The organism is Duganella sp. Dugasp78 (assembly GCF_059491455.1).
This window is the reverse complement of record NZ_CP168506.1, coordinates 2,045,775-2,101,548: the sequence shown is the minus strand read 5'-3', so window position 1 is coordinate 2,101,548 and position 55,774 is coordinate 2,045,775. Positions and strand designations below refer to the sequence as shown.

The window sequence follows — 55,774 nt, the reverse complement described above, 5'->3', positions numbered from 1 at the left end:
CCCGGCAGGCGCGCGGCCACGCGGCTCGCTTCCGGCCACGCGATCAGGCCGGCGTCGGCCAGCTGCTTCCACGGGAACATCGGACCGGGGTCCTGCTTGCGCTGCGGCGCGATATCGTTGTGGCCGAGGATGTTCTCCGGCTTGATGCCGTGGCGCGCCACGATCTGCTTCAACAGCAAAATCAGCTGGTCGATCTGCGCCTGTTTGAACGGCGCGTACACGCGGCCCTGCGGCGTCTCGACAAAGCCCGGGTTGACGATCTCGATGCCGATCGATGCCGAATTGAGCTGGTTGTAGATCTTCCAGCTGCTCAGCCCGGCGTGGTTGGCCTGGCGCGACTCGTCCACCAGCGTGTAGAAGAACGGCTGCTCCGTATCGGTCAACAGGTAGTGCGCGCTGACTTCCTGCTGGGTCAGGATCTTGATCGACTGCGGCAGGTCGCTGACCGTGTAGTGGATGATGATGTACTTGATGCGGTCGCTCTGGCTGCGCGCGCTCAGCGAGGTGTCGAGACGCGGCCCGGCGGGCGGCGGCGGCACGGTGGCGCAACCGGCTAGCAGGGCGACGGCGGTGGACAGGGCGGTCAGCGGAAGGATCTTCATCATTGGCGGTCTCGGCAGCGGTTCAATTCCGTGAGTGTAGAGCAATGCGGGCCGCAGCGTGGTGCGACTGTGCTTCTTTTTGCCGCAGCGACAGTTCCGGCGGCAGCGCCGCGCGCATCGTCTGCGCGATCAGCGGATGCAGCGTGGCGGCCCGGCCGCTCAGCACCAGCGGCCGCGGACCGTAGCGGCCCACCAGCGCCAGCCCGATGCGCGCCAGCTCCTGGCCGGCCTGTTCGAGGATGGCGCGCGCTACAGGGTCGGCATCGGCGCTCGCGGCCACGGCCAAAGCCAGGCGGCCAATGGCGCCCCGGTCCTGGCCGTAGATGAACTGGCGCGACAAGGCCCAGTCGCTGCCGCCGACCTGCTCGAACACCGCGCGCGCCATCGGCGATTGCTGCCACGCGCCGGGCTGCTCATCCTCCAGCCGCCAGATGTGGCGCATTGCCTCGCGCGCGATCCAGAAGCCGCCACCGCCGTCGTCGAGCGTGACGCCGCGTCCGCCGGCGCGGTGGAACACGCCGTCCTCGGCGATCCAGGCGGCGATGGAGCCGGTGCCGGCGTAGACCAGGTAGCCTTCGCCGGGCGCGAAATTGTCGAGGTAGGCGATTTCCACGTCGTTGCGCAGCGTGACCGCCGGCGGCGCAACTTGCAGCAGCTCGGCCAGCCATTGCGCGGGCAGCGTGGCCAGGCCGTCAAAGCCGGTCAGGCCGGCGCACACGCCGTGCGGCTTGCCCACCGCCAGCACCTGCGTCGCCAGCATCGAGAAGATGCCGCGCACCGCGTCGCGGCCGGCGGTGTTGCCCATCTGCGTAGCGGACATGCCGGCCACCGCGCCCTCGGCCACGATCACTCCTGCCGCGTCGGCCAGCGCCCAGCGGGTCTGCGTGCCGCCCGCGTCGATGCCCAGTCCCAGCTCGCCCATGTTTCGCTCCATGATACTCAGCGCATCACGCTGAGTCGTTCGCTTTCATTGCCCAGGCGGTCGATGGCGCTGACCACCACCGCCTGCGCCGAGCCGCCCGCCGCATCGTCCGACAACAGCAGCACCGGCCGTGAGGCGGGCGCCACCGCGAAGCGCCATTCCGAACCATAGCGCGACCAGATCGCATAATGCGCGACCGGCTTGCCGGCGCCGGCGGACAACTTCAGTCCCACGCCATTGCCTTCGCGCCGCACGGCGACGGTCGGCGCCGGCGGCGGCTCCGAGCCCAGCCACGGGCTGGCCGGGGCCAGCGCGGCGGTCTGGTAAGTCTGCGTCCGCAGCTGGTCGGCAATGCCCTTGCGGTTGTCCATCAGCGCCGCGATGCTGAAATGCAGATGGCCCTGCACGCCGGCGCGGCTGCGCGTGACGCCGATCTGCTTGACGATCTCCTCCGGCGCGAACGCCTTGGCGCTGTTGTCGATGCGGCTGGTGTACAGGCCGGGCCAGACGTGGCGCGCGCGGGTGTTCTGCGCCAGCCAGTAATCGAGCAGCACGTCGAACGCCTGCGGCGCCTGCGCCACCGGCCAGTACAGCTGCGGCGCCAGGTAGTCGAGCCAGCCATTGGCCAGCCACAGCTCGGCGTCCGCATACAGCTTGTCGTACTGGCTGAAGCCGACGATGCCGGCCGGGCGCCGGTCCGGACGGCCAATGCCGAACGGGCTGATGCCGAAGCGCACCCAGCTCTTTTCCTTGTGGATGCCGAGGTAGAGCGCCTCGATCAGCGTGTTGACGTTCTGGCGGCGCCAGCCGGCGCGGTCCAGCGTGCCGCCGCCCAGCAAGTAGCGCTGCCATGACGGCTGGTCCGGGAACTCCAGTTCCTGCTTCTGGCCAACGCCGGCGTCCAGCGCCACGCCTTCCGGGCCGGCCGTGCTGGCGGCCGTGTCGATCGGGTAGGGATAGAAATAGTCATCGATGTGGACGCCATCGATATCGTAGCGGCGCACCACGTCCAGCACCACGTCCAGCGTGTGCTGCGAGGCGGCCGCTTCGCCCGGGTCCATCCACAGGTAGCGGCCGTAGGATTTAACCACGTCAGGATTGGTGCTGCCGATGTGGTTGCGCGCCAGCGGCGACTTGGCCGTCGCGTGGCGGGCGCGGTAGGGATTGAACCACGCATGCAGCTCCAGTCCGCGCGCGTGCGCCTGCTCGATCCAGAATTGCAGCGGATCCCAGGCGGTGGCCGGCGCGCGGCCCTGCTGGCCGGTCAGGAACTCGGACCACGGCTCCAGCTCGGACGGGTAGATCGCATCCGCGCTTGGCCGCACCTGCAGCACAATGGCGTTCAGGTTCAGCGCCTGTGCGCGGTCGAGGATGGCGAGCGCTTCGGCCTGCTGCCTGGCCATGCTCAGGTTGTTGCGGCTGGGCCAATCGATGTTGGCCACGGTCGACACCCACGCCGCACGGAACTCGCGCGGCGCCGGCGGCGGCATGTTCATATCGAACGGTGCCGGTGATGGCGCCGTGGCGCCGGTCGCCGGTGGGCGTGGCGTGGCGCCGGTTGGCGCGGCAGGCGCTATCGGTGTGCTGGAACATCCATCCAGCAGCACGGCCAGTGCGCCGGCCATGCCGGCGGTCAGCGTCAACCGCTTCTTTGCATTAAAAACCAAAACCATTCCCCGAATCTATTGAGCACACGTATTGTAATTTTACCCCGCACTGCCCGGCGGGGTCGGACCCCGTACGGGGTCCGACCCCTAAGTGGTAGCGCAAGCGTATCACTCAACGCATACGGGGTTTATCTACCGAATTCAGGATCGATCCGTACCAGCGCCGTCATCCCGAACGCGGGCAGGGTCGAAATGCAGGCCCAGATGAAGAAATATTGATAACCCAGGTGCTGCTGTATCCAGCCGCTGACCATGCCCGGCAACATCATGCCGAGGGCCATGAAGCCGGTGCAGATCGCGTAGTGTGCGGTCTTGTGCTCGCCGTCCGCCACCAGCACCATGTACAGCATGAAGGCCGAGAAGCCGAAACCGTAGCCAAACTGCTCCACCGCCAGACAGGCGGAGATCAGCACGGTGTTGGTCGGCAGCGCGGTGGCCAGATAGACGAACACCAGGTCCGGCACGTGCATGACGAACACCATCGGCCACAGGCTGCGCTTCAGGCCGAAGCGGGAAATCACCACGCCGCCGGCCAGCCCGCCCAGCACCAGCGCGCACACGCCGATGGTGCCGTAGACCACGCCGAAGGTCTCGGTGCTCAGGCCCAGTCCGCCTTGCGCGCGTGGATCGAGCAGGAAGGGCGCCGCCATCTTCAGCAGTTGCGCCTCGCCGAGGCGGTACAGCAGCAGGAAACCCAGCGTGGCCTTGATGCCCGGCTTCTGGAAGAAACTGTGGAAGGTGCGCAGGAAATCCCTCCACAGCGCGCCGCCGCCGGCATGGCTGCGGTCGGTATCGGGGCGGGGCAGGATCAACTGGTGATACGCGCTCAAGGCCAGCATCAGGGCCGCCATCAGGCAGAACACCGCCGACCAGGCCCAGGCGGGATCACCGCTGGACGTGGCCAGCTTGCCGGCGAGGTAGACCAGGCCGCCTTGTCCGGAGATCATCGCCAGCTTGTAGAACGCGCTGCGCACGCCGACGAACGCGGCCTGCTGGTGCTGGGTCGGCAAGCCGAGCATGTAGTAGCCGTCGGAGGCGATATCGTGGGTGGCCGAGCTGAACGCCATCAGCCACAGCAAGGCCAGGCTCATGCGGAAGAAATCGGGCAGGTGCAGGGTCAGCGCCACGGAGGCGAGCGCCGCGCCGGTCAGCAGTTGCAGCAGCACGATCCAGCGCCGCTTGGTGCCGAACAGCTCCACGATGGGCGACCACAGCGGCTTGATCACCCAAGGCAGGTACAGCCACGCGGTATAAAACGCCAGATCGGTATTGGACACGCCGAGGTTCTTGTACATCACAGTCGACAACATCATCACCGCGACGTAAGGCACAGCCTGACTGAATGAGATACTAGGCACCCAGGCCCAGGCACTGCGTTGTTGCTTCATACCGCCTTTCAACCTGGGGTCAAGTCTGACATTCGGACACGAGCTCTGCTGTAGCAGCCGCTACGGCAGAGCTCGTGTCCGAATGTCAGACTTGACCCCAATTTTATTTCAGGGCCCGGCGGACATTGCCGTCCGATGCGTCGAGCAGGTTTTGCGCTTCTTCGATGGAGGTGTTTTTCAGCAGCGCGACGATGGCGACCTTGACGTGGAAGTGGCAGCGCTCCAGCACGCCGCGCGCGATGTCGGCGTCGACGCCGGTGGCGTGCATGGTCAGCCGCACCGCGCGTTCGACCAGCTTGACGTTGGTGGCGTGCATGTCCACCATCAGGTTGCCGTAGACTTTGTTCAGCCGCACCATCAAGGCGCTCGACAAGGTGTTCAGCACGATCTTCTGCGCCGTGCCCGCCTTCAGCCGCGTGCTGCCGGAGATGACTTCCGGCCCGGTGTCGATGGTGATGCCAACGTCGGCGCCGGCCGTCAGCGGCGTGCCGACGTTGTTGGCGATGCCGACCGTCAAAGCGCCCACCGTGCGCGCCGCCTGCAAAGCGCCCAGCACATACGGCGTGGTGCCCGACGCCGCCACCAGCAACACCACGTCGTTATAAACCGGATACAGCAACCGCAAGTCGGAAGCGCCCTTGGCGCGATCATCCTCCGCCCCCTCCACCGCCTCGAACATGGCGCCCAGGCCGCCGGCCAGCAGGGCAATGGCGCGCTCGTGCGGCCAGGAGAAAGTAGGGAACAATTCCACGCTGTCGAGGATGCCCAACCGCCCCGACGTGCCGGCGCCGACATAGATCAGCCGTCCGCCGGCGGCGATGCGCGGCGCCATCGACTGCACGGCGGCGGTGATGCTCGGCTCGGCGGCTTGCACCGCCCGCAGTGCGTGGGTCTGGTCCTCGACCAGCGCCGCCACCAATGCCTCAACCGAATATTGATCCAGCTGCGCGTGCTGCGTACTCGGCGTTTCGGTTTTTAGCATAGGTCGTTGTGTTACGTTGCGCGACGCATCTCCGCGACGAAGTCATAATGATCGCTGTGGCAATAGGAATGCGTCAGCTCCATCGCCTCGCCCGATTCCAGATAGGCAATACGGGTAATGTACAGCACCGCCTGCCCCTCGGGAACACCCAATTGCTTGGCCAGCTCAGCCGAGGCGTTCATCGCGCGGATGTGCTGCAAGGCGCGCGCCGGCGCCTGGCCGATGCTTTCCAGGTACTGGTACAGAGAGGCGCCGACCGCGTTCGGGTCGTTGAGCACGGTCTGCGGCAGCACCGACACCTCATACGCCATCACCACGTCGTCGGCCAGGCGCAGGCGCTCCAGCCGCGCCACCTTGGAATACGGCGACAGGCCCAGGCTCAGCTGCTCTTCCGGCGTCGGCGTCACCACCGCGCGCTTGAGCCAGCGCGAGCCGGGGATGTGGCCGCGCTGCTGCAACTGCTCGGAAAAACTGGTCAGGTTGGACAGCGGCTGCTCGATGCGCGGCGCAATATAGTTGCCCGATCCGCGGCGGCGCACCACCAGTCCCTGATCCACCAGCTGGTCGATGGCCTTGCGCGCGGTCACCCGCGACACGTTCAGCAGCTCCGACAGGGTCCGCTCGGAAGGCAGCGCCTGGTCCACCTGGTAACGGCCGTTATGGACATCGTCGCTTAATTTGCGGGCAATTTGCATGTACAGCGGCGTACTGTCGTTGGCATCCGCCTTGAATTCAAAACTGGTCTGGCTCATTCAAATCTCCTCACGCCTCTAGTGTAATAGCGTTACAGGAAACGTGTGTGCATCAGCACGCTGAAAAGAACAATATTTATACCCTTGGCATAACGGCAAGCCCGGCGGAATGCGGCTATTTGGCGGATAATGCTGGATCGTCACACCAGCCCGACCATCCGAATTCATGTCCAAGAAGTCCACCGCGCCCGCGGCCTGCCCCTGCGGCGGCCCCTCCCTGGCAAGCTGCTGCGGCCCGTATATCGAAGGTGCCGCCATCCCGCCGACCGCCGAGGCGCTGATGCGTTCGCGCTATACCGCCTACGTCCAGCGCAACGAGCCCTACCTGATGGCCACCTGGCACGCCAGCACCCGCCCGGCCGAGCCGATCATGAGCAAGGAAGAAAAATTGCAGTGGCTGGGACTTGAGGTAAAATCTGCTTTACGTTTACGTCAACGTAAAGCAGAAAACGCCGACCCGACCCGGGATACGGTGGAGTTTGTCGCCCGGTTCAAGACCAATGGCCGGGCCCAGCGTCTGCACGAGATCAGTAATTTTGTCCGCGAGCCGGCCGATGGCGGGCTGCGCTGGTTTTACGTTGACGGTAGTTTTCCAGAATAAATCATCAGGACGCGGCGGAGACACCGCGCAGAAAAAGGAAAAGCAATGCCGCAGATCGAAAGCAAACTCAATCCCCGCAGCGAGGATTTCAAAGCCAACGTGGCCGCCATGCAGGCCGTCGTCGACGACCTGCGCGACAAGGTCGCCAAAATCGCCCTCGGCGGCGGCGAGGCGGCATCGGCCAAGCACGTCGCCCGCGGCAAACTGCTGCCGCGCGACCGCGTGCAGATGCTGCTCGATCCCGGCACGCCCTTCCTCGAACTGTCGCAGATGGCGGCCTACGGCATGTACCAGGACGCCAACGGCGCCGACGCCGCGCCGGCGGCCGGCATCATCACCGGCATCGGCCGCGTGGCCGGCCAGGAGTGCGTGATCGTCTGTAACGACGCCACCGTCAAGGGCGGCACCTACTACCCGATGACGGTCAAGAAGCACCTGCGCGCGCAGGAAATCGCCGACCAGAACAACCTGCCGTGCATCTACCTGGTCGATTCGGGCGGCGCCAACCTGCCCAACCAGGACGACGTCTTCCCGGACCGCGACCACTTCGGCCGCATCTTCTACAACCAGGCCAACCTGTCGGCCAAGGGCATCCCGCAGATCGCCGTGGTGATGGGCTCCTGCACCGCAGGCGGCGCCTACGTGCCGGCGATGAGCGACGAATCGATCATCGTCAAGGAACAGGGCACCATCTTCCTCGGCGGCCCGCCGCTGGTGAAGGCCGCCACCGGCGAAGTAGTCACCGCCGAAGACCTGGGCGGCGGCGACGTCCACACGCGTTTGTCCGGCGTGGCCGACCACCTGGCGCAGAACGACCTGCACGCGCTGTCGCTGGCGCGCACCATCGTCTCGAATCTGAACCGCACCAAGCCACAGCAGGGCGCGTTGCGCGAGGCGGCGGAACCGAAGTACCCCACCGAAGAACTGTACGGCGTGATCCCGGTCGACACCCGCAAGCCATTCGACGTGCGCGAAGTGATCGCCCGCATCGTCGACGGCAGCGAGTTCGATGAATTCAAGGCGCGCTACGGCACCACGCTGATCTGCGGCTTCGCCCACATCTTCGGCATGAAGGTCGGCATCATCGCCAACAACGGCATCCTGTTCTCCGAGTCCGCGCTGAAAGGCGCGCACTTCATCGAGCTGTGCGCGCAGCGCAAGATCCCGCTGGTGTTCCTGCAAAATATCACCGGCTTCATGGTCGGCCGCAAATACGAAAACGAAGGCATCGCCCGCAACGGCGCCAAGATGGTGACGGCGGTCGCCACCGCCGCCGTGCCCAAGTTCACCGTCATCATCGGCGGCAGCTTCGGCGCCGGCAACTACGGCATGTGCGGCCGCGCCTTCTCGCCGCGCTTCATGTGGATGTGGCCTAACGCCCGCATCTCCGTCATGGGCGGCGACCAGGCCGCGTCGGTGCTGGCCACCGTCAAGCGCGACGGCATCGAAGGCAAGGGCGGCTCGTGGACGGCGGAAGAAGAAGCCGCGTTCAAGCAGCCGATCAAGGAGCAGTACGAGCACCAGGGCCACCCGTACTACGCCACCGCGCGCCTGTGGGACGACGGCGTGATCGACCCGGCCGACACCCGCATGGTGCTGGGCCTGGGCCTGTCGGCCGCGCTCAACGCCGAAATCCCGGACACCAAGTTCGGCGTCTTCAGGATGTAAGCAGACGATGACCATGCAGACCCGATCCCGTCACGCACTGGCAGCGCTGCTGCTGGCGGCGGCTTGCGCCCCGGCGCAGGCAGGCCCCTTGCCGGTGATCGATGCGGGCATGGGCGAGCAGGTCATCGCCATCCCCGCTAAGATAGCCGGCGCCGGGATCAGCCTGCAGACCACCATCTACAAACCGCCGGGCGACGGCCCGTTCCCGGTGCTGTTCATGAACCACGGCAAAGCCGCCGGCGAAGCTCACCAGCAGGAACGGGCGCGCTACCCGGTCATCAGCCGCGAGTTCGTCAAGCGCGGCTATGCAGTGGTGATCCCGATGCGGCTGGGCTTTGCCGGCTCCGGCGGCACCTACGTCAACTCGCACTGCCACGCAAAAGAAAACGGCGAAGACCAGGCGTCGTCGCTGTACGCGGCGATGACCTACGTGATGAAACAGCCGTGGGCCGACCAGCAGCACGTGATCCTGGCCGGCCAGTCGCACGGCGGCCTGACGGCGATCGCCGCCGGCAGCCATAACATCAGCGGCGTGCGGGGCGTGATCAACTTCGCCGGTGGCGTCAACAGCCGCTCGCATTGCGACTGGCAGGCCGCGCTGGTCGATGCATTCAAGGCCTACGGCGCGGTCAGCACCACGCCTAGCATCTGGTTCTACGGCGCCAACGACCAGCACTTCGGCCCCAGGCTGGCGGCCGATATGTACGCGGCCTACACCGCCGGTGGCGGCAAGGCGCAGCTGGTGGCCTACGGACCGTTCAAGCGCGATGCGCACGGCATGAGCTCCAGCCCGGACGGCGTCGCCATCTGGCTGCCGGAGACCACGCGCTTCCTGCAAGGCGTCGGCATGCCGACCGAAATCAAATATACGATCAAGGACAAGAGATGAGCTTTACTACGCTGACCATCAGCCGCGAAGGAAAAGTCGCCACCGTCACGCTGAACCGCCCGGATGTGCGCAACGCCTTCAACGAAACCACCATCGCCGAGATCACGCGAGCCTTCGGCGAGCTCGGTGCGGAAGAAGACCTGCGCGCGATTGTGCTGGCAGCGAACGGCCCGGCCTTCTGCGCCGGCGCCGACTTGAACTGGATGAAAAAAATGGCGGGCTATACGCACGCCGAAAACCATGCCGACGCTCTGCAACTGGCGGAGATGCTACGCACGATCTACCTGTGTCCCAAGCCCGTGGTGGCCAAGGTGCAGGGCGATTGCTACGCCGGCGGCATGGGGGTGGTCTCCGCGTGCGACATCATCGTCGCGGTCGACCAGGCCAACTTCTGCCTGAGCGAAGTGAAACTGGGACTGATCCCCGCGACCATTTCGCCCTATGTGATCAAGGCCATGGGCGAGAACGCGTCGCGCCGCTACTTCCTCACCGCCGAGCGTTTCGGCGCGCAGGAAGCGCTGCGCATCGGCTTCGCGCACGAAGTGGTGGCCGCCGACGCGCTCGACGCCAAGGTGGCGGAGATCGTCAAAGCCTTGGTCAACAACAGCCCGAACGCCGTGCAGCAAGCCAAGGTGCTGGTGCGAGAAGTGGTCGGGCAAACCGTCAACGATGCGCTGCTGGCCGATACCGCCGAGCGCATCGCCCATATCCGCGCCTCGGAACAGGGCCGCGAAGGCGTGGCCTCGTTCCTGGAGAAGCGCAAGCCGTCATGGCTAGTTTAGTTACCCCCGCCGTCATCCTCGCGAATGCGGGGATCCATGCTGAGCATCCTATATGCCGCAGCATGGATTCCCGCCTGCGCGGGAATGACGACGCGGGGATAGGAGTATTTTTTGGAATTGAATAAACAAAGCGACTGGGTCGCACGCAGCCTGCGCAGCGTATGGCATCCGTGCACCCAGATGCAGCACCACGAAACCATCCCGCTGATCCCTGTGAAGAGCGGCAAGGGCGCGTGGCTGTACGACCATGAAGGCCGCCGCTACCTCGATGCGATCAGCTCCTGGTGGGTGAACCTGTTCGGCCACGCCAACCCGCGCATCAACGCCGCGCTGAAGGACCAGCTGGACACGCTGGAACACGCCATGCTGGCCGGCTTCACGCACGAGCCGGTGATCGAGCTGTCGGAAAAACTGTCGGCGCTAACCGGCCATGTGCTCGGCCACACCTTCTACGCCAGCGACGGCGCCTCGGCGGTGGAAATCGCGCTGAAGATGAGCTTCCACTCCTGGCGCAACAACGGCAAGAGCGGCAAGCAGGAATTCGTCTGCCTCAAGGGCAGCTACCACGGCGAGACCATCGGCGCCCTGGCCGTCACCGACGTCGCCCTGTTCAAGGACGCCTACGGCCCGCTGCTGCGCGCCTCGCAAACGGTGATGTCGCCGGACGCCAGGAATGCCAACGCCGCCGAAGGCGAAACCGCCGAAGACATGGCCCGCAAAGCCGCCGCCGACGTCGAGCGCCTGTTCGTCGAACGCGCCGACAAGATCGCCGCCATCATCATCGAACCGCTGGTGCAGTGCGCCACCGGCATGGCGATGCACGACCCGCTGTACCTGAAGCTGGTGCGCGAACTGTGCGACCGTCACAGCGTGCACCTGATCCTCGACGAAATCGCCGTCGGCTGCGGCCGCACCGGTACCTTCTTCGCCTGCGAGCAGGCCGGCGTGTGGCCGGATTTCCTGTGCCTGTCGAAGGGCATCAGCGGCGGCTACCTGCCGCTGTCGCTGGTGATGACGCGCGACGAGATCTACCAATCCTTCTACAGCAACGACGTCACGCGCGGCTTCCTGCACTCGCACTCGTACACCGGCAACCCGCTGGCCTGCCGCGCCGCGCTGGCGACGCTGCAAATCTTCGAGGAAGACGATGTGCTGGCGGCCAACCGCGTGAAAGCCGCACGTCTGACCGCAGCGCTGCAACCGCTGGCGCAGCACAAGCAGGTGCGCAACTTCCGCCAGCGCGGCATGATCTGGGCCTTCGACGCCATCGACGCCAAGCCGGACTTCTCGCGCCGCTTCTTCGCCACGGCGGTGGAGCACGAGCTGCTGATGCGCCCTATCGGTTCCACCGTCTACATGATGCCGCCCTATATCCTCAACGACGAGGAAATCGACAGCCTCGCCGCCAACACGCTGGCCGTGTTCAACCAAGTGATGGTGGGCTGACCATGGAAATGCTGAATCAACTCAAGCAGCAGCTGCAGGCGCTGGCAGAACAGGACCTGATCCGCACCCGCCGCACGGTCGACACGCCTTGCGGTCCGCGCGTGTCGGTCGGCGGCCGCGAACTGCTGGCCTTCTGCACCAACGACTACCTCGGCCTGGCCAACCACCGCAGCATCAAGCTCGCGCTGCAGGAAGGCGCGGCGATGTACGGCGTCGGCAGCGGCGCCTCGCACCTGATCAGTGGCCACGGTCGCGCCCACGCCATGCTGGAAGAACGGCTGGTGGAATTCGTCGGCGCGCATCTGGAGTCGCCGCGCGCGCTCACTTTCTGCACCGGCTACATGGCCAACCTCGCCATCGTCACCGGCCTGACCGCCGCCGACCGCGATGCCGACATCTTCTCCGAATCGCTGAACCACGCCTCGCTGATCGACGGCGCCCGCCTGTCGCGCGCCAACGTCAAGGTCTACCCGCATGCCGACCTGGAAGCGCTGGCCCAGCTGCTGGCCACCTCCAAGGCCGCTACCAAACTGGTAGTGACGGACAGCGTCTTCAGCATGGACGGCGACCTGGCGCCGCTGCCGCAGCTGCTGGCTTTGTGCGAACAGCACAGCGCCTGGCTGGTGGTGGACGACGCCCACGGCTTCGGCACGCTGGGCGACAACGGCCACGGCGCGCTGGAGCACTTCAACCTGCGCTCGCCCAACCTGGTGTATATGGGCACGCTGGGCAAGGCGGCCGGCGTCAGCGGCGCTTTCGTCGCCGCGCACGAGACGGTGATCGAAACGCTGATCCAGAAAGCCCGCCCCTACATCTTCACCACCGCCACGCCGCCGGCGCTAGCGCACGCGCTGCTGACCAGCCTCGAACTGCTGGAAGGCGACGAGGGCCGCAGCCGGCGCGCACAGCTGCAAGCTTTGGTGGCACAATTGGACGATGGCCTGCGCCTCAAGCGCTGGCAACGCCTGCCCTCGATGACTGCGATCCAGCCCATCCTGATCGGCGATAATGCCGAGACCATGCGTGCCGGCGCGGCCTTGTACGAGCAGGGCCTGTGGGTGGGCACCATCCGTCCGCCGACTGTGGCGCCGGGCACCTCGCGCCTGCGCGTGACGCTGTCGGCAGCGCATAGCAGCATGGAAGTCGCGAAACTGATAGCCGCGATCAACGCATTGGAAAGGACTTGATATGAGTCTCGACGATCCCGTCATCGCCGTGGAAACACCGCAAACGCAGGTGCAGCCAGCGCCGGTCGCCACCGGCATTCCGCCGCATTTCAGCTGTTTCGTCACCGGCACCGACACCGAAATCGGCAAGACGCTGGTCTCATCGGCGATGCTGCACGCGCTGGTGCAGGCCGGCGTGCGCGCCTGCGGCATGAAGCCGGTGGCCGCCGGCGCCGAACTACGCGACGGCGAATGGCACAACGACGACTGCGACCAGCTGGCCGCCGCCGGCAACGTCCACCTGCTGCAATCGATCACCACGCCGTTCCTGCTGAAGGAAGCGGCCGCACCACACATCGCCGCCGCGCTGGAAGGCGTCACCATTTCGCCGGTGCCGATTCTTGCGGCCTACATCGAGATCAACGCCGCCTCCGACGCCTCGGTGGTGGAGGGCGTGGGCGGCTTCCGCGTGCCGCTCAACGACGATTTCGACACCGCCGACCTGGCCGAGCAGCTCGACCTGCCGGTGGTGCTGGTGGTCGGCCTGCGGCTCGGCTGCATCAGCCACGCGCTGCTGACGGTGGAAGCGATCGAAGCGCGCGGCCTGCGGCTGGCCGGCTGGGTCGCCAACGAAACGCAGGACGACATGGCCTTCGCCGACGAAAACGTCGCCGCGCTGGAACAGCGCATCAGCGCACCGCTGCTGGGCCGCATACCGCGCCTGGCCGAACCCGGCGCGCAAGCCGCCGCCGAATATCTCGACTTTACGCAGCTGCCAAATTGGCCAGCTCAGAACAAACTTTGAACGAAGAAGGAAACACGATGTCCCAGAACACCCTCCAAGAACCGAAAACCGTTTCGCTGCACCGTCCGACGGCCGCCATCACCTTGCCGCCTGCCGCGACATGGCCGCTGGAAGACGTGATGGCATTGTTCGACCTGCCGTTCAATGATCTGATGTTCCGCGCGCAGCAGACCCACCGCGCCAACTTCCCGGACGGCGACGTCGAACTGGCCACGCTGCTGTCGATCAAAACCGGCGGCTGCGAGGAAGACTGCGGCTACTGCCCGCAGGCGGCGCGCTACGACACCGGCGTCGAAGCCAAGAAGATCCTCGACATCGACACCGTGCTCGATGCGGCCAGGCAGGCCAAGGACAACGGCGCCACCCGCTTCTGCATGGGCGCCGCATGGCGCAGCCCTAAAGACCGCGACATGGACAAGGTCGAAGAGATGGTGCGCGAAGTGAAGGCGCTGGGCCTGGAGACCTGCGCCACGCTGGGCATGCTGGAAGAAAAGCAGGCCGAGCGCCTGAAGGCCGCCGGCCTCGATTATTACAACCACAACCTGGATACCGCGCCGGAGTTCTACGACAACGTGATCTCGACCCGCGAATACCAGGACCGCCTGGACACGCTGGGCCGCATCCGCGAAGCGGGCCTGAAGGTCTGCTGCGGCGGCATCGTCGGCATGGGCGAATCGCGCCTGCAGCGCGCAGGGTTGATCGCGCAGCTGGCCAACCTGAATCCGTATCCCGAGTCGGTGCCGGTCAACCATCTGGTGCAGGTGGAAGGCACGCCGCTGTACGGCATGGACCCGCTGGATCCGTTCGAATTCGTACGCACCATCGCCGTGGCCCGCATCACGATGCCGAAGGCGCGCGTGCGTCTGTCGGCGGGCCGCCGTCAGATGGGTGAGGCGGTGCAGTCGATGTGCTTCCTGGCCGGCGCCAATTCGATCTTCTACGGCGACAAGCTGCTCACCACCGACAACCCGGAAGCGGAAGACGACCGCACGCTGTTGAACAAACTGGGCCTGAAAACCCGCGGCGCCGTGCTGGACTCGGCACCGAAGGAGAAGTGCGGCTGCTAACACGTCACTCGTCGCTCCCGCGAAAGCGGGAGCCCATGCTGAGCCAGCCATATCTGATCGAGATGCTCAGCATGGATTCCCGCCTGCGCGGGAATGACGCGGACGGTTTTACGGTTAACTATAAAAAAACTTCCAGCCACAAGCTGCCAAGAGAGAGACCATGTTCACAAAAATACTGATCGCCAACCGTGGTGAAATCGCCTGCCGCGTGGCCGCCACCGCGCGCCGCATGGGCATCAAGACCGTCGCCGTGTACTCGGAAGCGGACGCCAATGCCAAGCATGTCGCGGTGTGCGATGAAGCGGTGCTGATCGGCCCCGCAGCCGCCAAAGAAAGCTATCTGCGCGGCGAGAAAATCATCGCCGTGGCCAAGGCCACCGGCGCGCAAGCGATCCATCCCGGCTATGGCTTCCTCTCCGAGAACGCCGAATTCGCCGACGCCTGCGCCGAAGCGGGCCTTGTATTCATTGGGCCGCCTGCATCGGCGATGCGCGCGATGGGCTCCAAGTCCGCCGCCAAGCAGCTGATGGAGAAGGCCAACGTGCCGCTGGTGCCCGGCTATCACGGCGAGCAGCAGGACGCCGACTTCCTGCACGCGCAGGCCGACAAGATCGGCTACCCGGTGCTGCTGAAGGCGTCCGCCGGCGGCGGCGGCAAGGGCATGCGCGTGATCGAGAACTCGGCGCAATTCAAGGACGCGCTGGCCTCATGCAAGCGCGAGGCGATCAGTTCCTTCGGCGACGACAAGGTGCTGGCGGAGAAATACCTCCAGCGTCCGCGCCACATTGAAATCCAGGTGTTTGCCGATACCCTCGGCAACTGCATCTATCTGTTCGAGCGCGATTGCTCGGTACAGCGCCGCCACCAGAAAGTGCTGGAGGAAGCGCCGGCGCCCAACATGCCGGCCGAACGCCGCGCGGCGATGGGCGAGGCCGCGGTCGCCGCCGCCAAGGCTGTCGGCTACGTCGGCGCCGGCACGGTGGAGTTCATCGCCAACCAGGACGGCTCGTTCTACTTCATGGAGATGAACACCCGCCTGCAGGTCGAACACCCGGTCACCGAAATGATCACCGGGACCGACCTGGTGGAATGGCAGCTGCGCGTGGCCGCCGGCGAGCCGCTGCCGAAGCTGCAGCACGAACTGGCCATCAACGGCCACTCGATCGAGGCGCGCATCTACGCGGAGAATCCGGAGAAGGGCTTCCTGCCGTCGATCGGCACCTTGCGCCATATGAAAACGCCAGGCGCGGTCGCCTTTGAGCTGGGCGGTGCCGCCAATCTGCCAGCCGGTGTGCGCATCGATTCCGGCGTGCGCGCCGGCGATGCGATCTCGCCGTTCTACGATCCGATGATCGCCAAGCTGATTGTCTGGGGTGCGGACCGCAAGCAGGCCCTGGCCCGCATGGCGCAGGCGCTGTCGCAGTACCAGATCGTCGGCCTGGCCACCAACATCGCCTTCCTGAAACGCCTGGTCGAAGGCCAGGCCTTCTCGACGGCCGACCTGGATACGGGCCTGATCGAACGCAATCACGACGCGCTGTTCCCCGCCGCCCAAGCGGTGCCGAATGCAGCGCTGGCGCTGGCCGCCGTGTCGCTGATCGAATCCGAAAAGGACCGCTCTGCCGCGCAATCCGGCGCCAACGCAGCCGATCCGTGGGGCCAGGCGCTGGGCTGGCGCATGAACCATCCATACGTGCGCGCGCTGTCGTTCGGCGACGAGTTCGCGGCGGCCCAGCCGTATGGCGTCAACATCAGCTACCGCGCCGCCGACTGGCTGTTCAGCGTCGGCACAGCTCAGCCGCAGGTGCTGAGCCTGATGTCGCAAAACGGAAATGACTTCAGCATCAAGCTGGGCGAGCAGGCCGTGCACGGCACCGTGCGCCGCGACGGCGACATGCTGCATGTGTTCACCAACGGTGCGCACTATCCATTGGCCTACAATGATCCGATGGCCCACGCCGGCGAAACCGAAGCTGAGGGCGGCCGACTGACCGCGCCCATGCCGGGCAAGGTGGTCGCGGTGCTGGCCGCCAAAGGCCAGGAGGTGAAGAAGGGCGACGCCCTGGTCATCATGGAAGCCATGAAAATGGAACATACCATCGCCGCGCCGCACGATGGTGTGGTCGACGAGATCCTGTACAGCGTGGGCGACCAGGTGGCCGATGGCGCACCGCTGCTGGCGTTCAAGACGGCGTAAGGGGAGAACATCATGCGTATTCTTTTACATCGGGCGGACGGCAAGACCGAACCGTGGATCAAGGACTTTGCCAGGTACCTGCCGGAAGCCGAAGTCGACATCTGGCATGCCGGCGAAAAAAACGAGGTCTGCGACTACGCGGTCGTATGGTCGCCGCCGGAAGCGATGCTGCCGGAGCTGGCGCTGGTCAAGGCGATCTTCGTCACCGGCGCCGGCGTCGACGCGCTGCTCAAGTTCAGCGACGCGCTGCCGCGGCACATACCCATCATCCGCCTGGAGGACGCCGGCATGGCGCTGCAGATGGCGGAATATGTGACCTATTCGGTGCTGCGCTACTTCCGCCGTTTCGACGAGTACGAGACCCAGGCACGCGCCGGCCAGTGGCTGCCGCTGCCGCAGTATCCGAAGGAAGACTTCGCGGTCGGCGTGTTGGGCATGGGGGTGCTGGGCACGCGCGTGCTGGAGGCGCTGGCGCCGTTCGGCTTCCCGCTGCGCGGCTGGAGCCGCACCGAGAAGAGCATGCCGGGCGTGCAGTGCTTCCACGGTGCCGACGGCCTGGACACCTTCCTGCGCGGCAGCCGGGTGCTGGTCTGCATGCTGCCGCTGACGCCGGATACCAACAACCTGATCAACCGCACCAACATGAGCAAGCTGCCGCAAGGCTCGTACCTGATCAACGTGGCGCGCGGCGCGCATGTGGCCGAGCCGGATCTGCTGTCGCTGATCAAATCGGGCCATATCGGCGCCGCCACGCTGGACGTGTTCCGCAACGAGCCGCTGCCGACCCAGCATCCGTTCTGGCAGGAGCCGCGCATCACGATCACGCCGCATATCTCGGCGCTGACCTTGCGGCGCGAAAGCGTGCAGCAGATCGCCGAAAAAATCCGCAAGACCGCGAAGGGCGAGATCGTCGCCGGCGTGGTCGACCGCAACCGAGGATATTGAAATGAGCAGTTTGCCGAAACAGGTAAAGATCGTCGAAGTCGGCCCGCGCGACGGCCTGCAAAACGAAAAAGAGAGCGTGCCCGCCGAAGTGAAGATCGAGCTGGTGAACCGCCTGGCCAGCGCCGGTTTCCAGAACATCGAAGCGGCGTCGTTCGTGTCGCCAAAGTGGGTGCCGCAGATGGCCACCAGCAAAGAGGTGATGGCCGCGATTACCCGCAAGCCGGGCGTGATCTATTCCGCGCTGACGCCGAACATGCAGGGCTTCGAGGCGGCGCTGGCGGCCAGGGCGGACGAGGTGGTGATCTTCGGTTCGGCCTCGGAGGCGTTCTCGCAAAAGAATATCAACTGCTCGATCGCCGAATCGATCGCGCGCTTTGAAGGCGTGGCGAAAGCGGCCAAGGATAATGGCCTGCGCCTGCGCGGCAGTATCAGCTGCTCGTTCGGCTGCCCGTACCAGGGCGAGGTGCCGCTGGACGCGGTGGCCGACGTGGTGGGCCGCATACGCGACCTGGGCTGCGACGAGATCGACATCGCCGACACCATCGGCGTCGCCACGCCACGCAAGACGCAGGCGGTGATGGAGACGGCGATCCGCGCCTTCCGCGTCGATGGTTTGGCGGGCCACTTCCACGACACGTATGGCCAGGCGCTGGCCAACATCTACGCCAGCCTGGAGCTGGGTATCTCGATTTATCACTCGTCGGTGTCGGGTTTGGGCGGCTGCCCGTATGCGAAGGGGGCGACCGGCAACGTCGCCACCGAGGACGTACTGTACATGATGCAGGGACTGGGAATTGAAACCGGCATCGACCTCGATATCGTGGTTGATGCCGGCCAGTTCATCTCGCAGTTCCTGGGCCGCAAAGGCGCCAGCCGCGCCGGCAACGCCATCGCTGCCAAGCGCGCCGGCTAACGTCATCATCGCCAGCCGCGCCGCCTAACGTCATCATCGCCAGCCGCGCCGCCTAACGTCATCATCGCCAGCCGTGCCGCCTAACGTCATTCCCGCGCAGGCGGGAATCCATGCTTCGCCTCCCATCATGCGGCGTATAGGTTCCCGCTTTCGCGGGAACGACGGTTAGTCGCGGACCAGCTTGTCCGCGACGTACATGCGATACTGCTTGATCCGCCCAGTGACGTTGTCAGGCCCCTGGCGCGGCATGTAGCGCACGCCCGCCACCTCCACCTGCTGACCCAGATCGATGATCAGCTGGTGCGGGTGGCCGGCCCCGCCGGAAAACGCCGTGTGCCAGTGGTCCGACGCCTGCCCGTTGATGGCGTTGAGCGCCGAGCCGTCCTCCTTCTTCAACTCCTCGCTGCTCGCATAGGCGATCGTCCACGATTGCTGGTTGATGGTCTTGCCGTCCTTGCCCAGCAGCGAAATCTCCGCCACCGCCGCGTACTGCTTGCCGTCGAAGGCGCTCAACGATTCAAGGCAGAACTGGCGCCCCTTGACCGGCGCGGCGAACAGCACATCCTGGGTCGCACCGCCGGCCACAAACTCGCCAGCCTTCGCCGGCGTAATGCCATCCAGCGCCGGCTTGACCGTGCTCGGTGGCCGCGCCAGGTCCAGCTCCGGATTGAGCTGGTCGAGTATCGGTTCCGTCAGGCCTGCAATGCGGGCGCTGCGCGGGCCGGTCAGGTCCAGCACCACGATTTCGTTGCGGCCCTTCCTGATCCACGGACCGGGCAGGTACATGGTCTGCGTCGGTCCGATGCTCCAGTAGCGGCCCAGGCAACGGCCGTTGATCCACACGATACCCTGTCCCCAGCTCGACATATCGAGGAAGGTATCGGCCTGCTTGCCGGCCTCGAAGCCGCCGCGCCAGAAGGCCGGGCCCTTGGCGCGTCCGCGCTTGAACGACAGCGGCGGCAACACGCCGTCGGCATCGAAATCGATGGCGCGGATTTCCCAGTTCTCCAGCGTCTGCGCCGCGCCGTCCTTGGCAGTGAACATCACCGGACCATGCAGGCCTTTGCGGTCGTGCACTTCCAGCCCGAAGTTAACCCGCGCGATGGTGTACAGCAGAATCTCCACCGTCACCGCCTTGCTGCGCGCCGGCACCGCGACCGAGAAGCGGCGATGACGCGTATCCATCGTCCCCACCGGCTTGCCGTCGATGTAGACCCAAGCCAGGTCGCGCACCTTGGCGGCGGCCAGCAAGCCCGCAGGACCTGCCGGTAGCTGCACGCGATAGGCGACCAAACCCCGGCTGATGTCGTACTGCTCGATCGGCTCCGGCGACACGGCCTTGATCGCGCGCGGTGGCAGATTGGCCAGCACCGGCGCCGACTCGCTCAACGCAAACGCATCGATACTCATGACGGGATTGCGCGCCGGCGCTTCAGGCAGCACTTCGCCAGCCGCCAGGAAGGGACGCATGCCCTCGCGGTAGGCATTGAACTTGGCGCCCATCCAACCCGCCTCGCTGATCGGCGCGTCGTAGTCGTAGCTGGTGGTGTCCGGCCGGAAGGGACGGTCGCAGCCGCCCCACAGGCCGAAGGTGGTGCCGCCGTGGGCCATGTAAAGGCTGAACGAGCCGTTCGCCTTGAGCATGGCCTGGATGTCGATCACGGCACTGGTGTTGTCGCCGCGACGATGCGGATTGCCCCAGGTGTCGAACCAGCCGGAGTAGTATTCGCCGCACATCAACGGCGCCTGCTGCACCGCCGCCAGCGCCTTAAAGCCGCTGGCCGGATCGCTGCCGAAGTTGGCCACCGAGAGCATGCCGGCCAGATGGGTCTTGGCCACCGCATTGGTCGGATTGCACTGGAACAGCGGCACGTCGAACCTGGCGTCAAGCAGCGCCTGGCGCAGCACGCGCATGTAGTCCAGGTCTTCGCCGAAGAAGCCGTATTCGTTCTCCACCTGGACCATCAGTATCGGGCCGCCATGGGTCACCTGCATCGGCCCGAGCACGCGGCCGACTTCATTCAGGTAACGCCGCGCCGGATCGATAAAGGCAGGATCGCGGGTGCGCAGGAAGGCGTCGCCCGGATTCTTCTTCAACAGCCACCAAGGCAGGCCGCCCATCTCCCACTCGGCGCAGGCGTAGGGACCGGGACGCAGGATCACCCACAGCCCTTCCTGCTGCGCGAGACGGCAGAACTCCACCGCATCGCGCTGGCCGCTCCAGTCGAACTTCCCTTCGCGCCACTCGTGGTAGTTCCAGAACAGATAAGCGCACACCGTGTTCAGGCCCATCGCCTTGATGGCCTTCAGGCGATGGCCCCAGTACTCGCGCGGCACGCGGGCGAAGTGCATTTCGCCGCAGCGGATCTGGAACGGCTTGCCGTCGATGAGAAAATCGCTGGCGCCGACCACGAAGCGCGGCGCCGCTTGCGCGCCGGCGTGGATCGGCAGCAGGGCGCCGCCGGCGACGGCAGCGGCGCTTTGCAGCAGGCGGCGGCGAGGCAGGTTCGCGCGCATCATTTAGAAAGCCACTCGCAGGCCAACGTTGGCGCGGCGGCCGACATCTTCCAGGGTGAGGAACTGCGATTCGTTGTTGGCATATTCGTGCATCCGTGAGTTGGCCAGGTTGATGAAGTCCGCGTACAGCGCCATATTCGGCGACAGATTGTAGCGCAGGCTGGCGTCGGTCTGGCCGTAGGCTGCGCGGTTGCGCGGCAGCGTGCTGCCACCGCCGCAATCGACGGAGAAGTGGTTACGCCAGTTATAGCTCACGCGCGCCATGAACTTTTCGTTCTCGTAGAACACCGAGCCGTTATACGACTGCGGCGACAGGCCAGGGTAGCCGCAGGCCGGCGTGCTGGCGTCGGACTCGCGGGTCGCGCTGGCGTCCACGTAGGTGTAGTTGGCGGCGACGCCAAAGCCCTTCAGCCAGGAGATGCCGTTATCGAAGGCGTACTGACCGGCCAGTTCCACGCCCTTGATCTTGCCTTGCTGGCCGTTGCGCACGCGGGTGTCGTGGACGATTTCATCGTACTGCGGAATCTTCATGTCCACCATTTTGGTCTCCAGGAAGTTGGTGACGTCCTTGCGGAAGATGGCGGCGCTGACGTAGTTGGTCTTCGACAGATACCATTCGTACGACAGGTCGTAGTTCTTCGACTGCATGGGCTTCAGGTAGGGATTGCCGCCACCGGTCTGCACGTCGCCGAAACGGCCGCCGTAGGAATTGCTCACGCCCATCTGGTTCAGGGTAGGACGGGTCTCGGTCTTCGATGCGGCAAGGCGCAGCAGCATGTCGGACGTCAGGTCGATTTTCAGGTTGGCGGACGGCAGGAAGCTGTTGTAGCTGTTGCTGACGGTGTTAACCGCGGTCGGGCCCCAGTTCAGGATATAGGTCGTGTCGTTGGGGCTCTTGGTCGCCGACAGCAGCACGCGGCTGATGCCGGTCGAAGCGGAGTTCACGTGCACCACGCGCATGCCGGCGTTGGCCGACCAATGTTCGCCTTCCCATTTGGAGTCGAGGAAGAAGCTCGATACCTTCTCCTTCACGCCCCACATGTCCGGCTTGGTGTAATCGATCGCCATCGGGCCGTTCGGGTACTTGCTCTTGTCCAGATACAGCGCCGGATCGTTCGATTGCGCCAGCAGCGACGGCTGGTTCAGGTAGTTCATGTACTCATACGGATTGAATCGGAGGTAGGCGCTTGGAATCTGTGCGCCATTGCCCAGGAAGTTATCCATCGGCGTGACCGTGAACAGCGACGACGGCAGGGAGACGTGATAGCCGCTGAAGGCGTTCCAGGCGTCGTTGTTCCACTGGGTCCGCTCGACGTTGCGCTGCGAGTAGGCCATGCCGCTGTCGACGCCCTTGAAATAGCCGATCTCGTGATTCCAGGCCAGGCTGAAACGGCCTTCCTGCAAATCGTCGAGATTGCGGATGTCGCCATACGAGACGGCGTGCGCGCGCACGGCGGTCGGGTCGGCGATGCCGTCGCCGAACACCAGGCCGGGCGTGCTGCCGAAGGTCAGCACGTCGCCGTTCTTCGGCACCATGCCGGCCACGATCCACATATTCGGCGACTTGGAGGTGGTGCGCGAGCTGGAGATATCGCCTTCCAGTTTCAGCTCCGGCGCCAGCGCCCATTTCGAGTTCAGGCCGAAGGCCTGGGTGGTGGACAGGCGGTCGCCGCCCTTGACGATCATGTCGTTGGAATTGGCCTCGCCCAGCAGCTTGCCGCTGCCAGCCAGTTCCGGGTTGTTGGCGTAGAAGATCGAGCCGGGGCGCAGGAAGCTGATGACCTGGTTGTTGGCGTCCGTCTTGACGCCGAGCTGCTGCGGATTGTTCCAGTCGCTGAACGCGATCACGTCGTTCTTCTGGTCGAGGCGCGAGTACAGCGCGTCGGCCGTCAGTTTCCAGGTCGGCGACGGGTTGTATTGCACCGTCAGATTGCCGACCAGGCGCTTGCGGCTTTCGTTCTCCTGCTGGAAGCCGTAGCTCTGCGGCATGTAAAGTTTTTTGGTGGTCACGTCGGCCATGGTCAACCCCTTGGAGTTGAGGTCGCCGTTGATCATCGATACGTCGCGGTAGTTCCAGGCGTCGTTGACGGCCTTGTTCTGCTTGGAGGCGCGGTCGGTGTAGGAGAGCGAGCCGGTCACGCCCAGGGTACGGTTCTCATTGGCGAAGGAGTACATGCCGCTGATGTTGGGCGTGTTCTTCTTGGAGTTGGTGTCGTAGGAGTCCGAGACATTGACCACCGAGGTGTGGCCAGGCTTGCCCGACAGCGGGCGCGCGGTCTGGATGTCCACCGTCGAGCCGATGCCGCCCTCCGGCAGGAAGGCTTGCGACGTCTTGTAGACCAGCGCTTTCGAGATCAGGTCGGACGACAGCAGGTCGAAGGAGAACTCGCGGCCGCCGGTGTCGCTGGTCATGGTGCGGCCGTTGACCAGCACATTGTTGAACTCCGGCCCCAGGCCGCGCACGGAGATATAGCGGCCTTCGCCGTTGTTACGCTGGATCTGCACGCCGGTCACGCGCTGCAGCGACTCGGCGATGTTCGTGTCCGGGAATTTGCCGGCATCCTCGGCCGACACCGCGTCGACCACGCCGTCCTGCAGGCGCTTGGTGGTCAGCGACGAGGACAGCGAGGCGCGGATGCCGCTGACCACCACCACGGGAGCGGTATCGACCGGCTTGGCCTCTTGCGCGGACGCGCCCATCATCATCAGCATTTCAGCAACGACTGCGGCGATGACTGTCTTCGAAGTATTCATTTTCATTGTGTCTCCGTACTCTTAGTTATAGGAATGAACGAATGTGCGAATGCCTGCCCTTTACGGCGCGTAGCTCTAATAGTGGGGAACAGGCGCCCGCCGGATGCGGCGAGCTAGCAGGCGATGGGCCCGTTGAGCGTAGTCAGTTGCATGGTCTCTCCGTAATTTTTGTATGCATGTTTTAGCACACGCTCATTTCATATTACGCAAGAGCTTGTTTGCCAACCAATTGCATATTTAATCGGATCTATGAACTATTCGTATAGCTCGCGCGATTTGCAGAGGGGCATTACCTGACGGCCGCCGGCATGGCCGGGGCGAATTCGAATTCCAGCCGCTTCACGCGGGAACGCGGCGGAAGGCCAGCCGCAGCCAGTACAGGGTGGCGGCGCTGATCAGCAACAGCGGTATCAGCGAACCTTCCACGCCGAAGGCGCCGCCGGTCAGCATGGCGTTCCCGACCAGCTCGCCGCGCAGCACGCCGCCGCTGGCGGCATGGCCCGACACGGTCGACGAGAACACTTCGCTGACGCAGTAGTTCCAGGCCACGTGGGAGGCGATGCAGGCCCACAGGCGGCGCGTGCGCATGTAGAGCGCGGCCTGCAGCACGCCGTAGGCGGCGATCACGGCCATCGCCAGCACGGAGAAGCCTTCGTTCGGCAAATGGCCCAGGCTGAACACGGACGCTGAAATCACGATGGCGGCCTTGCTGCCCAGCGCGCGCTCGGTGACGCCGAAGATCACGCCGCGGAACATCATCTCTTCGGCCATGCCGACCAGCACCAGCTCGGCCAGCGGCAGCAGCAGCGCGATGTGCAGGGCGTTGACGCCGTCGTAGCGATACACGCCCAGCGCGCCCAGCACGGCAAAGGTGAGCGCCACCAGCCCGGCGCCGAGCAGCAGGCCCATGCCCACTTCACGCGCCATGCCCGCCGTCGCCAGCTCGGCCGGCTGGCGCTTTTCGACGCGGCGCACATAGTAGCGGTAGCCGAACCACACCAGCACGGCCGCCAGCAGCTGCGGCCAGACGACGCGGTAAGGCTTGGCCACCAGCTGCGAGGCGGTGATCATCGTCAGCGGCACGGCGGCAAAGGTCAGCACAAGGCCGAGCACGATGCGGACCAGCGGGTGCTTCATCAGGCGCGATGCCAGCGAAGGTTTGTTGCTTGCCATGCTCAGCGTGTTTTCCATGGTCTCCATCCTCAGGGGGTGATCTTATTTATTTGTTTGCTGTGCGGATCCGGTCGCCGAAGGGGCGCTGCTCCAGGGCGGCAATCGCCTGCGCCAGGCATGCCGACAGGGGAAAGCTCAGGTCGGCATCCAGGCTGTCGGCCGCGCGCTTGGTGGCCTGCCAGCATTCCTGCAGACGGGGCAGCAGCGCCTCGCCCTGGCTGCTCAGGCGCACCACGCGCTGCCGGCCGTCCTTGCCGCCGGCGTCCACCAGCAGCAGGCCTTCCTTCTTCATCAGCGCCACCGTTTGCGTCGCCGCCGGCTGCGTGATGCCCGCCAGCTCGGCCAGCTGGCCGATGGTCGCGCTGTGCTGCTGCGCCAGCGCCCGCATGATCGGCGTGTAGCGGGGCCGGTAATCGAGGCCCGCGTCCGTATAAGCCTGCTGGACCGCGCCATCAAGCAGTTCGATCAGGTGTCGCAATTGGGTTCCGAGTCCTTGTTTCATGGCGTCATGATAGCAGCAATTATATAAGCGCTTATATAAATTTTTAAAAGATAAAAAAAAGACTCAGGAGCCGAAGCTCTTGAGTCTTTTTTCTTGAATCTTGGTCGGAGTACAAGGATTCGAACCTTGGACCCCCTGGTCCCAAACCAGGTGCGCTACCGGACTGCGCCACACTCCGAAGAAGCAAGATAATACAAGCTGCTCCGACATTCGTCAAGTGTCACTATGAAATCAGTATGTACTAAGACGAATTTTTTTCAATGTGAGATTATGACGGTGTGTACAAATTAGCTAAAAGGCCATGAGCGCGACGTTCACCCAGCCCCAAGCCGCCCCGATGCGGCGGCCGGGGATCGTCGTGGGCATCGCCGTCTCGCTGGTGCTGCATGCGCTGCTGATTTTTGGCTACCGGCTGGCGGCGCCGGGCGCACCTGACGCGCAGCGGCCGGCCAAGGCCATGACGGTCTGGCTGCGGCCAGCCGAGCCGCCCAAGCCCGTCGTCGCCAGGGTGGAGCCGCCGCCCAGGCCGAAACCGGAACCCGCGCCGGCGCGCCAACGGCAACGCCCGCAGCTGGCCAACCGCGCCAGTCCGCCAGCGCCAGCCGCCGGGCCTGCGCCGGTCACTGCACAGGCGATCACGCTGCCGGCGCCGGCCAGCACCGCACCCGATCCGCTGCATCCGGAACTGCAAGCGAAAAAATTCGACATGAACGCGGCGCTGAAAACCGCCCACAAGGAAGCCAGCGCCAAGGACCCGGCCCGCGCCGGCCTGCCGGTGGCGCAGCTGGAAGACCATCCGCTGTATCCCGAGCGGGAATCCCAGCTGGCGCGCGACATCCAGGGCGCCGCCCGGCCCGACTGCCGCAAGGGCGGCGGCGGCCTGCTGGCGCCGCTCGTCTGGCTGTTGGACAAGAAGGACAGCGGCTGCAAATTCTGACTAGTCGTCGCCCTTGAGCTGCAAGGCGCGATCGTACAGCGCGTTTTTCTTGCGGCCGGTGATCAGGGCCGTCAGGTTGGCCGCCTGCTTGACCGAACACTCGGTCAGCAAAATCTTGAGGATGCGCTCGGCCTCCGCATCCTGCTCGTCCTCCGCCGTCGGCGCGCCGGCCAGCAGCACCACGAACTCGCCTTTTTCGCGATGCGCATCGGCCTTGATCCACGCCTCCGCCTCGGACAGCGGGCAACGGTGGATTTCCTCGAACATCTTGGTCAGCTCGCGCGCAAACACCACCTGGCGCTCCGGCTCGAACACCGCCGCCAGCGCCGTGGCGCAATCAAGGATGCGGTGCGGCGCCTCGTAGAACACCATGGTCGCGGTCACCGTACGCAGCGTGCCGAGGAAATTCTCGCGCTGCCTGGCCTTGGCCGGCAGGAAGCCGACAAAGTAGAACTGATCGTTCACCAGCCCGCTGGCCGACAGCGCCGTCACCGCCGCCGAGGCGCCCGGCAGCGGCAGCACGCGCAAGCCCGCCGCCCGCACCGCGTCGACGATGCGCGCGCCCGGATCGGACACCGCCGGGGTGCCGGCGTCCGACACCAGCGCGATGCGCTCGCCGGCCTGCAGGCGGGCGATCAGCGTCTCCGCCACTTCGCGCTCGTTGTGCTGGTGGGCCGCGATCAGCGGCTTGTGCAGGCCGAAACGGGTCATCAGCTGCGCGGTGTTGCGGGTGTCCTCGCAGGCCACGGCGTTGACCATGCTCAAGACATGCAGCGCCCGCAGGCTGATATCCGTCACATTGCCGATCGGGGTCGCCACGACGTACAAGGTTGCGCTAGGATAGGTCTGGTGCGCCATTTCGCCCATCACGGGCAGGGTGGCGATGGAGCTGGATTCTTGTGCGGTCATTGGGGGTAGGATGAATAGTGTGAGGTTGTCGCTGCTGTGTACGGTTGCGGCGCTGGTCAGTGCGTGCAGCACGCCGTTCTGCAATGCGCCCGGAGGATTGTGCGCGCCCGGCTCATCAAATACAAGTGCGGCGGCCCCGCTGCCGCCCGCGCGCCCGGCGCCGCTGCCCAAGCCGCCGCCGGAACCAACGCCGCCGCCCGCGGAGACCTTCGCCGTCACCTTGCCGGGCGCGACCCCGGCCGCGCCGACCGCCCCGACCGGCTCCGGCCTGACCATCACCCCGGACGCCGGCGCCGCTCCGGCGCGCGCCGCCGACGAGGCGGCGCCGTCCAGCGCGCCTATCCGCATGACGCTGCTGCTGCCGCTGCGTTCCGAAACGCTGGGCCTGGCCGCGTCGTCGGTACGGGCCGGCTTCATGGCGGCCTGGGAGCGCGACCGCGACAACATCACCGTCAACGTGGTGGAAACCGGCGACGTGCCGCAGGACGTGCTGGCCAGCTACGCCCGCGCCGAGCAGCAGGACGACATCATCGTCGGCCCGCTGGCACGCTCCGCGGTAGCCGCCATCGCCGCAGCGGCGGACCGCGCCAGCCCCCTGGTGCAAAAGCCGACCATCGCGCTCAACACGCCCGAAGGCTACGGCACGCCCGGCGCCGCGCCGCTGCCGCCGCAGATGCTGGCCATGGGCCTGTCGATCGAAGAGGAAGCCCGCCAGGCCGCGCAGTGGGCCGCCGCCGACCTGCCCGGCAGCACCGCCATGGTCATCGGCACCAGCACGCCGTGGCAGCGCCGCGTGGCGGCCGCCTTTGCCGCCCAATGGCAGCGCCACGGCCTGCCGGTCAGGATGGTGGAGCTGAGCGCGCCCGACGGCTACCTCAGCGATCCGGAACTGGTGCAGCTGCGCGCGCGCCTGCGCGACGATCCGCCCGGCCTGCTGTTTTCCGCCATGAGCGCAGACCAGACCCGCCAGCTGCGCGGCGCCCTGGGCGACGGCTTCAACAGCGAGCCGACCAATCCCACCTTCAGCACCGCCGACGCGCTGCCGCCGCCGCCCGTGTCCGCGCCGGCGCCGCAACTGCGCGCGCTGCCAATCTACGGCACCTCGGCACTGAACCCCGGCATCAGCAACAACAGCCCGACCCAGGAGCTGGACGGCGTGCGCCTGCTGGACCTGCCGTGGCAGATCCAGCGCGACCATCCGGCCGTGATGGTTTATCCGCATCCGCTGCAATCGAACAGCGCCGACATCGAGCGCCTGTACGCGCTGGGCATCGACGCCTACCGCGTGGCGCGCGAGATCGGCCGCCACCATGCCGGCCGCTTCCAGCTGGACGGCGTCACCGGCCGGCTGACCATAGACTTCGGCCAGGGCCCGGCCAGCTTCGAGCGGGTCGAGCTGCCGGCGGTGTATAAAAACGGCGTGCCGCTGCCGGTCGCGCCGTGAGGCCGCCATGCCGCAGACCACGCAGCAACGGCTGGGCCGGCTCGGCGAGGACCGGGCGCTGGCCCACCTGAGCGCTGCCGGGCTGCAGCTGGTCGAGCGCAATTTCCTGTGCAAGGCCGGCGAGATCGACCTGATCATGCAGCATGGCGCCCACCTGGTGTTTGTCGAGGTGCGGCGCCGGGCGCTCAGCCGGTTCGGCGGAGCGGCCGCCAGCGTCACCCCGGCCAAGCAGCGGCGGCTGATCCACGCCGCCCAGTTCTACCTGCTGCGCTACCGCAGCGTGCCGCCATGCCGCTTCGACCTGGTCGCCATCGACGGCGAGAAATTGTCGTGGATACAAAACGCGCTGGAAATGTAAGCATTTTTAACAGCGCTTGTCCGGCTCCTTGCGCGGCTGCACTATAATCAGCACACTATGAATAATCAACGCATACTCTCGCACTTCCACGAAAGTGCCGAACTCAAAATCCAGTCCGCCACCGTCCTCGCTCCGCACATCGCGCAAGCGATCGAGCTGATGTTCTCGGCGTTGTCCAACGGCAATAAGATCCTGGTGTGCGGCAATGGCGGTTCGGCCGCCGACGCCCAGCACTTCGCGGCCGAGCTGGTGGGGCGCTTCGAGCGCGAGCGCTTTCCGCTGCCGGCCATGGCGCTGACCACCGACACCTCGATCCTGACGGCGGTGGCCAACGATTACAGCTACCGCGAGATCTTCTCCAAGCAGGTGCAGGCGTTCGGCCAGGCCGGCGACATCCTGCTGGCGCTCTCCACCTCGGGCAACTCGGCCAACGTGATGGCGGCGATCGAAGCGGCGCTGGAGCGCGAAATGCGCGTGGTCGCCATGACCGGCAAGGGCGGCGGTGCCATCGGCAAGATGCTGACCGACGCCGACGTGCACATCTGCGTGCCGGCCGACCGTACCGCCCGTATCCAGGAAGTCCACCTGGTAACCATACACTGCATTTGCGACGGCATCGACGTCGCGCTATTCGGAGGAGATGTGAATGACTAATCCCGGCGCTATCTGGAAAAAAGTACAACGGCCGCTGGCCATGAGCGTGCTGTGCGGCGCTATGCTGGCGTCGTTGTCGGGCTGCGTCGCGCTGGTCGCGGGCGGCGCCATTTCCGGGACGCTGGCCGCCACCGACCGCCGCACCCTGGGTGCGCAGACGGAAGACCGGGCGATCGAAGTCAAGGGCAGCATCAAGCTCAACAACGTCGTCGGCGAGGCGGGTCATACCAACATCAACAGCTTCAACCGCCGCGCGCTGCTGACCGGCGAAGTGCGCGACGAGGCCATGAAGGCCGCCGCCGAGCGCGAGCTGCGCGGCATCGAAGGCGTGGTCTCCGTGATCAACGAGCTGGAGATCGCCGGCCCGTCGAGCTACACCTCGCGCTCCAACGATGCGCTGATCACCACCAAGGTCAAGGCCAGCCTGGTCGACATGAAGGATATCTCGGCCAACTCCTATCAGGTGGTGACCGAGCGCGGCGTAGTGTTCCTGATGGGCCGCGTGACCCAGCGCGAAGGCCAGATCGGCGCCGACGTGGCGCGCGGCGTCAGCGGCGTGTACAAGGTGGTCAAGGTGTTCGAGTACATCACCGAGGACGAGTGGAAGAGCTACCAGCCGAGCAAACCGGCAGGCAACTCGTAATCGACGGGAGGTCTATAATGGCCTCTTCACATGCCAAGTCCGAGCCCATCATGCAAACGACGAAATCTTCCCCCGGCTGGATCAAGCCGGTGCTGGCCGCCGCGGTCATCGCCGCGGCCGGCTTGGGCGGCTACCTGTCGCTGAACCAGCGCCAGGCCGCGCCCGAGGTCACCTTCCTCAGCATCAAGGGCGAGAAGATCGCGCCGGAGAGCTTGCGCGGCAAGGTGGTGATGGTCAATTTCTGGGCAACCTCGTGCACCACCTGCGTGGGCGAGATGCCCAAGATGGTCGACACCTACAACAAGTTCAAGGGCCAGGGTCTGGAGTTCGTGGCCGTGGCGATGAGCTACGACCCGCCCAACTACGTGCTGAACTACGCCGAGACGCGCCAGCTGCCCTTCAAGGTGGCGCTGGACACCGACGGCTCGGCCGCCAAGGCCTACGGCAACGTGGCGATGACGCCCACCACCTTCGTCATCGGCAAGGATGGCAAGATCCTCAAGCGCTACCTGGGCGAGCCGGACTTCCCGGCCCTGCACAAGCTGCTGGAAGAATCGCTGCACGGCTAAAAACGCTGTCTGGCACGGCACTTGCATCACATAGGGCTCTCCTCAACCACTGGAAAGCCCATCATGGATCGCAACCAAGTCACGCAAAAAATCCTGTCCGTCAAAGTCGCCAAGCAGCTGCGCTGGGCCGAGCTCGCCACCGAATTCGGCCAGAGCAAGGAGTGGACCACCGCCGCGCTGCTGGGCCAGATGACCTTCAGCCGCGCTCAGGCCGACAAGGCGCAGGCGCTGTTCGGCCTGACCGATGAAGAAGCGGCCTGGCTGCAGATCGTGCCGTACAAGGGCTCGCTGCCGACCGCGGTGCCGACCGACCCGCTGATCTACCGCTGGTACGAGATCGTCAGCGTCTACGGCACCACCATCAAGGAACTGATCCACGAGGAATTCGGCGACGGCATCATGAGTGCGATCGACTTCTCGATGGACATCCAGCGCGAAGCCGATCCCAAGGGCGACCGCGTGCAGGTGGTCCTGAGCGGCAAATTCCTGCCCTACAAATCCTACTAACCGCAGGGGGGTCAAGTCTGACATTCGGACACGGCCTCTGCCGTAGCGGCTGCTACGGCAGAGGCCGTGTCCGAATGTCAGACTTGACCCCCGAGTTTTTAGAAGCCCGCCTGTGCCGACAGGTACAGGCCGTGCTGCTGCTTCGGGTTGAAGATGGTGATGTCGCCCAGTTCGGCATACGCTGCCGTCAGTGAAAAGTTTTTGCTCGGGAACCAGGCCACGAACGCGTCGTAGTAAGCCTTCTCCTTATCCACGCCCAGGTTGTGCGGCTTGCGGCGGTACTCGGCGCCCAGCGCCAGCTTGCGGTTGACCAGATAGGCCACCGACACCTCCGGCATCAGCCGCAGGCTGTCGCCCTTGTCGCCGCCGAAGCCCAGCAGGCCCATCTGATTGGCGCGGGTCGCCCGCAGCGTGCCGTTCAGCAGCAGGCTCTGCTCGAACAGGATCTTGGTGGCCGCCACGTAGTAGTCATAGCCGTGGTCGTCCTTCGCGCCCAGCTGGGTCACATTGCTCACGCCCAGCGCGCCCAAACCGCCCACGCCCTTGTTGCGCTTGTACAGGATGCCGACCGCCACCTGCGGCATCATGCTGTCCTGCCCGTAGACGGCGTCGCCCGCCACCTTGAGCTTCACGCCCAGGATGTCCTGCTTGATGTTGAGCTGGTTCAGCGGCGCCAGGCTGCCCTTGAATTCCTGCGAGGCCAGCGACAGCTCCAGCCGGTCGGCGATGCCCACCGCCACGCCGTAGCTGGTGAGCTTGTAGTCCTGGGTGTCGATGCAGGTGATGTGCGCGTTGGCGCCCCAGCTGTCGCGCGTGCCGTAGCCGCTGATCAGCGCCCACGGCGTGATGCCGCCGCCGCCCGCGCCCTCGACCTGGCTGACGCCGCCCGTGGCGAGGAACTTGCCCATGTCCGGCCGCGCCTGCGCGGCCTGCTCGGTGACGATGGCGCGCTGCATCGGCGCCAGCTTGGCGACCAGCTTGTCCGCCACGCGATTGGGCACCTGGTTCCGCTCCATCGCGATCTGCAAGTCCTCGGTCAGCGCGTTGAACATCGCATCGGTGATCTTCAAATCCTGGTGCACGGTGGCCATGTCGCGCACGGTGCCGACACCGTCCATCGTCCGGTCGCGGTATTTGCCGGTGTACTTGCACGGGCCGCCGGCGAACTCGCAGAACTGCTCCCGCAAGCGCGCGCCAACCTGCACCATGTCGAAGTCGGCGAAGCTGTCCTTGATGCGCGGGTCGGCCAGCACCAGGGGAATGAAGGTGTCGACGATCTTTCTGATGCCATCCTTGCCGCCCAGGCCGACATAGGTGGCGTCGTCGGTGTAGGGCGTCTGCGCCATCGCCAGCGAGGTGGCCAACGACGATGCCAACAACAAGCCAAGCCCGGCCATCCTGGAAACATGCGTCATGCCAGCGCTCCTATTTCGGGAACAAGATCATCTGCGTGCAGCGGAACAGGGCGATGGTCTTGCCGGTCGCCTTGTTGCTGACGACGGCGTCCCACACCTGCGTGGTGCGCCCCAGGTGCACCGCCTTGGCGGTCGCGACGACCACGCCCTCGCGCGCCGTGCCCAGGTGGTTCGACTTCAGCTCGATGGTGGTAAAACTCTGGCCGCCTTCCGGCAGGTGCGAGAAGCAGGCGTAGCCGCAAGCGGTATCGGCCAATGTGACCACGCTGCCGGCGTGCAGGTAGCCGTTCGGCGCCAGATGCTGCGGCGTGACCGTAAACTCGGCCTCGATCTCGCCTTCGCGCACGCCGGTGATGACGATGCCCAGGTGATCCGGCAACGTGCCCTTGCCGAAGGTGTTGAAGTATTCCGGGTTGAACTTGCTCACATCCATAACTGTCCTTGGCGAATAGGGGCCGGGCCCGACACCAGCGATGATAGCAATTTTCCCCCTACATCACCCGGACCCAGCTGCCTTTGTACAGGATGGGCCCGGTCGGACCGTTCGGATCCGGCGAGCCGCCCTTCGGCTCCAGCGTGACCGCCAGCAGCGCCACGTCGTCGCCGACGGCCTTGCCGGTCATCGCCAACCTGAGCTCGCCACGATCGCTCAGCAGGCCCAGCGAACGCGGATGGCCCGTTTTCGGCACCGCCCACAGCTCCAGCGATTTATCGCCCGGCACCGCCGTCGCGCCGACCACGCGCACCGTCATCGACTGGTGGCGGCGGTCGCCGGTCAGCACCAGCGCGGCCTGCGCCTTCTCGTCGGTCAGCGTGGCGACGTAGTCGAGCTGCGGCGCGTCCAGCAGGCGGGTGCCGATGACCACCGCCAGCAGCGCCGCCACCGCGCTCGACGCCACGCCCAGCGCACGCCAGAACGTCAGCGACTGGTTGCGCCAGAACTGCCAGGCGGGGTAGGCGGGCGGCAGGTCCAGCCGGCGCTCGATGGCTTGCCACACCTGCTGGCGCGGCGCCTGCGCGGTCGAGAACTCGGCCAGCGGCATCAACCGCTCCTGCCACTCGCCGACGAGGCGGCGCAGGGCCGCGTCGTTGTGCAGATGGCCTTCGAAGCGGCGGCGCGCGCCGCCCTTCAGCGTGCCCAGCACGTATTCAGCCGCCAGCCTGTCGCGCAGGGCGGCGTTATCGCGGAGATTCATGCGCGCTCCCCCTTGGCCAGGCAAGTCTTCAGCTTGTCCAGGCTGCGCCGTATCCAGGTCTTGACGGTGCCGATCGGCAGCGCCATCTGCTGCGCCACTTCGCTGTGCGACAGGTCGTGGAAGAACGCCAGGCCCAGCACCTGCCGCTGCCGCCCGTCCAGCGCCGACATGCAATAGGCCAGGGCCTTGGCATCGCGGCTCATTTGCAGCGCCTCGATGGGCGTGGCTGCGGGATCCTGCAGTGCATCGATCACCTCGCTATCAAACTGATCGCCGTCGATGGCGGCGGTCACCGCGCTGCGGCGCAACAGATCGAACGCCTTGTTGCGGACGATGGTTGTCATCCAGGTCATGGGCGCGGCCAGCTGGCTTTGATAGGTGCCGGCGCTGTGCCAGATCGCCACGAAGCTTTCCTGCAGCACCTCTTCGGCCAGCTCGCGCTTGTTCAATATACGCAGCGCATAGCCAAACAGTTTCGCCGAAGTAGCGTCGTAAAGCGAGCGAAAAGCGAGCGCGTCGCGCCGTGCCGCGCCTTGCAGCCAGGTGCGCAGCTGCTGCTGTTCGAGAGTAGACGCATCGGACACAACGGCCCCTTCCAGGTGGCGAGGAAAAACATGCAAGCGTGTGAAAAATACCATATCCCCCACCAGCGCGAACACATATTTATTTTGAATCCGGTTCGCCCCGCGCGACGTATATCCCCTCGCAGTACCAACCAATCGAGGGGAGGAAACGAGATGCAAACCATCGTCAAACACGCAACGCGCCTGACCATCATCGGCGCGCTGGCCGGCGCTTTCGCACCAGCGGCCATGGCGTCCAGCCACCGCGAGGCGCCGTTCGTTACGCAAAGTCCCAAGGTCGACGGCACCGACTTCTACATGTTCCGCAGCTACGAGGCAGGCCGCGCCGGCTTCATCACCCTGATCGCCAACTACATCCCACTGCAGGATGCCTACGGCGGCCCGAACTTCTTCGCCATGGATCCCAACGCGCTGTACGAAATCCACATCGACAACAACGGCGACGCCAGGGAAGACCTGACCTTCCAGTTCCGCTTCAGCAACGCCAACAAGGACACCAAGCTCACCATCGGCGGCAAGCAGGTATCGATACCGCTGGTGATCAACGGCGGCCCCATCGCCGGCCCCAACGCGGCCGGCGCCAACGTGCGCGAGACCTACACCGTGAACGTGGTGCGCGGCGACCGCCGCACCGGCACCAAGGCCGCCGTGAGCAACGCGGCCGACGGCGCCACCACCTTCGACAAGCCGCTCGATAACATCGGCAACAAGTCGATACCGAACTACGCGGCCTATGCCGCCGCCCATATGTACAACGTCAACATCCCCGGTTGCGGCACGCCGGCGCGCATGTTCGTCGGCCAGCGCAAGGACCCGTTCGTGGTCAACCTGGGCGAGACCTTCGACCTGGTGAACATCAAGCTCCCAGCCACCGAGTTCGGCGCCAACGCCGAACGCGCCGCCAGGGACGACCTGGCCGACAAGAACGTGACCTCGATCGAACTGGAAGTCGCCGCCTCCTGCCTGACCGCGGCCGGCGGCAGCGATCCCGTGATCGGCGGCTGGACCACCGCCAGCGTGCGCCAGGCGCGCCTGCTGAACCCGACGCCGAACACCAGCGCGCCGTCGAAGGAGGGCGGCGCCTGGACCCAGGTATCGCGCCTCGGCATGCCACTGGTGAACGAAGTCGTCATCGGCCTGAAGGACAAGGACACCTTCAACAGCAGCAAGCCCTCCGGCGACGCGCAGTTCGCGACCTACGTCACCAATCCCACGCTGCCGGCGCTAATCGAGATCCTGTACGGCAGCGCCGGCGCCAAGGCGCCGACCAACTTTCCGCGCAATGACCTGGTGGCGGCCTTCCTCACCGGCGTCAAGGGCCTGAACCAGCCGGCCACCGTGACCGCTTCCGAAATGCTGCGCCTGAACACCTCGACGCCGGCCGTCGCGATGGGTGCGCAAAACCGTCTGGGTGTGATCGGCGGCGACAACGCCGGCTTCCCCAACGGCCGCCGTCCGGGCGACGACGTGGTCGACATCGCGCTGCGCGTGGTGATGGGCAAGCTGTGCACCTTGAACCTGGGCTGCGCGCCGGCCGACGCACCGGCCGGCGGCCTGCACTTCACCGACGGCGCCTACCTCGACGACAGCTTCTTTACCGCCGCCTTCCCGTATCTGAAGACGCCGATCCCGGGCTCGCCGCAGGCCGCAAGCGAATCTGCCCGCCGGAGCGCACCATGAAGTACCTCGGCCTGACAGCGCTGCTGGTGCTCAGCGCATGCGGAGGCAGCACCCACTACGAAGACCACACGCCGGGCGTGCCAACGCCGCCAGTGGCGGTGGTCGATGCGTTCTACCTGGCGGTACAGGGCATCATCGGCGACGGTAGCGAAACCGCCGCCGAACCACTGGCGACAGATAGCGTCGCCGCCACCGCGCCGGAGGATACGGAACCGGTCGCGTTCAAGTAAGCCTTGTAGCACAAGGGCATCTGCGAAATGCGGCCGCCCTTGTTATCCTTTCGAGGTCGTCATGAAGAAGACACTATTCGCGTTGCTGCTCAGCGCCACCGCGGCGGCGCCAGCCACGCCTTACCTTCCCGCCAGCGGCCAGCAAGTGATCGAGACCTTGCCGCGCCGTGGCGATCCCGTGCAGCAGGAGCTGCGCCGCATGCGCAGCGAGCTGACTGCCCGTCCCGACGACATGGCGCTGGCCACCGCCTTGGCCACGCGCTACATCGGCCTGGCCCGCAGCGAAACCGATCCGCGCTACCTGGGCTACGCGCAAGCGGCGCTGGCGCCGTGGTGGCGGCTGCCGTCGCCACCGCCGCCGGTGCGCCTGCTGCGCGCCACGCTGCTGCAAAGCACCCACCAGTTCAAGCCGGCGCTGGATGATCTGAAAGCTGTGCTGGCGGCCGATCCCGCCAACGCGCAGGCGTGGCTGACGCAGGCCACCGTGCAGACCGTGCAGGGCGACTACGCCGGCGCCACAGTCAGCTGCGCGCGCGTCTCCAGCTTGTCGACCGGGCTGGTGGCCGTGACCTGTCTCGCCAACATCGGCGCGCTGACCGGCAGGGCGCTCAAGAGCGAACAACTGCTGGATCTGACGCTGGAACGCAGCAGCAACGCGCCGGCCGAGCTTCAGGTCTGGGCCTTGACGCTGACGGCGGAGATGGCGCAACGGCGGGGCGCGGCGGCCATCGCCGAGGCGCGCTACAAGCGCGCGCTGGCACTGAGCCCGCGCGACAGCTACCTGCTGGGCGCCTACGCCGATTTCCTGCTGGAGCAGCGACACGCGGACGAAGTCGTCGCGCTATTGAAGGACCAGACCCGCATCGACGCGCTGCTGCTGCGCCGCGCGCTGGCGCTGCAGCAACAGGGCGGCGCCCCCGAAGCGCTGGCCGGAGACGTGAAGGAACTGGCGGCCCGCTTCGACGCCGCCGCCCAACGCGGCGACACCGTGCACCAACGCGAACAGGCGCGCTTTGAACTGATGCTGCGCCACGATCCGGCCACCGCGCTGACGCTGGCGCGCAGGAACTGGGCGGCGCAAAAGGAAGCGGCCGACATCCGCATCTATCTGGAGGCGGCAGCGCAGGCGCGCGACGCCGGCGCCGCCCGGCCGGTGCTCGACTGGGTCGCGCTGAATCGCATGGAGGACGTGACCGCGGCACGCCTGATCCGTCAACTGCAAGCGGGGACATGATGAAACACCTGATACTGTTTTTAGCGCTGCTGTGCGGCGCGGCGCTGCCGGCCTGTGCGCACAAGCCCAGCGACAGCTATCTGTCGCTGGCGGTGCAGGGCGGGCGCATCGCCGGCCAGTGGGACATCGCGCTGCGCGATCTGGATTTCGCCATCGGCCTGGACCAGGATGGCGACGGCAAGCTGACGTGGGACGAGATCCGCACGCGGCACGCGGCGATCGCGGCGTATGCGCTGCAGCGCCTTGGCATCGCCACCGAACAAGGCGCCTGCCGCATCGACACCGGGCAGCAGCTGATCGACAACCATACCGACGGCGCCTACAGCGTGCTGCGTTTTCACGCGATCTGCCCCGGTCCCGTAACGGCGCTGACCATCGACTACCGCCTGTTCGCCGATCTCGATCCGCAGCACAAAGGCTTGCTGCGGTTGGCGCGCGACGGCACGACGTCCACCGCGATTTTCGATCCCGCGCACGCGCGCCAGACCTTGTCGCCGGCGTCGCCGGAGCGCTGGCGGCAGTTCGGCGCCTACGTGAAGGACGGCGTGTGGCATATCTGGACCGGCTACGACCATATCCTGTTCCTGCTGTCGCTGCTGCTGCCGGCGGTGATGCCGGGTGCGCGCGGCACGCCGTCGGCCAGCCTGCGCGCGTCCTTCATCGACGTGCTGAAAGTGGTGACGGCCTTCACGCTGGCGCATTCGCTGACCCTGACGCTGGCCAGCCTGTCGCTAGTCTCGCTGCCATCGCGCTGGGTGGAATCGGCGATTGCCGCGTCGGTGCTGCTGGCGGCGCTGAACAACCTCTATCCGCTGTTCCGTGGGCGGCGGCCGGTGGCGGCGTTCGGGTTTGGATTGATCCACGGTTTCGGCTTCGCCAGCGTGCTGATCGACCTGGGGCTGCCGCAGGGGGCCTTGCTGAGTAGTTTATTCGGCTTCAACCTGGGCGTGGAGATCGGCCAGTTGTGCATCGTCGCCGGCTTCCTGCCGCTGGCGTTCATGCTGCGTGGGACTTGGTTCTACCGTCGCCTGCTGACGGGCGGTTCGGTGGCAATCGCGCTGATGGCGATGGTGTGGCTGACCGAGCGCGCGTTCGACGTGAAGCTGATCGGCGCCTGAGGTCAGTTCGCGAGCGGGGGCAGCCGCCCCACACTCGCGATGATAACGACGCTTTCCGGTTAGAAGTGGTAACCCATCGCCACGCGGAAGCTGCGGCCCGGATCGAACCACGACCGGCCCGTGTTGCCGATGGACTGCTGGTTGGTCTGCTTCGTCACCGTCTGGGTCAGGTTGCTGACGCTGGCGCTGGCCCACAGGTTGGCGGTGAAGTTGTAGTTGAGACTAGCATCCCACTGCCCCACGGCCTCTTGCCAAACCGGCAGTCCCCAACCCACGTCCGTCGGCGCGACCCCGTTGACGAGGCGTGCCGGATCGGCGCTGACGGCATCGGTGCCGCCGGCGCCGAACGCATTGGTCGCCAGCAAGGTGCGGGAGCGCCAGCTATACGCCACCCGTGCCGAAATCGGCCCGCGGTCGTACATCAAGCCCAGGTTGAAGGCATGCTTGGACAGGTTGACCACCGGCAGGTCCTTGAAGGGCAGGCCGTTGGTGTCGCAACCGTAGAGATTGGTCAGGCTATCGCCACTACCGCTCTTGGGGCAATAAGGCGACGTGTACGGGTGGTACAGGTCCTGCTTGCCGTCCAGGTAGGTCCAGTTCGCGGAGATGCCGAAGCCCTTGGCCCAGTCGGGTATCCCGGCCATTCCTGGAATTTTATCCAGGTAGGTCTGGCCGGCGATTTCAAGACCGCCCTCCCACAGCTTGGCCGCGTTGGCAGGTCCGGTGATGACGAACTCCTGCGGATTGCCGGCCAGATCCTTGATACTCCTGGTGTAGCTATCGTTCAGGATGATGTCCTTGATCTTCTTATAGAACACCACTGCCGTGAGCGATTGACCAGCTTGCGGATACCATTCCAGCGACAAATCGAAGTTGTTCGATTTCAGCGGCTTCAGGTTCGCGTTGCCCGAGTTGGTACCGACGTAGCTGACCGACTTGACGGTGCTGACACCGTTGACGGTAGCGTTGTCCACCTTCTGCTGCAGGTTGACGTACTCCTGCAACTGGTCGAAGCCCGGGCGGGAAATGCCTTGGGACAGTGCAATCCGCGACTGCAGTTTGTCGGTCAGGTTCACCTTCACGTTCAGGCTAGGGATCACGTCGATATGACTGCCCTTGACATCCAGCGGCTCGTTGAACACCCCGAACCGTGGCAAGGTAGGGTTGGTGGTGTTGCTATATTGTGGATTGAATACCGTGTAGCCGTGCGACTGCGAGCTCGACTGGATCACCCGCGCGCCCACATTGCCTTCCACCGGGTACTTCAAGTTGTCGAAGCCGAAGCGCAGGGTGCCATACAAGGCCTCGGTGTGTTCGCTGGCCGTCGACAGCGCGCCCTGCACCGGATTTTGCGGGTTCAAGTCCGCAGGGTCGTTCGAGAATTTCATCGGCCGCCAGTCAGCGCCCTGCGTCGAACAATCGTTGGCCAGGCCCCTGAGCTGATTGGCATCCTCGCATTGCAAGCGCTTCACCGCCAACAGCGCCGCGTCCTGGGCTGGATAATTACGCACTGCGGCCATCGTCGGCACCACGATGGTTGGCGGCTGGCCCATCCTGCCGTTGAAGAAGTTGGAGAAGGTGTAGGGCTGGACCGGGGCAAGGCTCGCATACCGCGGATCGCTCAGGTAGCCGAAATTGCCGCGCCCCTGCCAGGCACCGTTCCACTCGTCGGCTCTCGGTGGCCGGCCCGCCACCGGGGTCTGCAGCACCGACCACGGCTCGGACAGGGTATACCAGCCGCTACCCACGCCAATCGCATGCGACATCGAGCGCTTGCTCAAACGCACGCCAAAGCGCAGATCGCGCAGCACGTCGCTGTCGAAGGAGAACTTGGCGTCGCCCTTCCACGCATACATGTCGCCCTTGGCCTTGTTGAGATAAGGCTGCAGGGTATTGAAGTAATAGTTGGCGGGATTGGCCAGGGCAGCGCGGGCGGCATCGTCGAAACTGACCGTCGGCCGCGGAGTGGTGAGGTCGAAGCTCATGCTGGGCACGAAGGTGCCCATATTGATCATGTTGCCATCGCCGCCATTGGTGGCATGCACCCACTGCAGATCGCTCTGGAAGGTCCAGCGCTCATCCATCCGCCATTTCGCGTTCCAGGATATATCGCGCGTGCGTCCATGCGCATTGTCATACGAGCTGGTCGTGCCCGCGGACAAGCCGCCGGCCGCGAACTGGTTACTGCCCAGGCCGCCCGGATAGCTCAAGGTACCCTTTTGCAGCATACCGTTGGCGCCGTACTGGGCGTTGCTGAGCGTGAGGTCATACGGAGTCAAGCCGAGGTTGCCGTCCGACGCAGTGCTGAAAATGCCACCGTTGACAGTGTCTGAACGGAAGCCCGAATCGAAGTAAGTCAGCGACGACTCCTTGTCGTTCTTCTTCCATTGCAACGCGGCATAAACACCCGCGCGTTCAGAATTGCCCTCGCTGGTGCCCCAGGAGACGCCGTTCGGCACCCACACCGTCTTGCCAGGCACGGGCTTGGTCAGCGGGTAGTAGGCGCCCAGGGTGTAGGAGTCGGAGCGGAACGCGGATTTGCCGTAGGAGACGTCGATCAGCGCGCCGATCTCGCCCATGTCGGTGGACCAGCGGTTGGAGTACAGGCCGGAGAAGGATGGCGTGTTCTTCTTGCCGAACGGGGTGTAGCTGTCCGAGGCGGAGAAGGCGCCGCTCTCCCCTTTGGAGTCGAACGGCAGGCGCGTGCGCAGGTTGACCTGGCCGCTGATGCCGCCTTCGATCAGTTCGGACGACGGGTTCTTGTAGACGTCCACACCTGCCATCAGCTCCGGCGGGATGTCGCCCCAGCTCAGCTCGCGCCCCGGCCAGCCGGCCGAGAAGCCTTCGCGGCCGTTCAGCGTGGACGAGCCCCAGGACAGGCCGCGGATCTGCACGCCCGAACCCTCGACGTTGTAGGACAGCGGATTGCTGGCCGCGTTGGTGCGGGTGCGCGAGGTGTTGCGGTCCATGGTCACGCCCACCACGCGCTGCAGCACTTCGGTGATCGACTTGTCCGGCAGCTTGCCGGCCTCGTCGGCTACGACCGAGTCGACGATCTGGTCGGCTTCCTGCTTGATCTTTTGCGAGGTCTCCAGCTGCTTGCGCTGGCCGGTCACGACCACCACCTTGTCCGCCGGCACGTCCTTGGCGTCCGACGTCGAAGGCGCGGTCTGCGCCAACGCGCCGCCGCTGTACAGCAGCGTCAGTTGCGCCGCGGCGATCGCCAGCGCTGTCATCTTGAGGGGTTTTCTGCTACCCAGTGTCCCGTTGTTCTTCATTCTATTTATCCTCTTGTATATGCCTTGATGGCCACCCCCACAGGGGTGGCAAGGAAGTTCAGTCCGCTGTCACTGGAAGTAGATCGGGCCGCTCAGCGTGAACTGGTTCTGGTACTGCGACGATGCGTTGGCAATATCCGAGTTCGGCTTCACTGCGGTGAACTTGATCCCGACGACCGGGAAATACTGCAGCTCGTCCGAGATATCAAGCCCGCTGAGGCCGCACGTCTCGCTGAGCGCGAACTGGTTCCTGAGACCGATGCTGTAGTCCGTGGCGGCGGCCGCGGTAGGCTGCACCGTGGCCTTCAGGGTCACGTTGCAGACGTTGCCTTCCGCATCCTTCTTGTCGGGGTTGAAGTGGGCGAACAACAGTTCGACGTTGAAGTTGTTATTGGTCGAGCCAAACCATTCGGGATTTTGCGCGAGCTTGAAATGCAGCGCCCCCTGGATGTCGATCAGTACGCCCTTGGGCACGGTGCTGGGCGTAGCGAACGAAGAGGCTTTAACGCCGCCCCGGTACCAGTTGCTGGTCGAATAGAGATCGGTGTCGGCGAGGCCGGTTCCGAACAGCGCGAACGTCGCCGCGTCATAGTCCCAGTCCCCTGGTTTCGGAGCCGCCCCCCAGCTCACGTTAAAGGTGAGGGTGCTGCCGTCGCTGGAAGCCTGCGAGTTGCAGTCCTTACACCACCATTGGTTACCCTCATGCCCGATGAGGCCTTCGTTGGTGGTGCCGCCGTCCTTGTAGCCGGTCAGGAAATTCAGCGCGGCCGGCTTTTCGGTGCCGATCGGAATGCTCTTGTCCATCGTCGCCGCCGCAAAGATATCGGTACCGGCCTGGGTGGCGGTGACGGTGCACAGCCCGTTGGCGAGCGGGGTCATCGTCGTCCCGCTGACCGAGCACACGGCTGGCGTCTTGCTCGTAAAGGTGGGCGCGAGGCCCGAGTTCGTGGTGGCGGACAGTTGCACCGGCGCCCCACCAACCGGCTGCCAACCTGGGTTGGGGAACCTGGAGAAGATCTGCGGCCGCTTGGGAACAACGAAGAGCTGGCTCTGCGAGGCCGCCGCGTAGCCTTGATAACCGGGCTGGGTGGCGGTCACCGAGCACTCGCCGGCGATCAGCAGCGATACGGTGTCGCCGCTGACGGTGCAAACGGTCGGCGTATTCGAGGTGAAGGTGATCGGTCCGCCGGAGCTGGCCGTCGCCACCAGCTTGGTGGTCGCGACGGTGGGCGGGATGGCCACGGCCGCCCCGCCAGGGAAGTCGAACGCCACCGTCTGCACCGCACCGCCGCTGCCACCACTGCCGCCGCCACCGCCGCCGCCGCAACCGGCCAGCAGCGTGATGCCGGCCAGGCCGATGGCCGAAAGCTGGTATCTCATCGCTTGTTTTTTCATCATTATGGTCTCCTCAAATTTGCTTGCTTAAATATCCCGTCAACGCTGACTCCGATGACCTGGGAAAACTTGGATGACGCCCCTAGCGCGCCAACATTCTGCGCAGATAGGCGTCGTGGGTGGGCATGCCCGCCACTGCGGCGGCGATGGCCTGGCGCCGCTGGCGCAAGGCCTGCAGCGCCTCCTCCCGCGGCATGTGGTCCAGTTCCGGATCGGCACGTTCGGGCCAGTGCCGCATGCCCGCATGGATCGCCAGCCAGCTGTTGGCGTCGAAGCCCTCCCACTGGTACTGGTGCAGCACGCCGGCCTGACGCCAGGCATGCAGCTTGAAGGCCAGGGTTTCCGGCAGCTCCATGCTCGCCATGGTGCGCCACAGCTCGCCGTCGCGGCGCGCCGTGAGGCAGTAGTGCAGAATAATGAAATCGCGGATGCGCTCGAACTGGCGCGATATGATCGCGTTGTAATTGCCGACCTCGGCCTTGGGCATGGCCGCGCCCTGCTGCAGCTGGGGGATCAGGTAGCCCAGGCCACTCTGGATCAGGAAAATGCTGGTCGATTCCAGCGGCTCCAGGAAGCCCGAGGCCAGGCCCAGCCCGACCACGTTGTGGACCCAGCAGCGCTGCCGGTGGCCGGTGGTGAAGCGCAGCAGGCGCGGCTCGGCCAGCGCGGGGCCGTCCAGCTGCTGCAGCAATTGCTCGCGCGCGCGCTCCTCGTCGATGTAGCGGCTGGCGAACACATGGCCGTTGCCGATCCGGTTTTGCAGCGGGATGCGCCAGGCCCAGCCCGCCTCCAGCGCGGTGGCGCGGGTGTACGGCGTCAGCGCGGTGCCGCTGGGCTCGCTGGGCACGGCCCAGGCCCGGTCCACCGGCAGCCAGTGGCTGAAGTCGACAAACGGCTCCTGCAGGGCACCGCCCAGCAGCAGCGAGACGAAGCCGGAGCAGTCGATGAACAGGTCGCCGGCCATTTCGCGGCCGTCGGCCAGCTTGAGCTTGGCCACGCCGCCGTCGGCGCGGCGCGCCACCTCGACGATGCGGCCCTCGGTGCGGCGCACGCCGCGCTTGAGCGCCAGCGCGCGCAGGAAGCCGGCGTACAGCGCGGCGTCGAAATGGTAGGCGTAGTTGAAGGCTTTGTTTTCTTCCGAGGCCAGGCCCTGGAAGCGGCCCTGGCTGGCCATCACGCTGGGCAGGCATTGCTCGTCCAGCGTGCCGAGGCCGGCATCGCCCAGGCGGCGGAAATGGCCCCACAGGGCGTCCGGGCCGCTCAGCTCGCCGAAGTCGCCGAAGGTGTGGAAATAGTTCTCGCCGCGCACGCGCCAGTCGCGAAATTCGATGCCCAGCTTGTAGGTGCCGTTGGTGGCGCGCAGGAACTCCGCTTCGTCGATGCCGACCAGCCGGTGGAAATGACGGATGGACGGGAAGGTGGCTTCGCCCACGCCGACAATGCCGATTTCCTCGGATTCAACCAGCTCGACTGTGCTGGCGGGCAGTGCGGTCGCCAGTGCGGTCGCGGCCATCCAACCTGCCGCCCCGCCCCCGACAACCACGATACGCTGGTATGCGGTGTCCATGCATGTCCCCTCAGTGCCTGGCGCCTCAAGACCGTTACTTCAGCCGGGCATCAGTTCTTTATATATTGGAAACATCATTTTGAGCGAGGAGGGCTCAAGGAGACAATTCCAATAAATAACAAAACAACAGAGGAAATTACGTAATTGACGAACACGGGCTGGGGAGGTAGAAAAAAAGGCTCCTTGCGGAGCCCCTGGGTATCAGACGGCGGCGGCCAGGACGTTGTGCGCCTGCTCGTCCGCGTGGTACGAGGAGCGCACCATGGCGCCGACTGCCGCGTGCTTGAAGCCCATCTTGTAGGCTTCGGCCTCGAACATCTTGAACACGTCCGGGTGCACGTAGCGGCGCACCGGCAGGTGGCTGTTGGACGGCGCCAGGTACTGGCCGATGGTCAGCATGTCGATGTTGTGCTCGCGCATGTCGCGCATCACCTGCAGGATCTCTTCGTCGGTCTCACCCAGGCCGACCATGATGCCGGACTTGGTCTTGACCTCGGGGTACAGCTCCTTGAATTCCTTCAGCAGCTGCAGCGAGTGCATATAGTCCGAACCCGGACGCGCTTCCTTGTACAGGCGCGGCACGGTTTCCAGGTTGTGGTTCATCACGTCCGGCAGGCCGTCCTTGAAGATGTCCAGCGCCTTTTGCAGGCGACCGCGGAAGTCCGGCACCAGCACTTCGATCTGGGTCTTGGGCGACAGCGCGCGGGTGTTCTGGATGCACTCGACGAAGTGGCCGGCGCCGCCGTCACGCAAATCGTCGCGGTCGACCGAGGTGATCACCACGTAGCTCAGGCGCAGCTCGGCGATGGTCTTGGCCAGGTTGGCCGGCTCTTCCTTGTCGAGCGGATCCGGGCGGCCGTGGCCGACGTCGCAGAACGGGCAGCGGCGGGTGCACTTGTCGCCCATGATCATGAAGGTGGCCGTGCCCTTGCCGAAGCATTCGCCGATGTTCGGGCAGCTCGCCTCCTCGCACACGGTGACCAGCTTGTTCTCGCGCAGGATGTCCTTGATCTCGTAGAAGCGGGTCGACGCCGACGCCGCCTTGACGCGGATCCACTCCGGCTTTTTCAGACGCTCGACTTGCTCGATCGGCACGATCTTGATCGGGATGCGCGCGGTCTTGCTGGCGCCTTTTTGCTTTTCGCTGGGGTTGTAAGCCGGGGCAACGCTGGTGGTGGTTTCAGAGGTCATTTGGCTGCGTGCCCTCGCGGGCAAAGTTTGGTTATTCGTGTACTGCGGGTTCGGCCGCATGCGCCAGCACGCGGATCAGCTCGTCGGCCAGTTGCTGTTGCACGTCGGACAACACAGCGGTCGCGCCGACGGTGCGCATGTCGGTCGTTTCCAGTCCGGCATAGCCGCATGGATTGATCCAGGAAAACGGCGCCAGGTCCATCGCCACATTCAGCGACAGCCCATGGTAGGTGCAACCGTTGCCGCGCACCTTCAGGCCGAGCGCGGCGATCTTGGCGCCCTGTTTCGGTCCGCCGGCCATGTAGATGCCCGGCGCGCCTTCAACGCGCTCACCGACGAGATTATACGCGTCCAGCACGTTGATGATCGCCTGCTCGATTTTATTGACGAACTGACGGGCGTACAGCTTGCCGCCGGGCTTGTTGCGGCGCAAGTCCATCAGCAGGTAGATCACCACCTGGCCGGGGCCGTGGAAGGTGACTTCGCCGCCGCGGTCGGTCTGCACCACCGGGATGGCATCCGCGCCCGCCAAGAGGTGGCCGCGGTCGGCGCCCAGGCCCAGCGTGAACACCGGCGGATGTTCGACGATCCACAATTCGTCGCGGGTGTCCGGCGTGCGCGCGTCGGTGAAGGCGCGCATCGCGGCGAACGTGCTGTCGTAGTCGGCAAGGCCGAGGTGGCGTATCAGCGCCGGCTCGGTGGAGGTAGGGGACGTCATCCCGACATTATAAATCAGCCCGGCAATCAGAGCCGAAACCCCCGAAACCGAAGGGGTCGGACCCCGTACGGGGTCCGACCCCAGGCTTGCGGGGTTAACCTGGCTGGTGACGCTCCAGCCACTGCCGGATGGACGGCCGCTGCCACTGGCCGGCGGCGTAGTCCTTGAGCTTTTGCGGCACCTCGTCGCCGTTCAGGATCAGGCGGTTCAGCATCATCGCCAGGTCGACGTCGGCCAGCGACCAGGCGTCGAACAGGTTGGGGCGGCCCTCCTGCACCAGCTGGCCGGCGGCGTGGATCAGCTTGTCGGCGGCGGCCTGGCCGGCGTCCGTCAACGGCTGGCAAGCCTTGCCGAAAAATACGGTTTCGGTATCACGCTCGGCGCGCACCGGCAGCAGGTCGCTGCGCAGCCAGGCCTGGATCTGGCGCGCCCGGGCGCGCTGGCGCCGGTCCTTCGGGTACAGCGCGATGTATTCCGGCGCCGGGAAGCTCTCTTCCAGGTATTCGGTGATCGCGGTCGACTCGGTCAGCACAAAGTCACCTTCGACCAGCGCCGGCACGCGGGCGGTCAGCGCGCGCGACGCGTAGGCGCTGTGTTTCTGCTGCCCGGCCTCCAGGTCCACCGTCTTGATACTGAACGGCAAGCCTTTTTCGGTCAGCGCGACAAAGGCCGACATGGCGTAGGGACTGGTGAACAGGCTGTCGACGTACAGTTCAAAAGGCATGATGGCTCCGGCTAGAGTAGATTTATTCACATGGTAAGCCTTGCCGTAGCGCCTGTATAACGTTATATTTTCGTGATTCTAGCTAATTTTATTCACATAGTTATCCACAGCATGCCGACCTGATGAGCGCCAGCCGCCGCCTGCCCAATTTTTCCGCCCTGCGCGCCTTCGAGGCGGCGGCACGCCACGAGAACTTCTCGCGGGCGGCGGAAGAGTTGCATCTGACGCATGGCGCGATCAGCCATCAGGTGCGCGCTTTGGAGGAGGAATTGGGCCGGCCGCTGTTCGTGCGCCATGGCAGACAGGTGAAAATAACTAGCGATGCACTGAAATTTGCCCAGTTTTTAGGCAAGTCCTTTGCCGATATCGGCGCCGCGGCCGACGCCATGCGGGCCTCCAGCGTCAACCAGCGGCTGACGATTTCATCGATACCGTCGTTTGCCGCGCGCTGGCTGGCGCCCCGGCTGGGCCGCTTCATCGACCTGTACCCGGATATCGAGGTGGTGCTGCAATCGAGCGGCCAGCTGCAGGACCTGGCGCGCGACGGCATCGACGTCGGCATCCGCTTCGGTCGAGGCAACTATCCGGGGCTGGTGGTGCAGCGCCTGATGGGCGATGTCTACTATCCAGTAGTGAGTCCCCACTATCGCGGCGGACTGCAACCTGCCACGCCGGACGAGCTGCGCCAGCACACGCTGCTGCGCTCGGTGGAGCCGTGGTCGCCGTGGCTGCGCGCGGCCGGGGTGGACATGGCCGAGCCCGTCCGGCGGCCTGATGCTCGAGGATTTGTCGATGCTGATACGCTCCGCCGCCGACGGCAACGGGGTGGCGCTGGTGCGCCATGTGGTGGCGATGCAGGAGATCGCCTCCGGGCAGCTGTTGCGGCTGTTCGATATCGCCACGCCGTGCCCGGACGAGTATTTCTTCGTGTCGCCGCCCGCTGCGGCCAGCCGGCCGCAGGTGCAGGCGTTTCGCGACTGGCTGCTGGAGGAGATTGCCGTCTTCCAGCGCCAGCAAGCTTAACCGCTGTCATTCCCGCGCAGGCGGGAATCCATGCACTGCATGAATTCCCTCCATGCACTGCATGAATTCCCTCCATGCTGAGCTGGCTAAGCCGCCGTTCTATGGGCTCCCGCCTTCGCGGGAGCGACGCGTTACATGACGATTTTCACCATCGGGTGAGCCGACAGCTCGGAATACAGCGCGTCGAGCTGCTCGCGGCTGATGGCGCGGACCACCACGGTCAGGCCGGTGTAATTGCCCTTGGCCGAAGGCCGCACTTCCATTTTGCCTTCATGGAAATCCTTGTCATGCTTTTGCACCACCAGCACGATGGTCGGGGCGAAATCGATATGAGTCGGGCCCATCACCTTGATCGGGAAGTCGCTCGGATACTCGATGAGGGACTCTGACGGCGGGATCGCTTGCATATACATTCCAATCAAAAAAGAAAACCGGCGGCGTCAACGCGACGCCACCGGCCTCTATTGTAGCCAATTCAGCGCGGGCTTATGCTTTGCCCAGCGCCAGGGTGGCCGGCTCCTGCGGCGCGCCCAGCTGCGCCGGCTGCTGGCCGGACAGCCGCTGCAGGCGCGCCAGCGCCGATTCGTTGGCCACGCCCGGCTGGCTGACCGACTTGCGGATCGCCTCCAGCTCGGCGGCCTGCTCGTACGGGCGCTGGCCGATGTCGGTGACGATCTTCATGCCGGCCGCCTCGTTGCTGATGGCCTGGGCGCGACGGGTCAGCGCGTTGAGCGCGCTGGAATTGCCCTTCATGCCGGACAGCCCGGCCAGCTGGCTCTGGCGCTCGGCGCGCAGGTTCTGCAAATCCTGCTGGGCGCGGGCCGAGGCCAGCGCCTGCATCGCCTTCTTCGCGGCCGAATCGAAATCGGCCAGCTGCTTGGACAGCGCGTCGACGATGGTTTGCAGCTCGTCCATGTACTGGCGGGCGTCGGCCTCCTCCTGCAGTTCCTGCGGCATGCGCGCCTTGTTGCCTTCCAGCTCGTCGCAGAACAGGGTGATGGTCGCTTCCGAGATCTTGCCGGCCGCCAGGCGCTCGGCCAGGGTGCCGGCGGCCTGCTCGTCGGTGGCGATCAGCTGGCGCAGCTTGACCACGTCGGCCGCTTCCTTGTCGAAGGAGCTGCGGGCGGCGGCCAGTTTTTGCGCGGTCAGGCGCAGGCTGTCGGCCAGCCGGTCGCGGTCGGCCTCGGTGGCCGTTTCCGGATCAAAATTGGCGATCGCTTCGGAAACACGGTCGCCCAGCGCGCCAAAATGTTTGGAAATCAAGCGCGCGGTCAAACCCCAGCCATTCAAGTTGCTCATGTCAGTCGTCCTTAAAAAGTTGCGCGTCATTGGATAACGACGCGTTGCTGCTCAACCGGGATGCCAATGACGAAGTCGACATGGATCCCGCGTTTTGATGCATCGCCGTTCACGCTGTTGATGATTTCAGTCGTGATCAGCAGATATTCGTTGCCGCCGCCGCGCAGCTGACGCACATACGGCATGAAATACATTTCCTGGCGCAGGCCGCTATGGCCGCTGGCGTCGTCCAGCCGGGTCTCGGTGCCGGAGAACGGGGTGACGAACTCGGCGTTCGGGTCGCCGGCGTCGCGCCAGTAGTCGACGCCGTCGCTCTGGCCGAACACCAGGTCGAGATCGGCCTCGTCCAGCCCGACATCGCCCAGCTGCCCGCGCCACAGCGTGTAGCTGCGGTCGCCCAGGCCGGCCCCGCCCAGGCCCATGTAGGCTTCCTGGTCTTCCACCGTCTCCGGGATCACGCGCGCCAGCTGGGTGCAATACATCACCTCGGCCACCTGGCCCTGGGCGTCCTGGTACACCTGCAGGAACTTCTCCTGCCCATCCTGGTCGCCGGTGTCCAGGTAGTAGCGGTACAGGCCGCCGCTTTGCTTGAGCCGGATCTGCGACACCGCGACGATGCGGTTGTCGCCCGCCTCCGGCAAGGCGATCAGCGAACCGTCGCCGGCCGCGCGCAGCAGCGGCGACTGCTGCAGCTGGATCACGCTGCCGATGCGCGCGCCCAGCGGCAAGCCCTGGTCCGTGCGCGGCACCTCGGCCCCGCCCAGCTTGGCCGCGCCATTGCGCAGGTAGTTGTATGCATCCGACCAGCCCATCTCAATTCCTTTCAAATGAATAATTCGTCGCGTTGCCGGCCCGCAGGCGGCGCAGCTTGCGCACCGTGTAGACCAGCGCCCACACCATCACACCCAGCACGCCCAGCCAGACCATCCAGCGCGCCACCGTCCCCAGGAAGGAAGGCGCCGGGGCCGGGGCTTGGGCGGCCGGGACCGGATCACCCAGTCCCGGCATACCGTTAACCATGCCGGCCTGCGTAGCGCCGCTGTCCGCCGGGATCGGGTTGCCGCTGGGGGTGCTCGTGGTCGTGGTCGGGTACGACACCGGCTGATGGCTCTGGCTCATCGCCCGGCCCAGCATGAAGCCCAGCACGCCGTGCATCAGGCCACTGCTGGGCTGCTGCACGATGATCGGCGCCTGCTGGTACACCGGCGGTGCCTGATACACCGGCGATGGCTGCGGCCGCGAAAGCGTATCGTTTAACGGCGGCGGGGCGGTCGGCGCGGCGGCGGCGGCGCGGCGGGCGTCCAGTGTTTTCAGCGCGTTGGCCTGGGCCGCGCTCTGGTCGAGGTCGCGCGAGGCGGCCGAGGTGTTGCGCGGCGTGGCCGAGGCCGGCGAGCCGGACGCCTGGCCGAAGGCGCCGGGGCCGCTCTGGCGGCTGGCCGGCGGCGCGGCAGGCGTGCTCCGCGTGGAGTTGCTCTTTTGTGAAGAAAATCCACTTTTATACGACGACGATGTGCCAGAATGTGATGACGGACGCGCTTCCGCCACCACGTCGGCGCCCAGCGCAAGGCACAAGGTCAGTAACAGCGCGGAATGAAGAGACTTCATGATGTCGTTTCGCAAAGAAGTTGAATGAAAATCAGCATAGCGCCGCGCGTCGGCGACTGCATCGGTAATAAAAGGCCCGCTTCACCATGACACGCAAATACCTCGACATGAATCAACACGACGCGCTCTACAAAGTGGCGCGTAGCTACCCCGGCGGCATCGACGCGCTTGCGCAGGCCATGGGCATCTCGGTCAACGTCCTGCGCAACAAGCTGGCGCCGACCATCGCCTCGCACTACCCCTCGTTCGAGGAAGTCTCGGCGGTGGTGGACCTGTGCCACCAGGCCGGCGTGGCCGACGCCCACCTGCCGCTGCACGCGCTGCTGGTGCGCCACGGCATGGCGGCGTTCGTGGTGCCGACCCCGGACAACATCGGCGACGACGACCTGTCGCAGACCGTGTGCAGGGTGATGAGCCAGGTGGGGGCGGTGGCCGAGGCGGTGTCGACCGCGCTGCTGGACGGCAAAGTCACGCCGGCCGAGGCGGACCTGATCGAACGCGAGTTCCAGGGCGCGCTGTCGGCGCTGGGCGAGTGGCGGGCGCGGCTGCGCCTGAAGGCGGAGCAGGGCTAAGTCGCCGCGCCAAAAAAAAGCCAGCCCGTGGGCTGGCAAAAACTATTCTCTGATCGGAAATTGGGAAATCCGGAAAATAGTTGGGGCAAAGGGGGACAATCTCGACGGTCCTGCGTGGCGGATGCTGCCATCCTTGTTCTCACGCTTCCCGCCGTGATTACCAATGTTGCAACGTTATGCTTTGCGACAGCTGAAGTCCATCCGAATGTGATGAACTGCTGTTTTGGCCCCCTGAACGACCTATTTCCCGGATCAGGCGGTTACTGGCGATTTTGATTCCGGTTGTCGCCACGCTCCTTGCCTTCGTCCTTGCGGCGCTCCTGCTGCTTGTCGCGGTTTTCCCGCGGCGCTTGCGGCTGCGGCTGGGCTTGCGGTTGCTGGCGCTGCTGCATCTGCGGCGCCGGCTGCTGCGGTTGCTGCTGCGGTTGCATCTGAGGTTGCTGCTGCGGTTGCATCTGCGGTTGCGGCATCGGGCGCCGCTCTTCCTGCTGACGATACGGACGGCGATTCTCGTCGCGGTCGCGATCGTAGCGCTCCCGGCTGGCAGGGAACGGCGTCGGCACGGAAGGCGCCGCGACCGGAGCCGCCGTGACCGGCGGATTGGCTTTCTGGATATTCGGCGTGACCGTGACCGGCGGATTGGCCTGCTGGATCGTCGGCACCTGCGCCGGCACCGGATTGGCTTGCTGAACATGCGGCGTGGCCGGCGTCTGGCCCGGCCGGCCGTACGGCCGCACGTCGATGCGCACATCGCCCGGCTGGATGGTTTGCGGCGGCGCGTCGCGACGGCCGAACTGGCCCGGCGCCAGCGTCGTGGTCTGCGACCGCCCCGGCTGCGCGGTCACAGGCTGCGGCACCGACGGCGCGGTCAACACCCGCACCGGACGATCCGGGCGGCCATCGCGGTCGCGGTCCTGCCAGCCGCTGCGATTGGTGTCCAGCGTGCGCGCGACGGCCGGCTGCGGCGGCGCCACCGGCGCGGCGGTCGCCGCCACGCTGGCCACCGGGATCACCTGCTGGCCACGCGGCACCTGCACGCTGCGGTGACGGCCTTCGAACTGGTCGCGCGGCAGCACGGTGAGGCCGTCGTGGCGCTCCACCTGGCCGGGCACGGTGGTGCGCGGCTCGAAAGGCCTGCCATTGTGGGTCCAGCTCAGGCGCCGCTCATGATCGGCCGACACCTGGTAACCCGGCACGTAGCGCTCGCGCGGCGACAGCGGGAACCAGCCCAGGCCCGGACGATGGTCGCGCGCGAAATGCTCGCCGCCGACCCAGCCCACCAGCGCCGGCGCCCATACCGGACGCCCGGCGGGCCGTCCCGGCGCCCAGCACCAGCGGCGGTTGACCATCACCCAGCGGCCGTAATGCGAGGGCGCGTAACCCCAGGGCGCGTTGTCGACCCAGGTCCAGCCCCACGGCGCCAGCCAGACCCAGCGGCCGTCGCGGTAGGGCGCCCAGTCTGTCGCCACATTGCGCGGGGTCCACAGCGCGCCGTACTCGACGGTGTCGGTCCAGCTGCCGTTGCGGTCCAGCTCCTCGTAGCCGGTCATGCCGGTCGAGACAAAACGGGAGCTCACCACGGCCTCGGCAGCGCGATCGCGCTCGTCGGACCAGTCGTCGAAACCATCGCGCCGCGCCAGGCTGGTGCTGACATCGACGCTGCTGACGTCGACATGGCGGCCGGGGCCGACCGTCACCGACGAACCGGCCCCGTCCACCCGCGCGCTGCCCGCCAGCACGCTGACCTGGCTGGTGTCGGCCACGCGCTCGGCGTCGACCCGCAGCAGGCCCGGCTCCAGCAGCGTGATGCGCGCCTGCGGCGTGCTCAGCTCGAAATCGCGCAGCAGCTCCGGGTTGCGCACGCGGATGCTGACGCTGCCGTAATTCAGGCGCAGGCGCAGCAGGTCGTCGTCCAGGTCGGTGATTTCCAGGTCGGAGTCGCCCTCCAGCCGCACCGCCGTCGAGCCGACGCGGAATTCGGTGCGGGCGCCGCTGGCGGTGGTCAGATGGCTGGCGCCGGTGACCGGCCAGTTCAGCGAGGCGGCCACCGGTTCGTCGTCGCCGACCAGGGTGACCTGGCCCTGCACCGCCGAAATGCGGCCGACCATGGCGGGCGGGTCCGCCAGCGCGAACGAACTGAAGCCGGCCAGGGCGGCCAGCACGGCGAGGTGTATCAACTTGCGGCTCATGGCAGCGTCTCCTTGTTAGATTTATATTTAACGCTGCGGCGAGGCAAACCGCTACCGGGGTTACACCGGGTTACACATCTCAGGCAAATCAGGCGCTGGCGCCGCCCCGCTTGACGAAGAACAAGGCCGCGCCGACCGCCATCAGCAGGCCGCCAAACACCCGGTTCTGCTTCCTGACAGCGCCGGCATCGCGGAAATAGCGCTGCATGGACGAGGCCAGGAAAGCGTAGCTGTGCATCACCACCAGGTCGATGCAGCACATGGTGGCGGCCATGATCAGCAACTGCGGCAGCAGCGGCGCGCCCTGGGTTATAAACTGCGGCAACACCGCGACCATGAAGATAATGCCCTTGGGATTGGTGGCGTTGGTCAGGAAGCCGGTCAGGAAGCGTTTTTGAGCGGTCGGCACCACCACCTCGGCGCGCTCCTGCTCGACGCTGACGCTGACCTTGGCGCGCCACTGGCTCAGGCCCAGGTAAATCAGGTACAGCGCACCGACGGTCTTGACCACGCTAAACGCCACTTCCGAAGCCAGCAGCAGCGAGCCGACGCCGGCGCCGGCGATGAAGAAAAGCATCATCAAGCCGCTCTGCAAGCCGAGGATGGTGGCGGTGGTGCGGCGCACGCCGAACGACAGGCCGTGCGACATCGACAGCACCGCGCCGGAGCCGGGCGAGACGGCGATGATGCAGGCGGCGGCGAAAAAGGTGATCCAGGTGGCAAAGCTCATGATGGTCCCGTGCGGTCAGCCGCAGCACCGTGCTGCGGGGCAGAATGTATTGTAGCGGCGTTGGCGTTTCGCCGCCCGGCCCGCCATCGGTTAATATTGCTGATCAACCAAGGAACCCATATGACCCCTACTCCGCAGGAGCCACGCTAATGGCCGGCAGCAGCCTGCTGGCGCTGATCGACGACATCGCCACCATCCTCGACGACGTCGCCCTGATGAGCAAGATGGCGGCCAAGAAAACCGCCGGCGTGCTGGGCGACGACCTGG

The 55,774-nt window shown here is 65.6% G+C and carries 51 protein-coding genes, 1 tRNA gene and 2 pseudogenes (2 of these 54 only partly in view); 25 read left to right on the top strand and 29 right to left on the bottom strand.

Features of this window, described 5'->3' with window-relative positions; all coding sequences use genetic code 11:
- From ACEN9O_RS09395 to ACEN9O_RS09370, 6 genes are all read right to left on the bottom strand, one after another.
- Nucleotides 1-602 carry the 5' portion of an N-acetylmuramoyl-L-alanine amidase gene (locus tag ACEN9O_RS09395; RefSeq protein ID WP_495618451.1) on the bottom strand. Its footprint begins 280 nt before the window's first position, so only the first 602 of its 882 coding nucleotides appear in the window; it begins with the start codon at nt 600-602; its stop codon lies beyond the left edge, outside the window.
- A 22-nt stretch (nt 603-624) separates the two neighbouring features.
- Nucleotides 625-1,524, bottom strand: a complete 900-nt coding sequence (locus tag ACEN9O_RS09390; protein ID WP_495617296.1) for an N-acetylglucosamine kinase — start codon at nt 1,522-1,524, stop codon at nt 625-627.
- A 17-nt stretch (nt 1,525-1,541) separates the two neighbouring features.
- A complete protein-coding gene (locus ACEN9O_RS09385) occupies nt 1,542-3,197 on the bottom strand; it encodes a glycoside hydrolase family 10-like protein (protein ID WP_495617295.1) in 1,656 nt (551 codons plus the stop codon).
- Nucleotides 3,198-3,319: 122 nt separating this feature from the next.
- Entirely contained in the window at nt 3,320-4,504 is a 1,185-nt protein-coding gene (locus tag ACEN9O_RS09380) for an MFS transporter (RefSeq protein WP_495617294.1), read from the bottom strand.
- Between the two features lie 178 nt (nt 4,505-4,682).
- Nucleotides 4,683-5,561 (bottom strand): N-acetylmuramic acid 6-phosphate etherase, encoded by an 879-nt coding sequence (murQ, locus tag ACEN9O_RS09375; protein ID WP_495617293.1) that lies wholly within the window; start codon nt 5,559-5,561, stop codon nt 4,683-4,685.
- Nucleotides 5,562-5,572: 11 nt separating this feature from the next.
- Nucleotides 5,573-6,313 carry a GntR family transcriptional regulator gene (locus ACEN9O_RS09370; protein ID WP_008443158.1) on the bottom strand — a complete coding sequence of 247 codons (741 nt, stop codon included), beginning with the start codon at nt 6,311-6,313 and terminating at the stop codon, nt 5,573-5,575.
- Between the two features lie 166 nt (nt 6,314-6,479).
- Here ACEN9O_RS09370 and ACEN9O_RS09365 point away from each other — a divergent pair, with 166 nt between their 5' ends.
- The 11 genes from ACEN9O_RS09365 to ACEN9O_RS09315 all read left to right on the top strand — a co-directional run bounded on the left by ACEN9O_RS09365 (nt 6,480) and on the right by ACEN9O_RS09315 (nt 18,792).
- A complete protein-coding gene (locus ACEN9O_RS09365) occupies nt 6,480-6,914 on the top strand; it encodes a YchJ family protein (RefSeq protein ID WP_495617292.1) in 435 nt (144 codons plus the stop codon).
- Nucleotides 6,915-6,959: 45 nt separating this feature from the next.
- Nucleotides 6,960-8,582: a carboxyl transferase domain-containing protein gene (locus tag ACEN9O_RS09360; RefSeq protein ID WP_495617291.1), complete on the top strand. Its 1,623-nt coding sequence runs from the start codon at nt 6,960-6,962 to the stop codon at nt 8,580-8,582.
- A gap of 13 nt (nt 8,583-8,595) precedes the next feature.
- The gene (locus ACEN9O_RS09355) at nt 8,596-9,471 is read left to right on the top strand and encodes a dienelactone hydrolase family protein (RefSeq protein ID WP_495617290.1); all 876 of its coding nucleotides are present in this window, start codon (nt 8,596-8,598) and stop codon (nt 9,469-9,471) included.
- The gene (locus ACEN9O_RS09350; RefSeq protein WP_495617289.1) at nt 9,468-10,253 is read left to right on the top strand and encodes an enoyl-CoA hydratase/isomerase family protein; all 786 of its coding nucleotides are present in this window, start codon (nt 9,468-9,470) and stop codon (nt 10,251-10,253) included. Before ACEN9O_RS09355 ends, ACEN9O_RS09350 begins: the two co-directional genes overlap by 4 nt.
- A 111-nt stretch (nt 10,254-10,364) precedes the next feature.
- Complete coding sequence (bioA, locus tag ACEN9O_RS09345) at nt 10,365-11,699, top strand: adenosylmethionine--8-amino-7-oxononanoate transaminase (RefSeq protein WP_495617288.1); 1,335 nt, start codon at nt 10,365-10,367, stop codon at nt 11,697-11,699.
- 2 nt (nt 11,700-11,701) lie between these two features.
- Complete coding sequence (bioF, locus tag ACEN9O_RS09340; protein ID WP_495617287.1) at nt 11,702-12,886, top strand: 8-amino-7-oxononanoate synthase; 1,185 nt, start codon at nt 11,702-11,704, stop codon at nt 12,884-12,886.
- A gap of 1 nt (nt 12,887) precedes the next feature.
- Nucleotides 12,888-13,670, top strand: a complete 783-nt coding sequence (bioD, locus tag ACEN9O_RS09335; RefSeq protein WP_495617286.1) for a dethiobiotin synthase — start codon at nt 12,888-12,890, stop codon at nt 13,668-13,670.
- A gap of 17 nt (nt 13,671-13,687) precedes the next feature.
- Entirely contained in the window at nt 13,688-14,737 is a 1,050-nt protein-coding gene (gene bioB / locus ACEN9O_RS09330; protein WP_495617285.1) for a biotin synthase BioB, read from the top strand.
- A 160-nt stretch (nt 14,738-14,897) separates the two neighbouring features.
- The gene (locus tag ACEN9O_RS09325; RefSeq protein ID WP_495617284.1) at nt 14,898-16,934 is read left to right on the top strand and encodes an acetyl/propionyl/methylcrotonyl-CoA carboxylase subunit alpha; all 2,037 of its coding nucleotides are present in this window, start codon (nt 14,898-14,900) and stop codon (nt 16,932-16,934) included.
- A gap of 12 nt (nt 16,935-16,946) precedes the next feature.
- Nucleotides 16,947-17,879: a 2-hydroxyacid dehydrogenase gene (locus ACEN9O_RS09320; RefSeq protein WP_495617283.1), complete on the top strand. Its 933-nt coding sequence runs from the start codon at nt 16,947-16,949 to the stop codon at nt 17,877-17,879.
- Between the two features lies 1 nt (nt 17,880).
- Complete coding sequence (locus ACEN9O_RS09315) at nt 17,881-18,792, top strand: hydroxymethylglutaryl-CoA lyase (protein WP_495617282.1); 912 nt, start codon at nt 17,881-17,883, stop codon at nt 18,790-18,792.
- Nucleotides 18,793-18,957: 165 nt separating this feature from the next.
- Here ACEN9O_RS09315 and ACEN9O_RS09310 read toward each other — a convergent pair whose 3' ends face one another.
- From ACEN9O_RS09310 to ACEN9O_RS09290, 5 genes are all read right to left on the bottom strand, one after another.
- Nucleotides 18,958-21,312 carry a beta-galactosidase gene (locus tag ACEN9O_RS09310; protein WP_495617281.1) on the bottom strand — a complete coding sequence of 785 codons (2,355 nt, stop codon included), beginning with the start codon at nt 21,310-21,312 and terminating at the stop codon, nt 18,958-18,960.
- A complete protein-coding gene (locus tag ACEN9O_RS09305) occupies nt 21,313-24,069 on the bottom strand; it encodes a TonB-dependent receptor (RefSeq protein ID WP_495617280.1) in 2,757 nt (918 codons plus the stop codon).
- A 333-nt stretch (nt 24,070-24,402) separates the two neighbouring features.
- Entirely contained in the window at nt 24,403-25,254 is an 852-nt protein-coding gene (locus ACEN9O_RS09300) for a CPBP family intramembrane glutamic endopeptidase (RefSeq protein WP_495617279.1), read from the bottom strand.
- A 28-nt stretch (nt 25,255-25,282) separates the two neighbouring features.
- Nucleotides 25,283-25,714 (bottom strand): MarR family winged helix-turn-helix transcriptional regulator, encoded by a 432-nt coding sequence (locus tag ACEN9O_RS09295; protein WP_495617278.1) that lies wholly within the window; start codon nt 25,712-25,714, stop codon nt 25,283-25,285.
- 125 nt (nt 25,715-25,839) lie between these two features.
- Nucleotides 25,840-25,916: transfer RNA gene (locus tag ACEN9O_RS09290), tRNA-Pro, on the bottom strand.
- Nucleotides 25,917-26,039: 123 nt separating this feature from the next.
- On the opposite strand from ACEN9O_RS09290, the gene ACEN9O_RS09285 reads away from it, so the two are divergent.
- A complete protein-coding gene (locus ACEN9O_RS09285; RefSeq protein ID WP_495617277.1) occupies nt 26,040-26,675 on the top strand; it encodes a hypothetical protein in 636 nt (211 codons plus the stop codon).
- On the opposite strand, the gene rsmI is transcribed toward ACEN9O_RS09285, so the two are convergent.
- The gene (gene rsmI / locus ACEN9O_RS09280) at nt 26,676-27,584 is read right to left on the bottom strand and encodes a 16S rRNA (cytidine(1402)-2'-O)-methyltransferase (protein ID WP_495617276.1); all 909 of its coding nucleotides are present in this window, start codon (nt 27,582-27,584) and stop codon (nt 26,676-26,678) included.
- Between the two features lie 10 nt (nt 27,585-27,594).
- On the opposite strand from rsmI, the gene ACEN9O_RS09275 reads away from it, so the two are divergent.
- The 6 genes from ACEN9O_RS09275 (at nt 27,595) to cynS (ending at nt 31,759) form a co-directional block, all read left to right on the top strand.
- Nucleotides 27,595-29,028, top strand: coding sequence for a penicillin-binding protein activator (locus tag ACEN9O_RS09275; RefSeq protein WP_495617275.1), 1,434 nt, complete (start codon nt 27,595-27,597; stop codon nt 29,026-29,028).
- A gap of 7 nt (nt 29,029-29,035) precedes the next feature.
- Complete coding sequence (locus ACEN9O_RS09270) at nt 29,036-29,386, top strand: YraN family protein (protein WP_495617274.1); 351 nt, start codon at nt 29,036-29,038, stop codon at nt 29,384-29,386.
- Between the two features lie 57 nt (nt 29,387-29,443).
- Nucleotides 29,444-30,040: a phosphoheptose isomerase gene (locus ACEN9O_RS09265; RefSeq protein WP_495617273.1), complete on the top strand. Its 597-nt coding sequence runs from the start codon at nt 29,444-29,446 to the stop codon at nt 30,038-30,040.
- Complete coding sequence (locus tag ACEN9O_RS09260; RefSeq protein WP_495617272.1) at nt 30,033-30,683, top strand: BON domain-containing protein; 651 nt, start codon at nt 30,033-30,035, stop codon at nt 30,681-30,683. The genes ACEN9O_RS09265 and ACEN9O_RS09260 overlap by 8 nt, the downstream gene beginning before the upstream one ends.
- Before the next feature lie 50 nt (nt 30,684-30,733).
- Nucleotides 30,734-31,252 (top strand): peroxiredoxin family protein, encoded by a 519-nt coding sequence (locus ACEN9O_RS09255; RefSeq protein WP_495617271.1) that lies wholly within the window; start codon nt 30,734-30,736, stop codon nt 31,250-31,252.
- A gap of 63 nt (nt 31,253-31,315) precedes the next feature.
- A complete protein-coding gene (gene cynS, locus ACEN9O_RS09250) occupies nt 31,316-31,759 on the top strand; it encodes a cyanase (RefSeq protein ID WP_495617270.1) in 444 nt (147 codons plus the stop codon).
- Nucleotides 31,760-31,857: 98 nt separating this feature from the next.
- Here the strand turns inward: cynS and ACEN9O_RS09245 are convergent, their stop codons facing one another.
- The 5 genes and pseudogenes from ACEN9O_RS09245 to ACEN9O_RS09225 all read right to left on the bottom strand — a co-directional run bounded on the left by ACEN9O_RS09245 (nt 31,858) and on the right by ACEN9O_RS09225 (nt 34,954).
- The gene (locus ACEN9O_RS09245; RefSeq protein ID WP_495618450.1) at nt 31,858-32,715 is read right to left on the bottom strand and encodes a DUF3034 family protein; all 858 of its coding nucleotides are present in this window, start codon (nt 32,713-32,715) and stop codon (nt 31,858-31,860) included.
- Nucleotides 32,716-32,760: 45 nt separating this feature from the next.
- Nucleotides 32,761-33,105: pseudogene (locus tag ACEN9O_RS09240) on the bottom strand (group I truncated hemoglobin); the annotation flags it as partial.
- A 79-nt stretch (nt 33,106-33,184) separates the two neighbouring features.
- Nucleotides 33,185-33,607 carry a PaaI family thioesterase gene (locus tag ACEN9O_RS09235; protein ID WP_495617269.1) on the bottom strand — a complete coding sequence of 141 codons (423 nt, stop codon included), beginning with the start codon at nt 33,605-33,607 and terminating at the stop codon, nt 33,185-33,187.
- Nucleotides 33,608-33,665: 58 nt separating this feature from the next.
- On the bottom strand, nt 33,666-34,370 hold the full coding sequence (locus ACEN9O_RS09230; RefSeq protein WP_495617268.1) for an anti-sigma factor: 705 nt from the start codon (nt 34,368-34,370) through the stop codon (nt 33,666-33,668).
- Nucleotides 34,367-34,954 (bottom strand): sigma-70 family RNA polymerase sigma factor, encoded by a 588-nt coding sequence (locus ACEN9O_RS09225; RefSeq protein ID WP_495617267.1) that lies wholly within the window; start codon nt 34,952-34,954, stop codon nt 34,367-34,369. Before ACEN9O_RS09225 ends, ACEN9O_RS09230 begins: the two co-directional genes overlap by 4 nt.
- Before the next feature lie 153 nt (nt 34,955-35,107).
- Between ACEN9O_RS09225 and ACEN9O_RS09220 the strand changes: the two genes are divergently transcribed.
- The 4 genes from ACEN9O_RS09220 to ACEN9O_RS09205 all read left to right on the top strand — a co-directional run bounded on the left by ACEN9O_RS09220 (nt 35,108) and on the right by ACEN9O_RS09205 (nt 39,216).
- Nucleotides 35,108-36,634: a DUF4331 domain-containing protein gene (locus ACEN9O_RS09220; RefSeq protein WP_495617266.1), complete on the top strand. Its 1,527-nt coding sequence runs from the start codon at nt 35,108-35,110 to the stop codon at nt 36,632-36,634.
- Entirely contained in the window at nt 36,631-36,864 is a 234-nt protein-coding gene (locus ACEN9O_RS09215) for a hypothetical protein (protein WP_495617265.1), read from the top strand. The genes ACEN9O_RS09220 and ACEN9O_RS09215 overlap by 4 nt, the downstream gene beginning before the upstream one ends.
- A gap of 61 nt (nt 36,865-36,925) precedes the next feature.
- Complete coding sequence (locus ACEN9O_RS09210; RefSeq protein ID WP_495617264.1) at nt 36,926-38,098, top strand: hypothetical protein; 1,173 nt, start codon at nt 36,926-36,928, stop codon at nt 38,096-38,098.
- Nucleotides 38,095-39,216, top strand: coding sequence for a HupE/UreJ family protein (locus ACEN9O_RS09205; protein ID WP_495617263.1), 1,122 nt, complete (start codon nt 38,095-38,097; stop codon nt 39,214-39,216). The genes ACEN9O_RS09210 and ACEN9O_RS09205 overlap by 4 nt, the downstream gene beginning before the upstream one ends.
- Nucleotides 39,217-39,275: 59 nt before the next feature.
- On the opposite strand, the gene ACEN9O_RS09200 is transcribed toward ACEN9O_RS09205, so the two are convergent.
- From ACEN9O_RS09200 to yfcF, 6 genes are all read right to left on the bottom strand, one after another.
- The gene (locus ACEN9O_RS09200) at nt 39,276-42,494 is read right to left on the bottom strand and encodes a TonB-dependent receptor (protein ID WP_495617262.1); all 3,219 of its coding nucleotides are present in this window, start codon (nt 42,492-42,494) and stop codon (nt 39,276-39,278) included.
- 69 nt (nt 42,495-42,563) lie between these two features.
- Nucleotides 42,564-43,892 carry a hypothetical protein gene (locus tag ACEN9O_RS09195; RefSeq protein ID WP_495617261.1) on the bottom strand — a complete coding sequence of 443 codons (1,329 nt, stop codon included), beginning with the start codon at nt 43,890-43,892 and terminating at the stop codon, nt 42,564-42,566.
- A gap of 79 nt (nt 43,893-43,971) precedes the next feature.
- Nucleotides 43,972-45,456, bottom strand: a complete 1,485-nt coding sequence (locus ACEN9O_RS09190; protein ID WP_495617260.1) for a tryptophan halogenase family protein — start codon at nt 45,454-45,456, stop codon at nt 43,972-43,974.
- A gap of 201 nt (nt 45,457-45,657) precedes the next feature.
- Nucleotides 45,658-46,647: a lipoyl synthase gene (gene lipA, locus ACEN9O_RS09185; protein WP_495617259.1), complete on the bottom strand. Its 990-nt coding sequence runs from the start codon at nt 46,645-46,647 to the stop codon at nt 45,658-45,660.
- 31 nt (nt 46,648-46,678) lie between these two features.
- Nucleotides 46,679-47,365: a lipoyl(octanoyl) transferase LipB gene (gene lipB, locus ACEN9O_RS09180; protein WP_495617258.1), complete on the bottom strand. Its 687-nt coding sequence runs from the start codon at nt 47,363-47,365 to the stop codon at nt 46,679-46,681.
- A gap of 94 nt (nt 47,366-47,459) precedes the next feature.
- Nucleotides 47,460-48,089 (bottom strand): glutathione transferase, encoded by a 630-nt coding sequence (gene yfcF, locus ACEN9O_RS09175; RefSeq protein WP_495617257.1) that lies wholly within the window; start codon nt 48,087-48,089, stop codon nt 47,460-47,462.
- Between the two features lie 122 nt (nt 48,090-48,211).
- Here yfcF and gcvA point away from each other — a divergent pair.
- A pseudogene (gene gcvA / locus ACEN9O_RS09170) lies at nt 48,212-49,112 on the top strand (transcriptional regulator GcvA).
- Nucleotides 49,113-49,243: 131 nt separating this feature from the next.
- Here gcvA and ACEN9O_RS09165 read toward each other — a convergent pair.
- The 4 genes from ACEN9O_RS09165 to ACEN9O_RS09150 form a co-directional block, all read right to left on the bottom strand.
- Nucleotides 49,244-49,519, bottom strand: a complete 276-nt coding sequence (locus ACEN9O_RS09165; RefSeq protein WP_117012278.1) for a DUF493 family protein — start codon at nt 49,517-49,519, stop codon at nt 49,244-49,246.
- A 79-nt stretch (nt 49,520-49,598) separates the two neighbouring features.
- Nucleotides 49,599-50,411 carry a hypothetical protein gene (locus ACEN9O_RS09160; protein WP_495617256.1) on the bottom strand — a complete coding sequence of 271 codons (813 nt, stop codon included), beginning with the start codon at nt 50,409-50,411 and terminating at the stop codon, nt 49,599-49,601.
- A 26-nt stretch (nt 50,412-50,437) separates the two neighbouring features.
- Nucleotides 50,438-51,223, bottom strand: a complete 786-nt coding sequence (locus ACEN9O_RS09155) for a DUF2491 family protein (protein ID WP_495617255.1) — start codon at nt 51,221-51,223, stop codon at nt 50,438-50,440.
- A gap of 1 nt (nt 51,224) precedes the next feature.
- Nucleotides 51,225-52,016 carry a hypothetical protein gene (locus tag ACEN9O_RS09150; RefSeq protein ID WP_495617254.1) on the bottom strand — a complete coding sequence of 264 codons (792 nt, stop codon included), beginning with the start codon at nt 52,014-52,016 and terminating at the stop codon, nt 51,225-51,227.
- Nucleotides 52,017-52,102: 86 nt separating this feature from the next.
- Here ACEN9O_RS09150 and ACEN9O_RS09145 point away from each other — a divergent pair, with 86 nt between their 5' ends.
- On the top strand, nt 52,103-52,588 hold the full coding sequence (locus ACEN9O_RS09145) for a phage regulatory CII family protein (protein WP_495617253.1): 486 nt from the start codon (nt 52,103-52,105) through the stop codon (nt 52,586-52,588).
- A gap of 260 nt (nt 52,589-52,848) precedes the next feature.
- Here ACEN9O_RS09145 and ACEN9O_RS09140 read toward each other — a convergent pair whose 3' ends face one another.
- Complete coding sequence (locus ACEN9O_RS09140) at nt 52,849-54,777, bottom strand: DUF6600 domain-containing protein (protein ID WP_495617252.1); 1,929 nt, start codon at nt 54,775-54,777, stop codon at nt 52,849-52,851.
- 88 nt (nt 54,778-54,865) lie between these two features.
- Nucleotides 54,866-55,507, bottom strand: coding sequence for a LysE family transporter (locus tag ACEN9O_RS09135; RefSeq protein ID WP_495617251.1), 642 nt, complete (start codon nt 55,505-55,507; stop codon nt 54,866-54,868).
- Between the two features lie 149 nt (nt 55,508-55,656).
- On the opposite strand from ACEN9O_RS09135, the gene ACEN9O_RS09130 reads away from it, so the two are divergent.
- A protein-coding gene (locus tag ACEN9O_RS09130) for a DUF808 domain-containing protein (RefSeq protein ID WP_495617250.1) crosses the window boundary here: on the top strand, nt 55,657-55,774 show its 5' end (the start). The gene runs 815 nt beyond the window's last position; the window shows 118 of its 933 coding nt (coding positions 1-118); its start codon is at nt 55,657-55,659; its stop codon lies beyond the right edge, outside the window.

Coding starts and splice junctions, on each gene's coding strand:
- ACEN9O_RS09355 (WP_495617290.1), top strand. CDS start 8,596: ATGCAGACCCGATCCCGTCACGCACTGGCAGCGCTGCTGCTGGCGGCG.
- ACEN9O_RS09160 (WP_495617256.1), bottom strand. CDS start 50,411: ATGAGCAACTTGAATGGCTGGGGTTTGACCGCGCGCTTGATTTCCAAA.
- ACEN9O_RS09260 (WP_495617272.1), top strand. CDS start 30,033: ATGACTAATCCCGGCGCTATCTGGAAAAAAGTACAACGGCCGCTGGCC.
- ACEN9O_RS09265 (WP_495617273.1), top strand. CDS start 29,444: ATGAATAATCAACGCATACTCTCGCACTTCCACGAAAGTGCCGAACTC.
- ACEN9O_RS09320 (WP_495617283.1), top strand. CDS start 16,947: ATGCGTATTCTTTTACATCGGGCGGACGGCAAGACCGAACCGTGGATC.
- rsmI (WP_495617276.1), bottom strand. CDS start 27,584: ATGACCGCACAAGAATCCAGCTCCATCGCCACCCTGCCCGTGATGGGC.
- ACEN9O_RS09305 (WP_495617280.1), bottom strand. CDS start 24,069: ATGAAAATGAATACTTCGAAGACAGTCATCGCCGCAGTCGTTGCTGAA.
- lipA (WP_495617259.1), bottom strand. CDS start 46,647: ATGACCTCTGAAACCACCACCAGCGTTGCCCCGGCTTACAACCCCAGC.
- ACEN9O_RS09325 (WP_495617284.1), top strand. CDS start 14,898: ATGTTCACAAAAATACTGATCGCCAACCGTGGTGAAATCGCCTGCCGC.
- ACEN9O_RS09360 (WP_495617291.1), top strand. CDS start 6,960: ATGCCGCAGATCGAAAGCAAACTCAATCCCCGCAGCGAGGATTTCAAA.
- bioD (WP_495617286.1), top strand. CDS start 12,888: ATGAGTCTCGACGATCCCGTCATCGCCGTGGAAACACCGCAAACGCAG.
- ACEN9O_RS09285 (WP_495617277.1), top strand. CDS start 26,040: ATGAGCGCGACGTTCACCCAGCCCCAAGCCGCCCCGATGCGGCGGCCG.
- murQ (WP_495617293.1), bottom strand. CDS start 5,561: ATGCTAAAAACCGAAACGCCGAGTACGCAGCACGCGCAGCTGGATCAA.
- ACEN9O_RS09145 (WP_495617253.1), top strand. CDS start 52,103: ATGACACGCAAATACCTCGACATGAATCAACACGACGCGCTCTACAAA.
- ACEN9O_RS09220 (WP_495617266.1), top strand. CDS start 35,108: ATGCAAACCATCGTCAAACACGCAACGCGCCTGACCATCATCGGCGCG.
- ACEN9O_RS09200 (WP_495617262.1), bottom strand. CDS start 42,494: ATGAAGAACAACGGGACACTGGGTAGCAGAAAACCCCTCAAGATGACA.
- ACEN9O_RS09390 (WP_495617296.1), bottom strand. CDS start 1,524: ATGGGCGAGCTGGGACTGGGCATCGACGCGGGCGGCACGCAGACCCGC.
- ACEN9O_RS09365 (WP_495617292.1), top strand. CDS start 6,480: ATGTCCAAGAAGTCCACCGCGCCCGCGGCCTGCCCCTGCGGCGGCCCC.
- bioF (WP_495617287.1), top strand. CDS start 11,702: ATGGAAATGCTGAATCAACTCAAGCAGCAGCTGCAGGCGCTGGCAGAA.
- ACEN9O_RS09350 (WP_495617289.1), top strand. CDS start 9,468: ATGAGCTTTACTACGCTGACCATCAGCCGCGAAGGAAAAGTCGCCACC.
- ACEN9O_RS09140 (WP_495617252.1), bottom strand. CDS start 54,777: ATGAGCCGCAAGTTGATACACCTCGCCGTGCTGGCCGCCCTGGCCGGC.
- ACEN9O_RS09385 (WP_495617295.1), bottom strand. CDS start 3,197: ATGGTTTTGGTTTTTAATGCAAAGAAGCGGTTGACGCTGACCGCCGGC.
- ACEN9O_RS09215 (WP_495617265.1), top strand. CDS start 36,631: ATGAAGTACCTCGGCCTGACAGCGCTGCTGGTGCTCAGCGCATGCGGA.
- ACEN9O_RS09370 (WP_008443158.1), bottom strand. CDS start 6,313: ATGAGCCAGACCAGTTTTGAATTCAAGGCGGATGCCAACGACAGTACG.
- ACEN9O_RS09190 (WP_495617260.1), bottom strand. CDS start 45,456: ATGGACACCGCATACCAGCGTATCGTGGTTGTCGGGGGCGGGGCGGCA.
- lipB (WP_495617258.1), bottom strand. CDS start 47,365: ATGACGTCCCCTACCTCCACCGAGCCGGCGCTGATACGCCACCTCGGC.
- ACEN9O_RS09195 (WP_495617261.1), bottom strand. CDS start 43,892: ATGATGAAAAAACAAGCGATGAGATACCAGCTTTCGGCCATCGGCCTG.
- ACEN9O_RS09310 (WP_495617281.1), bottom strand. CDS start 21,312: ATGATGCGCGCGAACCTGCCTCGCCGCCGCCTGCTGCAAAGCGCCGCT.
- ACEN9O_RS09205 (WP_495617263.1), top strand. CDS start 38,095: ATGATGAAACACCTGATACTGTTTTTAGCGCTGCTGTGCGGCGCGGCG.
- ACEN9O_RS09235 (WP_495617269.1), bottom strand. CDS start 33,607: ATGGATGTGAGCAAGTTCAACCCGGAATACTTCAACACCTTCGGCAAG.
- ACEN9O_RS09210 (WP_495617264.1), top strand. CDS start 36,926: ATGAAGAAGACACTATTCGCGTTGCTGCTCAGCGCCACCGCGGCGGCG.
- ACEN9O_RS09150 (WP_495617254.1), bottom strand. CDS start 52,016: ATGAAGTCTCTTCATTCCGCGCTGTTACTGACCTTGTGCCTTGCGCTG.
- ACEN9O_RS09165 (WP_117012278.1), bottom strand. CDS start 49,519: ATGCAAGCGATCCCGCCGTCAGAGTCCCTCATCGAGTATCCGAGCGAC.
- cynS (WP_495617270.1), top strand. CDS start 31,316: ATGGATCGCAACCAAGTCACGCAAAAAATCCTGTCCGTCAAAGTCGCC.
- ACEN9O_RS09255 (WP_495617271.1), top strand. CDS start 30,734: ATGCAAACGACGAAATCTTCCCCCGGCTGGATCAAGCCGGTGCTGGCC.
- ACEN9O_RS09245 (WP_495618450.1), bottom strand. CDS start 32,715: ATGCAGCGCGCCATCGTCACCGAGCAGGCCGCGCAGGCGCGGCCGGAC.
- ACEN9O_RS09270 (WP_495617274.1), top strand. CDS start 29,036: ATGCCGCAGACCACGCAGCAACGGCTGGGCCGGCTCGGCGAGGACCGG.
- ACEN9O_RS09315 (WP_495617282.1), top strand. CDS start 17,881: ATGAGCAGTTTGCCGAAACAGGTAAAGATCGTCGAAGTCGGCCCGCGC.
- ACEN9O_RS09135 (WP_495617251.1), bottom strand. CDS start 55,507: ATGAGCTTTGCCACCTGGATCACCTTTTTCGCCGCCGCCTGCATCATC.
- ACEN9O_RS09230 (WP_495617268.1), bottom strand. CDS start 34,370: ATGAATCTCCGCGATAACGCCGCCCTGCGCGACAGGCTGGCGGCTGAA.
- bioB (WP_495617285.1), top strand. CDS start 13,688: ATGTCCCAGAACACCCTCCAAGAACCGAAAACCGTTTCGCTGCACCGT.
- ACEN9O_RS09300 (WP_495617279.1), bottom strand. CDS start 25,254: ATGGAAAACACGCTGAGCATGGCAAGCAACAAACCTTCGCTGGCATCG.
- ACEN9O_RS09275 (WP_495617275.1), top strand. CDS start 27,595: ATGAATAGTGTGAGGTTGTCGCTGCTGTGTACGGTTGCGGCGCTGGTC.
- yfcF (WP_495617257.1), bottom strand. CDS start 48,089: ATGCCTTTTGAACTGTACGTCGACAGCCTGTTCACCAGTCCCTACGCC.
- ACEN9O_RS09380 (WP_495617294.1), bottom strand. CDS start 4,504: ATGATGTTGTCGACTGTGATGTACAAGAACCTCGGCGTGTCCAATACC.
- ACEN9O_RS09155 (WP_495617255.1), bottom strand. CDS start 51,223: ATGGGCTGGTCGGATGCATACAACTACCTGCGCAATGGCGCGGCCAAG.